Origin of the sequence: Streptomyces sp. NPDC088915 (genome assembly GCF_044749825.1) — a bacterium.
Lineage (GTDB): Bacteria > Actinomycetota > Actinomycetes > Streptomycetales > Streptomycetaceae > Streptomyces.
Genome location: NZ_JBIVIR010000014.1, coordinates 223593 through 280519 on the forward strand (window position 1 = coordinate 223593; position 56927 = coordinate 280519).

At 72.5% G+C, this 56927-nt stretch carries 53 protein-coding genes and 1 riboswitch (2 of these 54 cut by a window edge); of the genes, 36 read left to right on the top strand and 17 right to left on the bottom strand.

Features of this window, described 5'->3' with window-relative positions:
- From ACIP5O_RS25160 to ACIP5O_RS25180, 5 genes are all read left to right on the top strand, one after another.
- Positions 1-350, top strand: partial view of a PspA/IM30 family protein gene (locus ACIP5O_RS25160; RefSeq protein ID WP_401296890.1) — the 3' portion only. Its footprint begins 451 nt before the window's first position; 350 of the gene's 801 nt are visible here — the last part of the coding sequence; its start codon lies beyond the left edge, outside the window; the stop codon is at positions 348-350.
- Between the two features lie 40 nt (positions 351-390).
- Positions 391-669 carry a hypothetical protein gene (locus ACIP5O_RS25165; RefSeq protein ID WP_356543687.1) on the top strand — a complete coding sequence of 93 codons (279 nt, stop codon included), beginning with the start codon at positions 391-393 and terminating at the stop codon, positions 667-669.
- Positions 670-798: 129 nt separating this feature from the next.
- Positions 799-2055 (top strand): sensor histidine kinase, encoded by a 1257-nt coding sequence (locus ACIP5O_RS25170; protein ID WP_401296892.1) that lies wholly within the window; start codon positions 799-801, stop codon positions 2053-2055.
- Entirely contained in the window at positions 2052-2750 is a 699-nt protein-coding gene (locus ACIP5O_RS25175) for a response regulator (RefSeq protein WP_401296894.1), read from the top strand. The genes ACIP5O_RS25170 and ACIP5O_RS25175 overlap by 4 nt, the downstream gene beginning before the upstream one ends.
- 181 nt (positions 2751-2931) lie before the next feature.
- Positions 2932-6108, top strand: a complete 3177-nt coding sequence (locus ACIP5O_RS25180; RefSeq protein WP_401296895.1) for an efflux RND transporter permease subunit — start codon at positions 2932-2934, stop codon at positions 6106-6108.
- Positions 6109-6184: 76 nt separating this feature from the next.
- On the opposite strand, the gene nadA is transcribed toward ACIP5O_RS25180, so the two are convergent.
- Entirely contained in the window at positions 6185-7384 is a 1200-nt protein-coding gene (gene nadA, locus ACIP5O_RS25185) for a quinolinate synthase NadA (protein ID WP_401296897.1), read from the bottom strand.
- 236 nt (positions 7385-7620) lie between these two features.
- Here nadA and ACIP5O_RS25190 point away from each other — a divergent pair, with 236 nt between their 5' ends.
- Positions 7621-7977, top strand: coding sequence for an iron-sulfur cluster assembly accessory protein (locus ACIP5O_RS25190; RefSeq protein WP_015033024.1), 357 nt, complete (start codon positions 7621-7623; stop codon positions 7975-7977).
- An 86-nt stretch (positions 7978-8063) separates the two neighbouring features.
- Here ACIP5O_RS25190 and ACIP5O_RS25195 read toward each other — a convergent pair whose 3' ends face one another.
- Entirely contained in the window at positions 8064-9590 is a 1527-nt protein-coding gene (locus ACIP5O_RS25195) for a hypothetical protein (protein WP_401296899.1), read from the bottom strand.
- Between the two features lie 73 nt (positions 9591-9663).
- Complete coding sequence (locus ACIP5O_RS25200) at positions 9664-9870, bottom strand: hypothetical protein (protein WP_401296901.1); 207 nt, start codon at positions 9868-9870, stop codon at positions 9664-9666.
- Positions 9871-9999: 129 nt separating this feature from the next.
- On the opposite strand from ACIP5O_RS25200, the gene ACIP5O_RS25205 reads away from it, so the two are divergent.
- Entirely contained in the window at positions 10000-10974 is a 975-nt protein-coding gene (locus ACIP5O_RS25205) for a carbohydrate kinase family protein (RefSeq protein WP_356543675.1), read from the top strand.
- A 42-nt stretch (positions 10975-11016) separates the two neighbouring features.
- Here the strand turns inward: ACIP5O_RS25205 and ACIP5O_RS25210 are convergent, their stop codons facing one another.
- Complete coding sequence (locus ACIP5O_RS25210) at positions 11017-12405, bottom strand: cysteine desulfurase/sulfurtransferase TusA family protein (protein WP_401296903.1); 1389 nt, start codon at positions 12403-12405, stop codon at positions 11017-11019.
- Positions 12406-12974: 569 nt separating this feature from the next.
- On the opposite strand from ACIP5O_RS25210, the gene coxB reads away from it, so the two are divergent.
- From coxB to ACIP5O_RS25230, 4 genes are all read left to right on the top strand, one after another.
- The gene (gene coxB / locus ACIP5O_RS25215) at positions 12975-13940 is read left to right on the top strand and encodes a cytochrome c oxidase subunit II (RefSeq protein WP_401296905.1); all 966 of its coding nucleotides are present in this window, start codon (positions 12975-12977) and stop codon (positions 13938-13940) included.
- Positions 13937-15673: a cytochrome c oxidase subunit I gene (gene ctaD / locus ACIP5O_RS25220; RefSeq protein WP_401296907.1), complete on the top strand. Its 1737-nt coding sequence runs from the start codon at positions 13937-13939 to the stop codon at positions 15671-15673. The genes coxB and ctaD overlap by 4 nt, the downstream gene beginning before the upstream one ends.
- Entirely contained in the window at positions 15670-16068 is a 399-nt protein-coding gene (locus ACIP5O_RS25225; RefSeq protein ID WP_125658260.1) for a cytochrome c oxidase subunit 4, read from the top strand. The genes ctaD and ACIP5O_RS25225 overlap by 4 nt, the downstream gene beginning before the upstream one ends.
- Positions 16069-16190: 122 nt before the next feature.
- The gene (locus ACIP5O_RS25230; protein WP_401296908.1) at positions 16191-17444 is read left to right on the top strand and encodes an Ig-like domain-containing protein; all 1254 of its coding nucleotides are present in this window, start codon (positions 16191-16193) and stop codon (positions 17442-17444) included.
- A gap of 26 nt (positions 17445-17470) precedes the next feature.
- Here the strand turns inward: ACIP5O_RS25230 and ACIP5O_RS25235 are convergent, their stop codons facing one another.
- Complete coding sequence (locus ACIP5O_RS25235) at positions 17471-17872, bottom strand: hypothetical protein (RefSeq protein ID WP_401296909.1); 402 nt, start codon at positions 17870-17872, stop codon at positions 17471-17473.
- 202 nt (positions 17873-18074) lie between these two features.
- Between ACIP5O_RS25235 and ACIP5O_RS25240 the strand changes: the two genes are divergently transcribed.
- The 6 genes from ACIP5O_RS25240 to ACIP5O_RS25265 all read left to right on the top strand — a co-directional run bounded on the left by ACIP5O_RS25240 (position 18075) and on the right by ACIP5O_RS25265 (position 25283).
- Positions 18075-18695, top strand: a complete 621-nt coding sequence (locus ACIP5O_RS25240) for a heme-copper oxidase subunit III (protein WP_125658266.1) — start codon at positions 18075-18077, stop codon at positions 18693-18695.
- 74 nt (positions 18696-18769) lie between these two features.
- Positions 18770-19579 (top strand): c-type cytochrome, encoded by an 810-nt coding sequence (locus tag ACIP5O_RS25245; RefSeq protein ID WP_356543665.1) that lies wholly within the window; start codon positions 18770-18772, stop codon positions 19577-19579.
- The gene (locus tag ACIP5O_RS25250; protein WP_401296912.1) at positions 19576-20628 is read left to right on the top strand and encodes a Rieske 2Fe-2S domain-containing protein; all 1053 of its coding nucleotides are present in this window, start codon (positions 19576-19578) and stop codon (positions 20626-20628) included. The genes ACIP5O_RS25245 and ACIP5O_RS25250 overlap by 4 nt, the downstream gene beginning before the upstream one ends.
- Complete coding sequence (locus ACIP5O_RS25255; RefSeq protein ID WP_401296913.1) at positions 20625-22250, top strand: cytochrome bc complex cytochrome b subunit; 1626 nt, start codon at positions 20625-20627, stop codon at positions 22248-22250. The genes ACIP5O_RS25250 and ACIP5O_RS25255 overlap by 4 nt, the downstream gene beginning before the upstream one ends.
- A 134-nt stretch (positions 22251-22384) precedes the next feature.
- Positions 22385-23449: an anthranilate phosphoribosyltransferase gene (trpD, locus tag ACIP5O_RS25260; RefSeq protein WP_401296915.1), complete on the top strand. Its 1065-nt coding sequence runs from the start codon at positions 22385-22387 to the stop codon at positions 23447-23449.
- Between the two features lie 86 nt (positions 23450-23535).
- Positions 23536-23652: riboswitch (SAM riboswitch) on the top strand.
- Positions 23653-23861: 209 nt separating this feature from the next.
- Positions 23862-25283: an aminotransferase class V-fold PLP-dependent enzyme gene (locus ACIP5O_RS25265; RefSeq protein ID WP_401296917.1), complete on the top strand. Its 1422-nt coding sequence runs from the start codon at positions 23862-23864 to the stop codon at positions 25281-25283.
- 71 nt (positions 25284-25354) lie between these two features.
- Here ACIP5O_RS25265 and ACIP5O_RS25270 read toward each other — a convergent pair whose 3' ends face one another.
- Both ACIP5O_RS25270 and ACIP5O_RS25275 read right to left on the bottom strand, forming a co-directional pair.
- Positions 25355-25636 carry an Lrp/AsnC family transcriptional regulator gene (locus ACIP5O_RS25270; RefSeq protein ID WP_030205672.1) on the bottom strand — a complete coding sequence of 94 codons (282 nt, stop codon included), beginning with the start codon at positions 25634-25636 and terminating at the stop codon, positions 25355-25357.
- A complete protein-coding gene (locus ACIP5O_RS25275) occupies positions 25633-26367 on the bottom strand; it encodes a rhomboid family intramembrane serine protease (RefSeq protein WP_356543657.1) in 735 nt (244 codons plus the stop codon). The genes ACIP5O_RS25270 and ACIP5O_RS25275 overlap by 4 nt, the downstream gene beginning before the upstream one ends.
- A 159-nt stretch (positions 26368-26526) precedes the next feature.
- Here ACIP5O_RS25275 and ACIP5O_RS25280 point away from each other — a divergent pair, with 159 nt between their 5' ends.
- From ACIP5O_RS25280 to ACIP5O_RS25300, 5 genes are all read left to right on the top strand, one after another.
- Positions 26527-26769, top strand: coding sequence for a hypothetical protein (locus ACIP5O_RS25280; protein WP_015033005.1), 243 nt, complete (start codon positions 26527-26529; stop codon positions 26767-26769).
- Between the two features lie 33 nt (positions 26770-26802).
- A complete protein-coding gene (locus ACIP5O_RS25285) occupies positions 26803-28167 on the top strand; it encodes an NYN domain-containing protein (RefSeq protein WP_401296920.1) in 1365 nt (454 codons plus the stop codon).
- 255 nt (positions 28168-28422) lie between these two features.
- Positions 28423-29472: an NlpC/P60 family protein gene (locus ACIP5O_RS25290; protein ID WP_401296921.1), complete on the top strand. Its 1050-nt coding sequence runs from the start codon at positions 28423-28425 to the stop codon at positions 29470-29472.
- A 193-nt stretch (positions 29473-29665) separates the two neighbouring features.
- Entirely contained in the window at positions 29666-30721 is a 1056-nt protein-coding gene (locus tag ACIP5O_RS25295) for an NlpC/P60 family protein (protein ID WP_356543651.1), read from the top strand.
- A gap of 63 nt (positions 30722-30784) precedes the next feature.
- Positions 30785-32008, top strand: a complete 1224-nt coding sequence (locus ACIP5O_RS25300) for a hypothetical protein (RefSeq protein WP_401296923.1) — start codon at positions 30785-30787, stop codon at positions 32006-32008.
- Between the two features lie 176 nt (positions 32009-32184).
- Here the strand turns inward: ACIP5O_RS25300 and ACIP5O_RS25305 are convergent, their stop codons facing one another.
- Positions 32185-33462: a glycosyltransferase 87 family protein gene (locus ACIP5O_RS25305; RefSeq protein WP_401296924.1), complete on the bottom strand. Its 1278-nt coding sequence runs from the start codon at positions 33460-33462 to the stop codon at positions 32185-32187.
- A gap of 84 nt (positions 33463-33546) precedes the next feature.
- Between ACIP5O_RS25305 and ACIP5O_RS25310 the strand changes: the two genes are divergently transcribed.
- Entirely contained in the window at positions 33547-34689 is a 1143-nt protein-coding gene (locus ACIP5O_RS25310) for a glycosyltransferase family 4 protein (RefSeq protein ID WP_401296926.1), read from the top strand.
- Between the two features lie 68 nt (positions 34690-34757).
- On the opposite strand, the gene ACIP5O_RS25315 is transcribed toward ACIP5O_RS25310, so the two are convergent.
- Positions 34758-36554 carry an AMP-dependent synthetase/ligase gene (locus ACIP5O_RS25315; protein WP_356543645.1) on the bottom strand — a complete coding sequence of 599 codons (1797 nt, stop codon included), beginning with the start codon at positions 36552-36554 and terminating at the stop codon, positions 34758-34760.
- A gap of 303 nt (positions 36555-36857) precedes the next feature.
- Here ACIP5O_RS25315 and ACIP5O_RS25320 point away from each other — a divergent pair, with 303 nt between their 5' ends.
- The 6 genes from ACIP5O_RS25320 to ACIP5O_RS25345 all read left to right on the top strand — a co-directional run bounded on the left by ACIP5O_RS25320 (position 36858) and on the right by ACIP5O_RS25345 (position 42187).
- The gene (locus tag ACIP5O_RS25320) at positions 36858-37625 is read left to right on the top strand and encodes a metallophosphoesterase (protein ID WP_356543643.1); all 768 of its coding nucleotides are present in this window, start codon (positions 36858-36860) and stop codon (positions 37623-37625) included.
- Positions 37626-37753: 128 nt separating this feature from the next.
- Positions 37754-38197, top strand: a complete 444-nt coding sequence (locus ACIP5O_RS25325; RefSeq protein WP_121828477.1) for an SRPBCC family protein — start codon at positions 37754-37756, stop codon at positions 38195-38197.
- A gap of 529 nt (positions 38198-38726) precedes the next feature.
- Positions 38727-39857, top strand: coding sequence for an ArsA-related P-loop ATPase (locus ACIP5O_RS25330; protein WP_401296929.1), 1131 nt, complete (start codon positions 38727-38729; stop codon positions 39855-39857).
- Positions 39858-39899: 42 nt separating this feature from the next.
- Positions 39900-40328, top strand: coding sequence for a DUF5304 domain-containing protein (locus tag ACIP5O_RS25335; protein ID WP_401296931.1), 429 nt, complete (start codon positions 39900-39902; stop codon positions 40326-40328).
- Positions 40329-40394: 66 nt separating this feature from the next.
- On the top strand, positions 40395-41336 hold the full coding sequence (locus tag ACIP5O_RS25340; protein ID WP_365541074.1) for an ROK family glucokinase: 942 nt from the start codon (positions 40395-40397) through the stop codon (positions 41334-41336).
- Positions 41337-41425: 89 nt separating this feature from the next.
- Entirely contained in the window at positions 41426-42187 is a 762-nt protein-coding gene (locus ACIP5O_RS25345) for an endonuclease/exonuclease/phosphatase family protein (RefSeq protein ID WP_401296934.1), read from the top strand.
- Here ACIP5O_RS25345 and ACIP5O_RS25350 read toward each other — a convergent pair.
- Positions 42184-42969 (bottom strand): hypothetical protein, encoded by a 786-nt coding sequence (locus ACIP5O_RS25350; protein WP_401296936.1) that lies wholly within the window; start codon positions 42967-42969, stop codon positions 42184-42186. The two genes, ACIP5O_RS25345 and ACIP5O_RS25350, sit on opposite strands and share 4 nt — an antisense overlap.
- Positions 42962-43744: an alpha/beta hydrolase gene (locus tag ACIP5O_RS25355; RefSeq protein ID WP_401296937.1), complete on the bottom strand. Its 783-nt coding sequence runs from the start codon at positions 43742-43744 to the stop codon at positions 42962-42964. Before ACIP5O_RS25355 ends, ACIP5O_RS25350 begins: the two co-directional genes overlap by 8 nt.
- 210 nt (positions 43745-43954) lie before the next feature.
- On the opposite strand from ACIP5O_RS25355, the gene ACIP5O_RS25360 reads away from it, so the two are divergent.
- From ACIP5O_RS25360 to ACIP5O_RS25375, 4 genes are all read left to right on the top strand, one after another.
- Positions 43955-44701, top strand: coding sequence for a 1-acyl-sn-glycerol-3-phosphate acyltransferase (locus ACIP5O_RS25360; RefSeq protein ID WP_183953177.1), 747 nt, complete (start codon positions 43955-43957; stop codon positions 44699-44701).
- Positions 44702-44775: 74 nt separating this feature from the next.
- Positions 44776-45987, top strand: a complete 1212-nt coding sequence (gene macS, locus ACIP5O_RS25365; RefSeq protein WP_401296939.1) for a MacS family sensor histidine kinase — start codon at positions 44776-44778, stop codon at positions 45985-45987.
- Positions 45988-46007: 20 nt separating this feature from the next.
- A complete protein-coding gene (locus ACIP5O_RS25370; RefSeq protein ID WP_401296980.1) occupies positions 46008-46655 on the top strand; it encodes a response regulator in 648 nt (215 codons plus the stop codon).
- Positions 46656-46791: 136 nt separating this feature from the next.
- Positions 46792-47790: a 2-hydroxyacid dehydrogenase gene (locus ACIP5O_RS25375; RefSeq protein ID WP_401296941.1), complete on the top strand. Its 999-nt coding sequence runs from the start codon at positions 46792-46794 to the stop codon at positions 47788-47790.
- A gap of 33 nt (positions 47791-47823) precedes the next feature.
- Here the strand turns inward: ACIP5O_RS25375 and ACIP5O_RS25380 are convergent, their stop codons facing one another.
- The 3 genes from ACIP5O_RS25380 to ACIP5O_RS25390 all read right to left on the bottom strand — a co-directional run bounded on the left by ACIP5O_RS25380 (position 47824) and on the right by ACIP5O_RS25390 (position 52745).
- Positions 47824-49692: an anthranilate synthase family protein gene (locus ACIP5O_RS25380; RefSeq protein WP_401296943.1), complete on the bottom strand. Its 1869-nt coding sequence runs from the start codon at positions 49690-49692 to the stop codon at positions 47824-47826.
- A gap of 101 nt (positions 49693-49793) precedes the next feature.
- Positions 49794-49850 carry a trp operon leader peptide gene (locus ACIP5O_RS25385; RefSeq protein WP_356543873.1) on the bottom strand — a complete coding sequence of 19 codons (57 nt, stop codon included), beginning with the start codon at positions 49848-49850 and terminating at the stop codon, positions 49794-49796.
- A gap of 90 nt (positions 49851-49940) precedes the next feature.
- Positions 49941-52745, bottom strand: a complete 2805-nt coding sequence (locus tag ACIP5O_RS25390; RefSeq protein ID WP_401296944.1) for an N-acetylmuramoyl-L-alanine amidase — start codon at positions 52743-52745, stop codon at positions 49941-49943.
- 181 nt (positions 52746-52926) lie between these two features.
- On the opposite strand from ACIP5O_RS25390, the gene ACIP5O_RS25395 reads away from it, so the two are divergent.
- Both ACIP5O_RS25395 and ACIP5O_RS25400 read left to right on the top strand, forming a co-directional pair.
- On the top strand, positions 52927-54279 hold the full coding sequence (locus ACIP5O_RS25395) for a class II 3-deoxy-7-phosphoheptulonate synthase (RefSeq protein ID WP_030205619.1): 1353 nt from the start codon (positions 52927-52929) through the stop codon (positions 54277-54279).
- Between the two features lie 122 nt (positions 54280-54401).
- Positions 54402-54662, top strand: a complete 261-nt coding sequence (locus ACIP5O_RS25400) for a bacterioferritin-associated ferredoxin (protein WP_401296947.1) — start codon at positions 54402-54404, stop codon at positions 54660-54662.
- Positions 54663-54689: 27 nt separating this feature from the next.
- Here ACIP5O_RS25400 and bfr read toward each other — a convergent pair whose 3' ends face one another.
- Positions 54690-55166, bottom strand: a complete 477-nt coding sequence (bfr, locus tag ACIP5O_RS25405; protein WP_401296949.1) for a bacterioferritin — start codon at positions 55164-55166, stop codon at positions 54690-54692.
- A gap of 182 nt (positions 55167-55348) precedes the next feature.
- Here bfr and ACIP5O_RS25410 point away from each other — a divergent pair, with 182 nt between their 5' ends.
- Positions 55349-56005: a sulfite oxidase-like oxidoreductase gene (locus ACIP5O_RS25410; RefSeq protein ID WP_125658346.1), complete on the top strand. Its 657-nt coding sequence runs from the start codon at positions 55349-55351 to the stop codon at positions 56003-56005.
- A gap of 27 nt (positions 56006-56032) precedes the next feature.
- On the opposite strand, the gene ACIP5O_RS25415 is transcribed toward ACIP5O_RS25410, so the two are convergent.
- Both ACIP5O_RS25415 and pknB read right to left on the bottom strand, forming a co-directional pair.
- The gene (locus tag ACIP5O_RS25415; protein WP_401296951.1) at positions 56033-56884 is read right to left on the bottom strand and encodes a deoxyribonuclease IV; all 852 of its coding nucleotides are present in this window, start codon (positions 56882-56884) and stop codon (positions 56033-56035) included.
- 6 nt (positions 56885-56890) lie between these two features.
- Positions 56891-56927, bottom strand: the final stretch of a protein-coding gene (pknB, locus tag ACIP5O_RS25420; RefSeq protein WP_401296953.1) for a Stk1 family PASTA domain-containing Ser/Thr kinase. It continues 1919 nt past the right edge of the window; the window shows 37 of its 1956 coding nt (coding positions 1920-1956); its start codon lies beyond the right edge, outside the window; the stop codon is at positions 56891-56893.

The following is a 56927-nucleotide window of genomic DNA, read 5'->3' on the forward strand; positions in this document are numbered from 1 at the left end:
CCCGGATCGCGGAGTCGTTCTCCGGCATCTCGGAGGAGATGAGCGACGTCGGCCTGGCGATCCAGCGGGCCGAGGACAAGACCGCCCAGCTCCAGGCGCGCGCCGGCGCGATCGACGAGCTGCTCGCCTCGGGCGCCCTGGACGACCGGTCCGGGCTCGCGAAGGACGACATCCAGGCGGAGCTGGACCGGCTCTCCGGCGGTACGGACGTCGAGCTGGAGCTCCAGCGGATGAAGGCCGAGCTGGCCGGCGGCCCGTCGGCGCAGCAGCAGGCGATCGAGGGCGGCAACGGCACGGCGGCCCCGCAGCACCAGAACCAGCAGCAGTCCCACCCGCGCTTCGAGAAGTAGCCCTCGGCTCTCCGGCGGAACCGGAAGGACAGGACGCGTCATGATCGTACGGATCATGGGGGAGGGCCAGTGGAAGCTGGCCGACAGCCACGTCACCGAGCTGGACGGGCTCGACGACGAACTGCTCGCGGAGATGGAGACGGGGGACGCGGACGGCTTCCGGCGGACGCTCGGCGCCCTCCTCGACGCCGTCCGGCGACTCGGCGAGCCGCTCCCGGACGAGGTCCTGGAGCCGTCGGAGCTGATCCTCCCGGCCCCGGACGCGAGCCTCGAAGAGGTCAGGGCGATGCTCTCCGACGGCGGCCTCATCCCCGGCTGACCCCGCCACCACGGATCCACCGCGGAGGTCCCGGCCCCCTCGGGGGACCGGGACCTCCGCGCTGCCGGAGGCCCGGACCCGGCGCCCCGCAACCGGACCGGCGGCCTCCGCCCCGTACCGTTGCCTCCCGTGACCCCCACCGGATCCGCCGCCGGCGCCCTCTCCCTCCGGCGGCTCGTCGACTGGTTCCGGACGCATCCGCTCGCCTTCGACGCGACGCTCGCGTTCGGCGTGCTCGTCTGCATGATCGCCGGGTCCTTCACCGACCCCCACGGCAGCCCGAACGGACCCACCTTCGGCGACCGCGCGCCCGACGCGTACAGCGTGCTGCTCATGGTCGCCGGGGCCGTCGCCCTGGTGCTGCGCCGCCGCGATCCCTTCGCCGTGCTCTGCCTCACCGCGGCGTTCACGCTCGTCGAGCTGATCGACGACAGCAGGCCCGCCCCCATCTCCATGAGCGTCGTCGTCGCGCTCTGCACGGTCGCCGCGCGCACCGACCGGCCCACCACCTGGCGGGTCGGCCTCGCCACCATGACGGTCCTCACCGCCGCGGCCATGGTCTTCGGTCCGACCCCCTGGTACGCGCAGGAGAACCTCGGCGTCTTCGCCTGGACCGGCATGGCCGCCGCCGCCGGGGACGCCGTCCGCAGCCGGCGGGCCTTCGTGGACGCGATCCGCGAGCGCGCCGAGCGGGCCGAGCGCACCCGCGAGGAGGAGGCCGGGCGCCGGGTCGCCGAGGAACGGCTGCGGATCGCCCGTGACCTCCACGACGTCGTCGCCCACCACATCGCCCTGGTGAACGTCCAGGCCGGAGTCGCCGCCCACCTCATGGAGAAGCGCCCCGACCAGGCCAAGGAGGCCCTCGCGCACGTCCGCGAGGCCGGCCGCTCCGCCCTCGACGAGCTGCGCGCCACCGTCGGCCTGCTGCGCCAGTCCGGCGACCCGGAGGCCCCCACCGAGCCCGCCCCCGGCCTCGCCGTCCTCGACGGGCTGCTCGACAGCTTCCGCAAGGCCGGCCTCCCGGTCGCCCTGGCCCGCGCCGACGGCGACGGTCCGCTGCCCGCCGCCGTGGACCTGGCCGCGTACCGGATCGTGCAGGAGGCCCTGACCAACGTCCGCAAGCACGCCGGACCCGACGCCGAGGCCGAGGTCAGCGTCGTGCGGGTGGGGCGTACGGTCGAGATCACCGTCCTCGACGACGGCACCGCCCCGGCCGCCCCGGACGGGACCCCGACCGGCGGCCACGGGCTGCTCGGCATGCGCGAGCGGGTCGGCGCGCTCGGCGGCACCCTGACCGCCGCACCCCGCTACGGCGGCGGCTTCCGCGTACAGGCGATACTGCCCGTGGCCCTCCGCACGGGAGAGGGCGAGGGGGAGGACGCGTGACGATCCGGGTGCTGCTCGCCGACGACCAGGCCCTGCTGCGCAGCGCCTTCCGGATCCTGGTCGACTCCGAGCCCGACATGGAGGTCGTCGGCGAGGCGCCCGACGGCGCCCGGGCCGTCGAGCTGGCCCGCGCCGAGCGGCCCGACGTCGTCCTGATGGACATCCGCATGCCGGGCACGGACGGCCTCGCCGCCACCCGCGCGATCACCGCCGACCCCGGCCTCTCCGGCGTGCGGATCGTCATGCTCACCACCTTCGAGGTCGACGAGTACGTCGTGCAGTCGCTGCGCGCCGGGGCCTCCGGCTTCCTCGGCAAGGGCGCCGAGCCGGAGGAGCTGCTCGGCGCGATCCGGATCGCCCACGCCGGCGAGGCGCTGCTCTCCCCGGCCGCCACCAAGGGCCTGATCGCCACCTTCCTCGCCCAGGGCCCCCGGGACGACGGCGCGGGCGCCGCCGGCGAGGACGTCCGGGCCCGCTCCGAGCGCCTCGCCGCGCTCACCGCCCGCGAGCGCGAGGTCCTCGTCCTCGTCGCGGGCGGCCTGTCCAACGACGAGATCGGCCGGCGGCTCGACGTCAGCCCGCTCACCGTGAAGACCCACGTCAACCGGACCATGGCCAAGCTCGGCGCCCGCGACCGGGCCCAGCTCGTGGTCACGGCCTACGAGTCGGGACTGGTACGCCCGAGGACGGAGTGACCCGGAGCGCGGGCGTACTCCGAACGCGGTATGCGCGGCGTAAAGAAGTGCGCCCGGGGGCCGAGGACTTCCGGCGGCGGATGCCCGATCGTAGGGACGGGGGCGTCTCGGGCCGGTCGAAGGCCGGGACGGGGCCGCTCCCGACCGCCGACGCGTACGCCACGGAAGAGAGACCCATCCCATGTCCTGGCTGTCCAGATTCAGCCTCGCGCAACGGGCCCTGATCGGGCTGACGTCCCTCGTCGCGATCGTGTTCGGGGCGATCGCGATACCGCAGCTCAAGCAGCAGCTCCTCCCCTCGATCGAGCTGCCCGTGGTCTCGGTCCTCGCCCCGTACCAGGGAGCCTCTCCCGACGTGGTCGAGAAGCAGGTCGTCGAACCCCTGGAGAACGGCCTGAAGGGCGTCGACGGCCTCACGTCGGTCACCTCCACCGCCTCCGAGGGCATGGCCCTCGTCATGGCCTCCTTCGACTACGGCGACGAGTCGACGAAGCAGCTCGTCGCCGACGTCCAGCAGGCCGTGAACCGCGCCCGCGCCCAGCTCCCCGACACGGTCGACCCGCAGGTCGTGGCCGGCTCGACGGACGACATGCCGACCGTCGTCCTCGCCGTCTCCTCCGACAAGGACCCGCAGGCCCTCGCGGACCTCCTCGACCGGACCGTCGTGCCCGCCCTCCAGGACGTCGAGGGCGTCGGCCAGGTCTCCGTCAGCGGCGTCCAGGACCTCCAGGTCTCCGTCACCCCCGACGAGCGGAGGCTCGCCGCCGCCGGGACCACCACCATGAAGCTCGCCGAGGCCCTGCGCTCCGGCGGCGGCACGGTGCCCGCCGGCTCCTTCACCGAGGACGGCAGGAGCCGCACCATCCAGGTCGGCGGCGGCTACACCTCCCTGAAGCAGATCGAGGACCTGCGCATCCCGTCGGCCGCCCCCGGCAAGAAGAAGGCCGTCCGCCTCGGCGACGTGGCCACCGTCCGCCAGGAGGAGTCCCCGCGCACCTCCCTGACCCGCACCAACGGCAGGCCCAGCCTCGCCGTCATGGCCACCATGGACAAGGACGGCAGCGCCGTCGCGATCTCCGACGCCGTCGCGGAGAAGCTGCCCGACCTGCGCCGCGACCTCGGCGCGGGCGCCGAGCTGACCGTCGTCTCCGACCAGGGACCGGCCGTCGCCGAGGCCGTCTCCGGCCTCACCACCGAGGGCGCCCTCGGCCTCGTCATGGCCGTCCTGGTGATCCTGGTCTTCCTCACCTCGGTCCGCTCGACCCTGGTGACCGCGGTCTCCATCCCGCTCTCGGTCGTCCTCGCCCTCCTCGTGCTGTGGACCCGCGACCTCTCGCTCAACATGCTGACGCTCGGCGCGCTCACCATCGCCATCGGCCGGGTCGTCGACGACTCGATCGTGGTCCTGGAGAACGTCAAGCGCCACCTCGGCTACGGCGAGGAGCGCCGGGAGGCGATCCTCACCGCGGTCCGCGAGGTGGCCGGCGCCGTCACCTCCTCCACCCTCACCACCGTCGCCGTCTTCCTGCCGATCGGCCTGGTCGGCGGCATCGTCGGCGAGATGTTCAGCCCCTTCTCGCTGACGGTCACGGCGGCCCTGCTCGCCTCCCTGCTCGTCTCCCTGACCGTCGTCCCGGTCCTCTCGTACTGGTTCCTGCGCGCCCCCCAGGGCACGCCGGAGGACCTGGCCGAGGCCCGCAGGCGGGCCGAGGAGGCGGAGGAGAAGAGCCGCCTCCAGCGCCTGTACGTGCCGGTCCTGCGGTTCGCGACCCGGCGCCGGCTCGCGAGCCTGGGCATCGCGTTCGCCGTCCTGGTCGTCACCTTCGGCATGACCCCGCTCCTGAAGACGAGCTTCTTCGACCAGGGCGACCAGGAGGTCCTGAGCATCAAGCAGAAGCTGGCGCCCGGCACCTCCCTGAGCGCCTCCGACGAGGCCGCGAAGAAGGTCGAGGGCCTCCTCGCGAGGACCGAGGGCGTCAAGGACTACCAGGTCACCGTCGGCTCGTCCGGCTTCATGGCGGCCTTCGGCGGCGGCACCGGCGCCAACCAGGCCTCGTACCAGGTCGCCCTGGAGGAGTCCGCCTCGTACGAGAAGACGCGGGACGCCCTCCGGAAGGGGCTCGCCGGCCTCGACGGGATCGGCGACACCACCCTCGCGGCCGGCGACGGCTTCGGCAGCCAGGACCTGAGCGTGGTCGTCAAGGCGGCCGACCCGGAGGTGCTCGCGAAGGCCGCCGAGCAGGTCCGGACCGCGGTCGCCGGGATCGAGGGCGTCACCGACGTCCGGAGCGACCTCTCGCAGTCCGTCCCGCGCGTCTCCGTCACGGCGAAGCCCGCCGCGGCCGACGCCGGCTTCGACCCCGCCTCGCTCGGCATGGCCGTCGCCCAGGCCGTCCGGGGCACCCCGGCCGCCAAGGCGACCCTCGACGACAGCGAGCGGGACGTCCTCATCACCTCCGCGAAGCCCGCCACCACCCTGGCCGAGCTGAAGGCGCTGCCCCTCGGCCCGGTCCGGCTCGGTGACGTCGCCACCGTCGAGCTGGTCCCCGGTCCGGTCTCCATGACCCGGATCGACGGCGCCCGCGCCGCGACGGTCACGGCCAAGCCGGTCGGCGACGACACCGGGGCGGTGAGCGCCGCCCTCCAGCAGAAGATCGACGGGCTCGACCTGCCGGCGGGCGCCACCGCCACCATCGGCGGCGTCAGCGAGGACCTGAACGAGACCCTGCTCAACATGGCCCTGGCCATGCTCGCGGCCGTCGCGATCGTCTTCATGCTGCTCGTCGCGACCTTCCGGTCGCTGGTCCAGCCGCTGATCCTGCTGGTCTCGATCCCGTTCGCGGCGACCGGCGCGATCGGTCTGCTCGTGGCCACCGACACCGCGATGGGCGTCCCGGCGATGATCGGCATGCTGATGCTCATCGGCATCGTCGTCACCAACGCGATCGTCCTGATCGACCTGATCAACCAGTACCGGGAGCGGGGCCTCGGCATCGTCGAAGCGGTGGTCGAGGGCGGCCGGCACCGGCTCCGCCCGATCCTGATGACGGCCCTGGCGACGATCTTCGCCCTGCTGCCGATGGCCCTCGGCATCACCGGCGAGGGCGGCTTCATCGCCCAGCCGCTGGCGGTGGTCGTGATCGGCGGTCTGGTCACCTCGACGCTGCTGACCCTGCTCCTCGTCCCGACGCTCTACGCGATGGTGGAGCTCCGCAAGGAGCGCCGCGCGAAGCGGAAGGCGGAGAAGAGGGCCGCGAAGGGGAAGGCCGGGAAGGAGAAGGACGGCGACGGGGCGCACAACCCGGAGCAGCCGGACGTCTCGCCGCTGGACGCGAGCCTGCTGAACCTCCTGGACTGAGTCCGGCACGTGCGAAGGGCGCCCCGCGACACGAGCGGGGCGCCCTTCGGCGTACGTACAGGAGTACGGAGAACCGTTACGGCAGCGCCAGCATCCGCTCCAGGGCCAGCTTCGCGAAGCTCTCCGTCTCCCTGTCGACCTGGATCCGGTTGACGAGGTTGCCCTCGGCCAGAGACTCCAGGGCCCACACCAGGTGCGGCAGGTCGATGCGGTTCATGGTCGAGCAGAAGCAGACCGTCTTGTCGAGGAAGACGATCTCCTTGCCCTGGTCGGCGTACCGGTTCGCCAGGCGCCGGACGAGGTTCAGCTCCGTGCCGATCGCCCACTTGGAACCGGCCGGGGCCGCCTCCAGGGTGTTGATGATGTACTCGGTCGAGCCCACGTGGTCGGCGGCGGCGACGACCTCGTGCCGGCACTCGGGGTGGACCAGCACGTTCACGCCGGGGATGCGGGCCCGGACGTCCTCGACCGACTCCAGCGAGAACCGGCCGTGCACCGAGCAGTGGCCCCGCCACAGGATCATCTTGGCGGCGCGCAGCTGCTCGACGGTGAGGCCGCCGTTCGGCTTGTGCGGGTTGTACAGGACGCAGTCGTCCAGGGACATGCCCATGTCGCGGACGGCGGTGTTGCGGCCCAGGTGCTGGTCCGGCAGGAAGAGCACCTTCGTCGTGCCGGGCTCCCCCTGCTCGAACGCCCAGTTCAGGGCCCGCTCGGCGTTGGACGAGGTGCAGATCGTGCCCCCGTGCTTGCCGGTGAAGGCCTTGATGTCGGCCGAGGAGTTCATGTACGAGACGGGCACGACCTGCTCGGCGATCCCGGCCTCGGTCAGCACGTCCCAGCACTCGGCGACCTGCTCGGCGGTGGCCATGTCGGCCATCGAGCAGCCGGCCGCCAGGTCGGGCAGGACGACCTTCTGGTCGTCGCCGGTCAGGATGTCGGCCGACTCCGCCATGAAGTGCACGCCGCAGAAGACGATGTACTCCGCCTCCGGCTTGGCGGCCGCGTCGCGCGCGAGCTTGAAGGAGTCGCCGGTGACGTCGGCGAACTGGATGACCTCGTCGCGCTGGTAGTGGTGGCCGAGCACGAAGACCTTGTCCCCGAGCTTCTCCTTGGCCGCGCGGGCGCGTTCCACGAGGTCGGGGTCGGAGGGCGACGGCAGATCGCCGGGGCACTCCACGCCGCGCTCGCTCTTCGGGTCGGCCTCGCGGCCGAGCAGGAGGAGGGCGAGCGGCGAAGGCTGGACGTCGAGCTCATGACGGGGATGGGCCGTGGTCACGTCACGCACCCTTTCTTCGGGGAACCTTTTCGTCGAAATGACGCTATCTATCATAACCCCTTCACGTCACGTTGACGATGTCCATAGTGTCGATGTGACGAATTCGCCTTCCGCGGGGCTGGACAGGGTGTGCGAGCATGAAAGGAGGAAAAACCCACTCGGCCCGGAATGAATCCGGGGCACCGCCGGTTTCCACCGTCGGTAAGCAGTCTCCGTACACACCGGGAGAGAAGCAGATGTCCGTATCGGACGAGAAGACCACTGTCAGCGACGGCATCCTCCTGTCCGACGCCGCCGCGGCCAAGGTCAAGGCCCTCCTCGACCAGGAAGGCCGCGAGGACCTGGCCCTGCGCGTCGCCGTTCAGCCCGGCGGCTGCTCCGGCCTGCGTTACCAGCTGTTCTTCGACGAGCGTTCGCTCGACGGCGACGTCGTGAAGGACTTCGACGGCGTCAAGGTCGTCACCGACCGCATGAGCGCCCCGTACCTCGGCGGTGCCTCGATCGACTTCGTCGACACCATCGAGAAGCAGGGCTTCACCATCGACAACCCGAACGCCACGGGCTCCTGCGCCTGCGGTGACTCGTTCAGCTGAGTCGTACGCGTGAGTGAGGGCGGGCCCCGGATTTCCTTCCGGGGCCCGCCCTCACGCGTGCCCGGGCCCTCGCCCGGACGGGGACGTCAGCGGCGCGGCACCGTCTCGCCGCTCGCCGCGTCCACCACCGGCCGCGAGCCGAGCGGGGCGTCCAGGGCCACCGTCTTGACGACCTCCACCGCCATGGCGACGCACATCCGGCCCGGCTCGGTCGGGGTCTCCTCGATCCGCAGGGCGACCCGCTCCGGGGTCTCCTCCGCCGTGACCGTGTACGTGCTGCACACCCCGCCCCAGAAGGCGACCGTCAGCTTCCGGCCGCCGTCCCCGGCCTCGTACGACTGGATCTGCCGGGCCGGCGCCGTGCCCTCGCCGGACGACGGCGGCGGGGTCTTCGCCGGCGGCGCCAGGTACCGGTCCTCGACCGCCGTGCGCACCACCGTGTACGGCGCCGCGTCCGCCGGGTCGGCGGTGAACAGCCACGCCGGTACGAGCAGCCGCTCGCCGGCCACGTCCTGCGCGGCGAGGCCGAAGACCGCGCCCGTCACCGGCACCTCGACCGGCGTCGCCGGCGCGGTGGCCGTCGCGCAGGGCAGCACCGTCCCGTCCGTGGGCCTCCCGGCGCTCGGGACCTCCTCCGTGCCCGGCTTCCCGGCGCTCGGGACCTCGCCCGCACCCGGCTTCCCGGCGCCCGGGGCCTCCCCGTTCGGGACGGGCGTGGCGCAGCCGCCGATGCCGACCGGGCCCGTGCCCTTGGAGTCCTCGTTCAGCTCGTCCAGGGCCTTCGCCGCCCCCACCACGGGGTGCGCGGCGCCCCCGGCCGGCTCCTTCAGCATCCCGCTGCCGCCGGAGATCCGGCCGTCCGGCTCGACGTGCAGCCCCGTCGACCAGCCGTAGGTCGGCAGGCCGCCCACCACCGGCTCGGCGTTGACCACCCGGACGGACCCGTTCATCACCTGACCGGCGGACACCTTCGCGTCGTCCTGGCCGAGCGCCTTCAGGACGGGGGCGGCCGCCGCCTTCGCCGCCGCCTCGCTCACCGGCGAGCCGCCGCGCGGCGTCTTCGCCTCGCCCGGGGGCGGACACGCCTTGCCCTTGAGACAGGTGTCGCCGACCGGACCGCCGTCGTACCAGGAGTACGTCCAGTTCCCCGGGGCCTCGCGCGCCACGTCGAGGCGCGGGCCCGAACCGTCCTTCTCGGGCGCGATCGACCAGACGTCGCCCGCCAGGACGGGACGCCCGGAGACGCCGAGCGCACCGGCCAGCCTGGTCACCTCCGCCGAGGTGACCAGGCCCTCGGGCCGGTGGACCGCGGCCGAGGAGGGCCCTTGGGGGAGTGGGCCCTTGGCTTTGTAGACGATCCCGCGCGGACCGCCGCCCGGGTCGGGCTCGCCCGGCGCGATCCCGGGGCCCCCGTCCGTACCGCCGTCGCCCCCCGGGCGCAGGGGCGACGGGCGACCGGCCGCGTCGGCGGACCGGCTCGCGCCGTCCGCGCCGCCGTCGCCGGACGCCGCGGTGGCGAGGTACACCCCGCCGCCCCCGGCGAGCAGCACGCCCGCCGCCACCGAGGCGGTGAGCAGCGTCCGCCGCCTCCGACCGTTCTCCGTACCGCTCACGGCTCAGCTCCTTCGGCCCTTGGTGTCCTGTGGAAGACACCGGTGGGACGGAGCGGACGCCCGGACGGTTCCGTCAGCCGCCGTACTCGGCGGTGGCGTCGATCAGCCGGGCCGAGGCGTCCGGCACGACGACCCCGTTGATCAGGGCGGGGGAGACCGGAGCGGGCTCCGGTGCCGCCGGGGCCACCCAGTGCGGGGCCATCCGGGCACCGGCGCCGCACAGCTCGGCGAGGCTCAGCTCGGACTCGTATCGCTCGCGGGGAGCGGGGTAGAGACTCATGGGCGCACCGTACGCACCGCCGACCCACGCAGAAAAGACCTACTCTGGGGTAGTTTCCACTGTTCGGCAGGGCCGTCCCCAGCGGGTAGCGTGAACTGTCATTACCGCCTTCCCGCAGGAGCGCCCGCCGTGCGTATCGCAGTCACCGGCTCCATCGCCACCGACCACCTCATGACCTTCCCCGGCCGGTTCGCCGACCAGCTCGTGGCCGACCAGCTGCACACGGTCTCCCTCTCCTTCCTCGTGGACAACCTGGACGTGCGCCGGGGAGGCGTCGCCGCCAACATCTGCTTCGGCATGGGGCAGCTCGGCAGCCGCCCGGTCCTGGTGGGCGCCGCGGGCTTCGACTTCGACGAGTACCGGGCCTGGCTCGACCGGCACGGCGTCGACACCGGCTCGGTCCGCATCTCCGAGGTCCTGCACACCGCCCGCTTCGTCTGCACCACGGACAGGGACCACAACCAGATCGGCTCCTTCTACACGGGCGCGATGAGCGAGGCCCGGCTGATCGAGCTCAAGGCCGTCGCCGACCGCGTGGGCGGCCTCGACCTGGTCCTGATCGGCGCCGACGACCCCGAGGCGATGCTCCGCCACACGGAGGAGTGCCGCACCCGCTCGATCCCCTTCGCCGCGGACTTCTCGCAGCAGATCGCGCGCATGGACGGCCAGGAGATCCGCACCCTCCTCGACGGCGCCACCTACCTCTTCTCCAACGAGTACGAGAAGGGCCTCATCGAGTCCAAGACGGGCTGGACCGAGGCGGAGATCCTCTCCCGCGTCGGCCACCGCGTCACCACCCTCGGCTCGCGCGGCGTGCGCATCGAGCGGGTCGGCGAGGACCCGATCGAGGTCGGCTGCCCCGAGGAGACGGCCAAGGTCGACCCGACCGGCGTCGGCGACGCCTTCCGGGCCGGCTTCCTCACCGGTCTTGCCTGGGGCGTCGGCCACGAGCGCGCCGCGCAGGTCGGCTGCATGCTGGCCACGCTCGTCATCGAGACCCTGGGCACCCAGGAGTACACCCTGGGCCGGGTCAACTTCATGGAGCGCTTCACCAAGGCGTACGGCGACGAGGCCGCCGCCGAGGTCCACGCCCACCTGGTCTGACGCCCGCCCCCGCAGGGCCCGGGACGCCCCGGGCCCGCGGGGTCAGGACACCCGCCGCACCACGTACGCCCGGCCGCCCTCCGGCGCGTCCCCCTCGCCCACGTACTCCTGGCCCCGCATCTCGCACCACGCCGGGATGTCCAGGCGGGCCGCCTCGTCGTCCGCGAGGACCGTCACCGTGCCGCCCACCGGCACGTCGCCGATCACCTTCGCCAGCTCGATCACCGGGATCGGGCAGCGCCGCCCCAGCGCGTCCACGACCAGGGAGCCGGGGCCGGCCGCCGGGGCCGCGGCGGGGGAGGCCGGGACGCCGAGCCGTTCCCGCACCCCCGCCACCACCCCCGGCAGCACGTCGAGGAAGCGGTCCACGTCCTCCGCCGTCGTGCCGGCCGGCAGGGACACCCGGACGTTCCCCTCGCTCAGCACCCCCATCGCGCGCAGCACGTGGCTGGGCGTCAGCGTCGAACTCGTGCACGACGAACCGGACGAAACGGAGAAACCCTCCCGGTCCAGCTCGTGCAGCAGCGTCTCCCCGTCGACATAGAGACAGGAGAAGGTGACGAGGTGCGGGAGCCGGCGCACGGGGTCGCCCACCACCTCCACGTCCGGCACCAGCTCCGGCACCCGCGCCCGGATCCGGTCCACCAGGGCCCGCAGGCGCGTCCCCTCCGCCTCCGCCTCCGCCCGGACCGCCCGCAGCGAGGCCGCCGCCGCCACGATCGCCGGCAGGTTCTCGAAGCCCGGCGCCCGGCCCGACTCCCGCTCGTCCGACGGCCCTTGCGGGGCGAACCGCACCCCCTTCCGCACGGCGAGCAGCCCCACCCCCGCCGGGCCGCCCCACTTGTGCGCGCTCGCCGCGAGCAGCGACCAGCCGCCCTCCACCGGACCCCAGCCGAGCGACTGGGCCGCGTCCACGAGCAGCGGCACGCCGAGTCCCCGGCAGGCCTCGGCCACCTCGGCCACCGGCTGCCCGGTCCCCACCTCGTGGTTGGCCGACTGGAGACACGCCAGGGCCGTCCCCCCGTCGAGGGCCGCCGCGAAGGCCGCCGCGTCCACCGCCCCCGACCGGTCCACCGGCACCTCGGCCACCGTCCCGCCCGCCGCCGCGTGCGCCTCGGCCGCGTGCAGGACGGAGGAGTGCTCGACCGCCGACACCACGAGCCGGTTCCCGGCGCGCCGGCGGCCCGCGAGCGCCCCGGAGACCCCCGCGTGAACCGCGCGCGTCCCCGAAGGAGTGAACACGAGCTCGTCCGGGCGGCAGCCCACCGCCTCCGCCGCGGCCTCCCGCGCCGCGTCGAGCAGCAGCCGGGCCCGCCGCCCCTCCCGGTGGAGCCGGGCCGGATCGGCCCAGCCCTCGTCCAGGGAGGCGAGCAGCGCCTGACGGGCGACGGGGTGCAGCGGGGCGGCGGACGCGGCGTCGAAGTACGGCATCCGTCCACCGTAGAGCGTGCACCGCCTCCGCCCGGTCCAGGGCCCGTCCCCTCCGGTCCAGGGCCCGCCTCCGCCCGGTCCAGGGCCCGTCCCCTCCGGTCCAGGGCCCGCCTCCGCCCGGTCCAGGGCCCGTCCCCTCCGGTCCATGGCCCGCCTCCGCCCGGTCCAGGGCCCGTCCCCTCCGGTCCATGGCCCGCCTCCGCCCGGTCCAGGGCCCGTCCCCTCCGGTCCATGGCCCGCCCGGCCTCCGCCCGCCCCGTCCCGGCGCGTCCCCTCGGTGCCCCCTCCCCGCACCGGTCTCCATGAGCCCCCGTCAGAACACCCGCCCGGCCCGTCGCCAGGTCGCCGAACGGGGGCGCCGGACCCCCCTCCGGAACCCCGGACTCCACCCCTTCGGGGAGTCGGACGGCGCGTTGGGCACCCTCCCCGCGCGACCCCAAATAGCGTCCAGTAGGGTTTGGTCCGCATAAACATCCAAACCCCTGCCCGCGGCACGGGGCGGCGACCGACCAGCGAGACGGACGGCCGTGGCCGACCAACGCGGGCCGAGACTCTCGGGAAGGCGCTACGTGAGTCCCAACGGCTCCGACCGCTCGTCGCGGCGCCCGATGCGGCGGAAGCTGCCGCAGGTGCTGACTGCGGGCCTGATCCTGGCGACAGCCACCGGCTGCTCGTACAACTGGGAAGACTTCCCCCGCCTTGGTATGCCCACCCCCGTCACGGAGGAGGCTCCCCGGATCCTCTCCCTGTGGCAGGGATCCTGGGCGGCCGCCCTCGTCACCGGTGTACTGGTGTGGGGCCTGATCCTGTGGTCCGTCATCTTCCACCGGCGCACCCGCACCAAGGTCGAGGTACCTCCGCAGACCCGTTACAACATGCCCATCGAGGCGCTGTACACGGTCACCCCCCTCATCATCGTCTCGGTGCTCTTCTACTTCACCGCGCGCGACGAGTCCGAACTCCTCAAGCTCACCAGCAAGCCCGCCCACACGGTCAACGTGGTCGGCTACCAGTGGAGCTGGGGATTCAACTACGTCGAGAACGTGCCCGGTGTGAAGGGCGACGCCAAGACGGACAAGAACCTCGCCTCCATTCCGGACAAGTTCATCGACGACTTCCCGGAGAACGCCGGCGGCGTCTACGACGCCGGCATCCCCGGTGACCGGAACCCGCAGACCGGCAACCCGGGCCCGACCCTGTGGCTGCCCCTGGGCGAGAAGGTCCGGTTCGTCCTGACCTCGCGCGACGTCATCCACTCCTTCTGGGTCGTCCCCTTCCTCATGAAGCAGGACGTCATCCCGGGTCACACCAACTCCTTCGAGGTGACCCCGACGCGTGAGGGCACCTTCCTCGGCAAGTGCGCCGAACTGTGCGGTGTCGACCACTCCCGGATGCTCTTCAACGTCAAGGTGGTCTCCCCGGAGCGCTACCAGCAGCACCTGAAGGAGCTGGCCGAGAAGGGGCAGACCGGCTACATCCCGTCCGGCATCGAGCAGACGGACCCGGCCAGGAATGCGGAGAAGAACCAACTGTGAGCATCCACAACGAAACCCAGGGTGCCGCCGCAGCTGAGGGCTCGTACGAGAACGAGCTGCCCGTACGGCGCAAGCAGCCCGGCAATGTCGTGGTGAAGTGGCTGACCACCACCGACCACAAGACGATCGGGACGATGTACCTGGTCACGTCGTTCGCCTTCTTCTGCATCGGCGGCCTCATGGCGCTCTTCATGCGCGCCGAGCTGGCCCGTCCGGGTACGCAGATCATGTCGAACGAGCAGTTCAACCAGGCGTTCACGATGCACGGCACGATCATGCTGCTGATGTTCGCGACGCCGCTGTTCGCCGGATTCGCCAACTGGATCATGCCGCTGCAGATCGGCGCGCCCGACGTGGCGTTCCCGCGGCTGAACATGTTCGCCTACTGGCTGTACCTCTTCGGCTCGATCATCGCGGTGGCCGGCTTCCTCACCCCGCAGGGTGCGGCCGACTTCGGCTGGTTCGCCTACTCCCCGCTGTCGGACGCCGTCCGCTCGCCGGGCGTCGGCGCCGACATGTGGATCATGGGTCTGGCCTTCTCCGGCTTCGGCACGATCCTCGGCTCGGTCAACTTCATCACCACGATCATCTGCATGCGCGCCCCGGGCATGACGATGTTCCGCATGCCGATCTTCACCTGGAACGTGCTGCTGACCGGTGTCCTGGTCCTGCTCGCCTTCCCGGTCCTGGCGGCCGCGCTGTTCGCCCTGGAGGCGGACCGCAAGTTCGGTGCCCACGTCTTCGACGCGGCCAACGGCGGAGCCCTGCTCTGGCAACACCTCTTCTGGTTCTTCGGACACCCAGAGGTGTACATCATCGCCCTGCCGTTCTTCGGCATCGTCTCCGAGATCATCCCGGTCTTCAGCCGCAAGCCGATGTTCGGCTACATCGGCCTGGTGGCCGCGACGATCGCGATCGCCGGTCTGTCCGTGACCGTGTGGGCCCACCACATGTACGTCACCGGCGGCGTGCTCCTCCCGTTCTTCTCCTTCATGACGTTCCTCATCGCCGTACCGACCGGCGTGAAGTTCTTCAACTGGATCGGAACGATGTGGAAGGGCTCGCTGTCCTTCGAGACGCCGATGCTGTGGACGATCGGCTTCCTGATCACCTTCACCTTCGGTGGTCTGACCGGCGTCATCCTGGCCTCGCCGCCGATGGACTTCCACGTCTCCGACTCGTACTTCGTCGTGGCGCACTTCCACTACGTGGTCTTCGGCACCGTCGTCTTCGCGATGTTCGCCGGCTTCCACTTCTGGTGGCCGAAGTTCACCGGCAAGATGCTGGACGAGCGGCTCGGCAAGATGACCTTCTGGACGCTGTTCATCGGCTTCCACGGCACCTTCCTGGTGCAGCACTGGCTCGGTGCCGAGGGCATGCCGCGTCGTTACGCGGACTACCTGAACGCCGACGGCTTCACCGCCCTGAACACGATCTCGACGATCTCCTCCTTCCTGCTCGGCCTGTCGATCCTGCCGTTCTTCTACAACGTCTGGAAGACCGCCAAGTACGGCAAGAAGATCGAGGTCGACGACCCGTGGGGCTACGGCCGTTCGCTCGAATGGGCGACGTCCTGCCCGCCGCCGCGGCACAACTTCCTCACCCTGCCGCGGATCCGCTCCGAATCGCCGGCGTTCGACCTGCACCACCCCGAGATCGCCGCTCTCGACCAGCTCGAGAACAAGCCGCACGAGGCCGAGGCCCTCTCGGGCAGCAAGGAGGCCGGCAAGTGAAGATCCAGGGCAAGATGTTCATCTGGCTGAGCGTCTTCATCCTTGCCATGGCGATCCTGTACGGCGTCTGGTCCAAGGAGCCGGTCGGCACGACGGCGCTCTTCCTGGCCTTCGGCCTGGCCATCATGATCGGCTACTACCTGGCCTTCACGGCCAAGCGGGTCGACGCCATGGCGCAGGACGACAAGGAGGCCGACGTCGCGGACGAGGCCGGTGAGCTGGGCTTCTTCGCCCCGCACAGCTGGCAGCCGCTCTCGCTCGGCATCGGCGGCGCGCTCGCCTTCCTCGGCGTCGCGATGGGCTGGTGGATCCTGTACTTCTCCGCCCCGCTGATCCTCGTCGGCCTGTTCGGCTGGGTCTTCGAGTTCTACCGCGGCGAGAACCAGAACCAGTAGCAGTACCCCGCTCCGCACCGGAGCACACCGAGGGGCCCGGACGCTTCGTCACCGAAGTGTCCGGGCCCCTCTTTTGCAGCACTCGGCGCGCCCCCTCCGGGGATTGTTCTTACGGTGAGGTCATGAACGACACGCCGCGCATTCGGACTGTTCTGAGCTGCACCCTGTTGGCCGTGACCGTCACCGCGGGCACCACCGCGTGCTCCGGACCGGACGACCACCCGCCGAAGGTGAAGGCGTACGACGCGGCGGACCAGCTCGCCGTCGGCCTCCCCGCCGGCGGAGCCAAGGCTGACCCCGAGAAGCCCCTGGAGATCACCTCCAAGGGCGACGAGGGCCGGATCACCGACGTCACCGCCGTCGACGCCTCGGGGCGCCACCTGGCGGGCGAGCTCACCGCGGACGGACGGCGCTGGCGCTCCACGGCCACCCTGGCGGCCGGCGCCCGCTACACGGTCCGGGTGGCCACGGAGGACGGGGACGGCGCCCCCGGCGCCCGTACGTTCACGTTCGAGACGGCCCCGGCGAAACGGGCCCTGACCGCGACCTTCGGGCCGGAGGCGGGCACGTACGGCGTCGGACAGCCGATCACCGCCGACCTCAGCCTCCCCGTCAAGGACCGGGCCTCCCGCGCGGTCGTCGAGCGGGCCCTCAAGGTCCGCTCCACCCCCGCCGTCGAGGGCTCCTGGTACTGGGTGGACGACAAGAAGCTGCACTTCCGCCCGAAGGAGTACTGGCCCGCCGGCGCGAGCGTCACGGTCAGCGGCAACCTGGACGGCCTCAAGGTCGGCGACAAGCTCTACGGCGGCGAGTCCGAGCCGCTGAAGCTCACCATCGGCGATCGGATAGAGGCCGTCGCGGACGCCGGGACGCACCAGATGACGGTGAAGCGCAACGGAGAAGTGATCAACACCATTCCGGTGACCACCGGCAAGCCCGGCTTCGACACCCGCAACGGCGTCAAGGTGGTGCTCGGCAAGGAGTACTACGTCCGGATGCGGGGCACCACCGTGGGCATCGCGGAGGGCAGCTCCGAGTCGTACGACCTGCCCGTGTACTACGCCACCCGGGTCACCTGGAGCGGCGAGTACGTGCACGCCGCGCCCTGGTCGGTCGGCTCGCAGGGCGTGGCGAACGTCAGCCACGGCTGCGTCGGCATGTCGATGGACAACGCGGCCTGGTTCTTCAAGACCGTCCGGGCCGGCGACATCGTGCAGACCGTCAACAGCGGCGGCGACACGATGGAGCGCTTCGGCAACGGCTTCGGCGACTGGAACCTGACCTGGGACAAGTGGCGCGAGGGCAGCGCCCTGGCGGAGGCCGCCGGCGAACCGGTGGTCTCCACCGAACAGGCCCGCCTGCGGCCCTCCCTCTGACCGCCTCCGGGGCCGCCGCTACCGGCTCACGCGCCGATCGAGAGGCGGGAGCGCAGCAGGGACGCCAGGGACGCCGCGAACTCGACCGGTTCCACCGGAAGGGTGACCGCGGCGTCCGCCCGGCTCCAGGTGGCCAGCCAGGCGTCCTGCGGGCGCCCCATGAGCAGCAGCACCGGCGGGCAGCGGAAGACCTCGTCCTTGATCTGCCGGCAGACCCCCATGCCGCCCGCCGGCACGGCCTCGCCGTCCAGGACGCAGACGTCGATCCCGCCCTCGTCCAGGCGCTTCAGGACCGCGGGCAGTGTGGCGCACTCCACGAACTCGACCGGGGGAACGTCGGCCGCGGGCCTGCGTCCGGCCGCGAGCCGCACCTGTGCACGCGTGTTCGCGTCGTCGCTGTAGACCAGGACCGTGGCACTCGACTGCATCGTTCCTCCGTGGGGAAGTCCGTGGGAAGGTCGTCGTCCGACGCGGCGGATGCTACTCCGGTCCACAGCCCGTCAACACCCGTTCAACACCTGTTCGAAGGGTCTCCGGGGGGCTCCGCGCTGGGCCGTTCGGGCTGGACACACCCCCCTGACACTCCGAACGGCACCCCCCGGAGTGAGGGCGGGATAAGCGACCGACATAATGTCGGTCGTGGCGACAGTAACGACAGTAGAAACAGGGCACGCACACCCGTCGGTCAATCGACCGAACCTCACCAGCGTCGGAACCATCATCTGGTTGAGCTCCGAGCTGATGTTCTTCGCGGCCCTCTTCGCGATGTACTTCACCCTGCGATCGGTGACGGGTGCCGACTTCTGGGCGGAAAAGGCCTCGGCCCTGAACTTCCCGTTCTCGGCCACCAACACCACGATCCTGGTGCTCTCCTCCCTCACCTGCCAGCTCGGCGTCTTCGCCGCGGAGCGGGGCGACGTGAAGAAGCTCCGGACGTGGTTCATCATCACGTTCGTGATGGGTGCGATCTTCATCGGCGGCCAGGTCTTCGAGTACACCGAGCTGGTCAAGCACGAGGGGCTCTCCCTCTCGTCGGACCCCTACGGCTCGGTGTTCTACCTGACCACCGGCTTCCACGGCCTGCACGTGACGGGCGGTCTCATCGCCTTCCTGCTGGTCCTCGGCCGGACGTACGCCGCCAAGAGGTTCACTCACGAGCAGGCAACCGCCGCCATCGTCGTGTCCTACTACTGGCACTTCGTCGATGTCGTCTGGATCGGCCTCTTCGCCACGATCTACATGATCAAGTAATCGGTCCCGCCGACCCGGCGGACCGAGACATCCAGCAAGCATCGACGCAGAAGATCCTGACACCGGGGTAATCCGTGAAAAAGCTCTCCGCACGACGACGCCATCCGCTGGCGGCGGTCGTCGTCCTACTTCTCGCGCTGGCGGCCACGGGGGGGCTGTACGCCGCGTTCGCGCCCGCGGGCACGGCGAAGGCCGACGAGACCGCCCAGTCCCTCGCCATCGAGGAGGGGAAGAAGCTCTACTCCGTCGGCTGCGCAAGCTGCCACGGAACCGGCGGTCAGGGCACCTCTGACGGCCCGTCCCTCGTCGGCGTGGGTTCGGCCGCCGTGGACTTCCAGGTCGCCACGGGCCGCATGCCGGCCCAGCAGCCGGGCGCCCAGGTCCCGAAGAAGAAGAACATCTACTCGCAGGCCGAGATCGACCAGCTCGCCGCGTACGTGGCCTCCCTCGGCGCCGGTCCGATCACGCCGACCGGGAAGCAGTACGACCCCGCGGGCGCCGACGCCGCCCGGGGTGGCGAGCTGTTCCGCACCAACTGTGCCCAGTGCCACAACTTCACCGGTGAGGGTGGCGCGCTGACCCACGGCAAGTACGCCCCGAGCCTCGAAGGCGTGAGCCCGAAGCACCTCTACGAGGCCATGCAGACCGGCCCGCAGAACATGCCCTCCTTCCCGGACACGACCATGCCGGAGAAGGAGAAGAAGGACATCATCGCGTACGTCCAGGCCGTCAACAGCGAGAAGGCCGACAGCCCGGGCGGTCTCTCGCTCGGTGGCCTCGGCCCGGTCTCCGAAGGTCTGTTCGGCTGGATCTTCGGCCTGGGTACGTTGATCGCAGTTGCCATCTGGGTCGCGGCCCACACCGCTAAGGCCAAGAAGTCATGAGTAGCCAAGAGATTCCAGAAGAGAACCTGCCGGCAGTGCAGGACACCGCGCACGGCGCGGTGAAGGTCGCCGACGACCCGTTCGCCGACCCGGGCCTCCCGCCCCACAAGCCCCGCATCCAGGACATCGACGAGCGGGCCGCTCGCCGGTCCGAGCGCGCGGTCGCCTTCATGTTCACGCTGTCGATGCTGGCCACCGTCGGCTTCATCGCCTCGTACGTGATCTTCCCGGTCGACAAGATCGTGTACATCTGGCCCTTCGGCCGGGTGTCCGCGCTCAACTTCGCCCTGGGTCTGACCCTCGGCGCGGCCCTCTTCTTCATCGGCGCGGGCGCGGTCCACTGGGCCCGCACCCTGATGTCCGACGTCGAGGTCGCCGACGAGCGTCACCCGATCGAGGCGTCGCCCGAGGTCAAGGCGAAGGTCATGGCGGACTTCGCGGCCGGTGCCGCCGAGTCCGGCATGGGCCGCCGCAAGCTCATCCGCAACACGATGTTCGGCGCGCTGGCGCTCGTGCCGCTCTCCGGCATCGTCCTGCTGCGCGACATGGGCCCGCTGCCCGAGAAGAAGCTCCGGACCACGATGTGGGCCAAGGGGCTCCAGCTCATCAACATGAACACGCACGAGCCGCTGCGTCCCGAGGACGTCGCGGTCGGTTCGCTGACCTTCGCGATGCCCGAGGGCCTCTCGGAGCACGACCACGACTTCCAGACCCAGATCGCCAAGGCCGCCCTGATGATCGTCCGGATCCAGCCGGAGGACATCAAGGACAAGCGCGAGCTCGAGTGGTCGCACGAGGGCATCGTCGCGTTCTCGAAGATCTGCACCCACGTGGGCTGCCCGATCTCCCTGTACGAGCAGCAGACGCACCACGTCCTCTGCCCGTGCCACCAGTCCACCTTCGACCTCTCCGACGGCGCCCGCGTCATCTTCGGCCCGGCCGGTCACCCCCTTCCGCAGCTGCGGATCGGCGTGAACGACAAGGGCTTCCTGGAGGCGCTCGGCGACTTCGACGAGCCCGTCGGTCCTGCCTTCTGGGAGCGCGGATGAGCACCGTGACGGATACCAAGAAGAAAGCGCCCGCCGGTGAGCGGGTCGCCGACTGGGCCGACGGCCGCCTGGGGATCTACACGCTGGCCAAGGCCAACATGCGGAAGATCTTCCCGGACCACTGGTCCTTCATGCTGGGCGAGGTCTGCCTCTACAGCTTCCTCATCATCATCCTGACGGGCGTCTACCTGACGCTGTTCTTCCACCCGTCGATGAACGAGGTGGAGTACGCGGGCCCGTACGTCCCGCTCCAGGGACAGCTGATGTCCGAGGCGTTCAACTCGACCATGCACATCTCGTTCGAGGTGCGCGGTGGTCTGCTGATCCGGCAGATCCACCACTGGGCGGCGCTGATCTTCCTCGCCGGCATGTTCGTGCACATGATGCGCGTCTTCTTCACCGGCGCGTTCCGCAAGCCGCGTGAGATCAACTGGCTGTTCGGCTTCCTGCTGTTCTTCCTGGGCATGTTCACCGGCTTCACCGGTTACTCGCTCCCGGACGACCTGCTCTCCGGCACCGGTGTCCGCTTCATGCAGGGCGCGATCCTGTCCGTGCCGATCGTCGGCACGTACCTCTCGATGTTCCTGTTCGGCGGGGAGTTCCCCGGCGGCGACTTCGTCGCCCGGTTCTACTCGGCGCACGTGCTGCTGCTGCCCGGCATCATGCTGGGCCTGATGGTCGCCCACCTCATCCTGGTGTTCGTCCACAAGCACACGCAGTTCGAGGGCCCCGGCCGCACGAACAAGAACGTCGTCGGCATGCCGCTGCTGCCCGTGTACATGGCGAAGGCCGGAGGCTTCTTCTTCCTGGTCTTCGGCGTCATCGCGGTCATCGCGGCGATCGCCTCGATCAACCCGATCTGGGCGCTCGGCCCGTACCGCCCGGACCAGGTGTCCACCGGCGCCCAGCCCGACTGGTACATGGGCTTCGCCGAGGGCCTGATCCGCGTCATGCCGGGCTGGGAGATCAACCTCTGGGGCCACACCCTGGTCCTGGGCGTGATGATCCCCCTGGCGATCTTCCCGGCGGTCCTCGCCGCGATCGCGGTCTACCCGTTCATCGAGTCCTGGATCACCGGCGACAAGCGCGAGCACCACATCGCGCAGCGCCCGCGCAACGCTCCGACGCGCACCGCCTTCGGCGTCGCCTGGATCACCGCGTACATGATCATGCTCGTGGGTGGTGGAAACGACCTCTGGGCGACGCACTTCCACCTGTCGCTGAACTCGATCACCTGGTTCGTGCGGATCTTCTTCTTCGCCGGTCCGGTCATCGCGTTCATCGTCACCAAGCGGATCTGCCTCGGCCTCCAGCGCCGGGACAAGGACAAGGTGCTGCACGGCCGCGAGTCGGGCATCATCAAGCGCCTGCCGCACGGCGAGTTCGTCGAGGTCCACGAGCCGCTCAGCCAGGGCGAGCTGCACCGCCTCACGGCGCACGAGCAGTACGCGCCCGCCGAGCTGCCGCCGGCCGTCGACGAGAACGGCGTCGAGCGGAAGGTCGGCCGCCTGGAGAAGCTGCGGGTCAAGCTCAACAAGGGCTACTACGGCGAGGACAGCCAGATCGCCAAGCCCACCGTCGAGGAGTACAAGGAGATCCAGAGCGGCCACGGCCACCACTGATCGCCCGAACCTCCCGACTTGCTGAAAGTCGCCACGGCGAGAGCCCCGTCCATTCGATGGACGGGGCTCTTCGCCGTCCCCGGGGGTCGATAGGGTGGGCCCGTATCCGTACGTGACGACGCCCAGGAGCTGCCGTGAGCGCTGCGACCCCCGCTGGAGGACCTACCACGGCGGGCCGCTCCTGGCCCGTCGTCCTGGACGGCCTGCTGTCCGGCCGCGACCAGAGCGCCGAGGACACCGCCTGGGCCATGGACCGCATCCTGCGGGGCGAGGCCACCGACGCGCAGATCGCCGGCTTCGCCGTCGCCCTGCGCGCCAAGGGCGAGACCGTCGAGGAGATCACCGGCCTCGTCCGGACGATGTACGAGCACGCCAACACGATCGAGGTGCCCGGCCCCTCCGTCGACATCGTCGGCACCGGCGGCGACGGCGCCAAGACCGTCAACATCTCCACCATGTCGGCGATCGTGGTCGCCGGCACCGGCGCCAAGGTCGTCAAGCACGGCAACCGGGCGGCCTCCTCCGCCTCCGGCGCCTCCGACGTCCTGGAGAAGCTCGGCGTCAACCTGGAGCTGACTCCGCGCCGGGTCGCGGAGGTCGCCGAGGAGGCGGGCATCACCTTCTGCTTCGCGGTGAAGTTCCACCCGGCGCTGCGGCACGTCGCCGCGGCCCGCAAGGAGCTGGGCATCCGGACCACCTTCAACTTCCTCGGTCCGCTCACCAACCCGGCCCGCGTCCGGGCCCAGGCGACCGGCGTCGCCGACGCCCGGATGGCCCCGATCATGGCCGGGGTGCTGGCCGAGCGCGGCTCCTCCGCCCTGGTCTTCCGCGGCGACGACGGGCTCGACGAGCTGACCACCACGGCCACCTCGCGGGTCTGGGTGGTCCGGGACGGCGCGGTGCGGGAGGAGGCCTTCGACCCCCGGGACGCCGGCATCGACCTCGTGCCCGTGGAGGCGCTGCGCGGCGCGGACGCCTCGTACAACGCCGACGTGGCCCGCCGGCTGCTCGCGGGGGAGACCGGCCCGGTGCGGGACGCGGTGCTGCTCAACTCGGCGGCGGCCCTCACGGCCCTCGCGCCGGGCGACGGCACCCTGGTGGAGCAGATCCGCGCCGGCATCGACCGGGCCGCCGAGGCGATCGACTCCGGCGCCGCCCGCCGGGCCCTGGAGCGGTGGATCGCCGTCAGCAACGCGTAGTGTTCCGGCCATTGGCCGTACGACCCCGGTCCAGCATGCGGACCGGGGTCTTGCGCGGCGGCGATCATGTGGCAGGATGCTCTTCAGGTCACGAGTGACAGCGTTTTGGCCCCGGCTTGCTGTCCGGCAACCCTCCGTCCGTGGCGGGGTGCCCCGGGTGATGACCAGGCCGTAGGCAGCGAGGTCTACGGCAAGCGCGGACCCCTCGAACACCAGGGGTCCTGGTCTCTCGAGGAGCTTTTTCCGTGAGCAAGCGAATGCGATAGGGCGAGTCCGCCCCTTCTTCACCCTCGGATCAGGGTCCCTTCCGCGTACCCCCACGTCTTCCGAGGCCTCACCCGTGCCCCGCCGTCTCCGGCCGCGTACGGGATTCACCGAAGCCATTCCGCACCGCCCGCCGGGAGATACCGCCATGTCCGCACGCCCGAACGCCGCCACCGCCGTCACCACCGCCGTCGCCGGGGCCGTCGAGTCCGCCGCCACCGAGTCCGCCGACCCCTGCTGCGCCGCCCCGCTGCCCGTCCTCGGCCGGGACGTGACCGTCCCGCTCGTCACCGGCGGCGAGGTGACCTACGCGGCGCTCGACTACGCGGCCAGCGCCCCGGCCCTCCAGCGGGTCTGGGACGACGTCGCCGCGTACGCCCCCTACTACGGCAGCGTCCACCGCGGCGCCGGCTACCTCTCCCAGCTCTCCACCGACCTCTTCGAGAACAGCCGCGCCACCGTCGCCGAGTTCCTCGACTGCCGCCCCGGCGACCAGGTCGTCTTCACCCGCTCCACCACCGACTCGCTCAACCTGCTCGCCGCCGCGGTCCCGGCCGGCTGCCAGGTCTTCGTCTTCGAGACCGAGCACCACGCCTCGCTGCTGCCGTGGCGGGACGCCCGGGTCACCTACCTCAACGCGCCCCGGACCCCGGCCCAGGCCGTCGAGACCCTGGAGCGGGCGCTGGCGGCCCGCGACCCGTACGGCCCCGCCCTGGTCTGCGTCACCGGCGCCTCCAACGTCACCGGCGAGCTGTGGCCGGTGAAGGAGCTGGCCGCCGCCGCGCACGCCCACGGCGCCCGGATCGTGCTCGACGCCGCCCAGCTCGCGCCCCACCACCCGGTCTCCGTGACCGACCTCGACGTGGACTGGGTCGCCTTCTCCGGGCACAAGCTGTACGCGCCCTTCGGCTCCGGCGTCCTCGCCGGCCGCGCCGACTGGCTCCAGGATTCCCAGCCCTACCTCGCGGGCGGCGGCGCCTCCCGCAAGGTGGCGCGTCGGGCCGACGGTGGTGTGGACGTGGAGTGGCACACCACCGCGGCCCGGCACGAGGCCGGTTCCCCGAACGTCATCGGGGTCTACTCGATCGCCTCCGCCTGCAAGGCCCTCACCGAGGCCGGCTTCGACGCCCTCGTCGCCCGCGAGGACCACCTGATCGCCACGGTCCGCGCGGGCCTGGCCGAGGTCCCCGAGGTCCGGGTGCTCTCGCTCTTCGGCGACGACGCCCCGCGCGTCGGCGTCATCTCCTTCGTCGTGGAGGGCTGGAACAGCTCCCACTTCGCCGCCGCGCTCTCCGCCGAGTACGGCATCGGCGTCCGCGACGGCCTCTTCTGCGCCCACCCGCTGGTCCGCACCCTGCTCGGCAGCGACCCGCAGGACCCGGGCGAGTGCGGCGCCCCCGAGGCCGCGCCCGGCGAGCGCTCCCTCAACGCCATCCGGGTGAGCTTCGGCGCCGGTACGCCCGACGAGCACGTGGAGCGGTTCGTCGGCGCCGTGAAGGAGCTCGTCCGGGACGGCGCCCAGTGGAAGTACCGCACCGAGGACGGCCGCTGCGTCCCCGACCGCGGCTGATCGCTCACTCGTACGGGTGAAGGGGCCTCCCGACCGGGAGGCCCCTTCACCGTTTCCGTGCGCGCGGAGCCTCAGGACTCCAGACCGATGGCGAAGGCCGCCTCCAGGTCGTGCTGCGAGTACGTGCGGAACGCGACGTGCGTGTCCGTGGCCTCGACGCCCGGGATCTTGCTGATGCTGCCGGGGATCACGTCCGCGAGGTCGTCGTGGCGCGGCACCCGGACCATGGCGATCAGGTCGTACGTGCCGGTCACCGAGAAGACCTCGCTGACGCTGTCGAGCGCCGCGATCGACTCGGCGATCTCGGGGATGCGGTCCACGCTGGTCTTGATGAGCACGATCGCGGTGATCACGGCTGGCTTTCTCCCTCGGTCGCCGCGGCTGGGGCTTTCACTCTATCCCCACCCCGGTAGCGCACCCAGGCGTAGAGGAAGCCGATCGCGAAGCCCACCACGTGGGCCAGATAGGCGACGCCCGGCCCCGCGCCCGCCGCCCGCGCGGCCATCCACTGGAGCGTGAACCAGAAGACCAGCACGATCCAGGCGGGGAAGCGCAGCGGCAGGAAGAAGAGGAAGGGGAAGAGGCTGGTGACCCGGGAGCGCGGGAAGAGGAAGAGGAAGGCCCCCAGCACCCCGGAGATCGCCCCGGACGCCCCGACGAGGGTCTGCTCGCTGTGGGCGTGCGCCGCCGCGTACCCGGCGAGGGCCAGGTAGCCGGTGCCCAGGTAGAAGAGGGCGTACGCGAACCGGCCCATGCGCTCCTCGGCCATCGCGCCGAAGACGTACAGGAAGAGCATGTTCCCCAGCAGGTGGAGCCAGCTCCCGTGGACGAAGAGCGCGGTGAGCGGGGTGAGCAGGGCGCGCGGCTCGCCGCCCATCAGCTCGGCGGGGACGACCCCCCAGCGGCGGAAGTACGAGCCCTGGGCCGCCAGGACCGCGTCCCCCGTGCCGTACACCGGGTTCAGTCCGGAGACCGGGCCGAACAGGAAGAGGAGGCAGCAGGCGGCGATCAGGCCGTACGTCACCGCGGGCCCGCCGCGGACGCCCCGCCAGGTACCCGTCACCGCGCTTCGCCAATCGATCACGGACCGATCATGGCCCACCCGGGACGAAGGGGACAGAGCGCCTCGCCGTGCCCCCGCCGGGCCGTGAGGCCGTAGGGTTGCGGGCAGTACGACCGCAGTTCGACGGCGCACCGCGGCTCCCGCACCTGAGTACCACGCAACAGGAAGAAGGACGGCTCGATGACGACGGTTCCCCTGCCGACCGCCGAGACCCGCTGGCGCTGCACGCTCTGCGGCAACCTCACCCGATTCGACGTGACCCGCTCGTCCAAGGTCGTCGAGTACGTCCATCTGGACCTCGCCGGGGAGCCGACGGTCGAGGAGCGGCAGGTGGTCAGTGAGACCATCGAGTCGGTCCGCTGCCGCTGGTGCAACGCGGTGGACCAGATCGAACTGGTGGACAGGCCGGGCGCCGCCTCCTGAGGGACGGCGCGGACGACATAGGGGTGACGGATCGTGGAGCAGCCCGCGCACGGTGGAGAGCCGGCCGGCGCGGCAGGTGACGCTGCCGAGACGCTCGACCACCCACTGCCGGAAGGCGTACGGCGGCGGGTCGTCGCGCTGGTCGCGGACGCCTTCGGCGGGCTGACCGTCGCGGAGCTGCCCGCGCCCCTGCGGCAGTACGCCCGGTTCACCGCGAGCCGGCGGGCCAAGTTCGCCGGCAACGCGATGGCGGCCGCCCTGGAGAGCGACCCGCTCTTCCGGCAGCGGATCGGCGAACGGCTCAAGCAGGGCCAGCCCGAGCTGGCCGGAGCCGTGGAGGGCGGCACCCCGCCCGCGGCCGCCGACCCCGTCGACGTGGCGGCGGCCGCCTACGTGCTGCGCCCGCCCGGCTGGGTCAAGCTGGTCGCCGCCGCCGGCGAGGAGGCCCTGCGGGCCGACGCCGAGCGGGCCGACGAGGCCGGCCGGCGCGAGCTGGAGCGGCTGCGCGAGGAGCTCGCCGCCGCCCGGGACCGCTCCCGGGGCGAGACCGAGCAGCTGCGGCACGACCTCGACGCGGCCCGCAAGGAGGCCGAGTCGCTCCACCGCAAGCTGCGCAGCGCGCAGAGCGACGTGAAGCGGGGCGAGGCCGCGCTGCGCAGGGCCCAGGGCGAGATCGAGGCCGCGCGGGCGGAGGCGGCGGCCCAGGTGTCGGCCGCCGAGAGCGAGAGCCGGCGGCTGCGGGCCCGGCTCGGCGAGGTCGAGGCGGCCCTGGAGGCCAGCCGCAGGACCGCCCGCGAGGGGCGCTCGGTGGAGGACATGCGGCTGCGGCTGCTGCTCGACACGGTCCTCGACGCGGCCCAGGGGCTGCGCCGCGAACTCGCGCTGCCGCCCGTCTCGACGCATCCGGCGGACACCGTGGACGCGGTGGAGCCGGGGCGGATGTCGCCGAAGGACATCGCGGCGCGGGCGCTCTCCGAGACCGACCCGGCGCTGCTCGACCAGCTCCTGTCGCTGCCGCAGACGCACCTGGTCGTCGACGGCTACAACGTCACCAAGACCGGCTATCCGACGATGCCCCTGGAGAAGCAGCGGCTGCGGCTGCTCGGCGGGCTCTCGGCCCTCGCGGCCCGCTCGGGCGCCGAGGTCACCTGTGTCTTCGACGGGGCGGAGCTGGCGGCCCCGGTGCTCCTCGCGCCGCCGCGGGGGGTGCGGGTGCTGTTCTCCAAGCCCGGTGTCACGGCCGACGAGTTGATCCGGCAGCTCGTGCGGGCGGAGCCGCCGGGGCGGCCGGTCGTGGTGGTCTCCACGGACCGCGAGGTGGCCGACGGGGTGGCGAAGGCGGGGGCGCGGCCGGTCGCGTCCGCCTTGTTGCTGAAGCGGCTTTCGCGGCTCTCGTAACGCCTCGCAACTCCTGGCCCTTATGCCCGGATTGTGGACGGCGGACCGTCAACCGCCCCTCACTGCCCGTGCGATGTATGTAAATAATGTGGTGCGTGAGCGAGATTTTCTCCGGTGGGATTTGAATGATCACAACTCGGTCACTAGGGTCAGGGCTCGAACCTTCGCGCGGTTGATCACCCATCCGGGGTGACGGCGGAGGAACCGCCTGCCCCTGACCGGCCGGGCGGCTCGAGGAAGAAGGAGATCGCCTTCGTGGCGTCCCACCGTCGACCCAAGCAGCCGAGCCGCGCCCGTGTGACCGTGCTCACCGTGACCGCGGCCGCGGCCGTCGCCCTCACCGCCCAGTCCGGCGCCCAGGCGGCCCCCGCCAAGCCCAAGATCGACGAGGTCAAGTCGAAGGTCGACGAGCTGCACCACGAGGCCGAGGAGGCCACGGAGCAGTACAACCAGGCCGACGAGCGCCGGGGCAAGCTCCAGAAGGAGATCGGCGAGCTCCAGGACAAGGTGGCCCGCGGTCAGCAGGAGCTCAACGCCCTGCGCGACAAGATCGGTTCGGTCGCCAGCGCCCAGTACCGCTCCGGCGGCATCGACCCGGCCCTCCAGCTCTTCCTCTCCGGCGACCCGGACACCTACCTCGACAAGGCGTCCGCGATCGACCAGTTGAGCGCGCAGCAGGCCGACGTGCTCACCGCGATCCAGGCCAAGCAGCGCACCCTCTCCCAGCAGCGCGCCGAGGCCGCCGAGAAGCTCGGCGACCTGGAGTCCGTCCGCAAGTCCCTCGGCGACAAGAAGCGCAAGTACCAGGGCAAGCTGGCCGAGGCCCAGAAGCTCCTCAACACCCTGACCCAGGCCGAGAAGGACAGGATCGCGGAGGAGGAGCGGAAGAAGGAGCAGCGCGCCAGCCGCGCCGCCGGCGAGCGGGTCGACCTGGGCAACGAGGCCCCCGCGAGCGGCCTCGGCGCCGCCGCGCTGAGCGCCGCCGCCACCCGGGTCGGCATGCCGTACGCCTCCGGCCACGAGGGCCCCTCCTCGTTCGACTGCTCCGGCCTCACCCAGTGGGCCTACGGCCAGGCCGGCGTCAAGCTCAGCCGCGTCACCTACACCCAGCAGAACGACGGCACGAAGATCGGCCGCAGCCAGCTCAAGCCGGGCGACCTGGTCTTCTTCAGCAACCTGTCGCACGTGGGCCTGTACGCGGGCAACAACACCGTCCTGCACGCCCCCTACCCGGGCGCCAACGTCCGCTACGAGGCGATCGGTTACCTGGGCACGTTCCAGTTCGGCGTCCGCATCGGAGGCTGACCCCGCGACCCGCCGCGGCATGCCGCCCGAACGGGTGGTTCGCCGCGACGCACGCTGACCCGACGCCCCGCCGGTGACCTGTGTTCTCCGGCGGGGCGTCACTTTGTGTGCCCGGCGCCCTCGTTGGACGGAGAGTGATCAGCGGCTACTGTCTGCCGCGCCAGTCTGCGTCGAGCCGAACGGAGCGCGATCCGTGGCGTCCCACCGCCGACCCGCCCGGGTCACCGTCCTCACCGCCGCCGCCGCGGCCACCGCGGCGGCGTCCCTCGGGGCCGTCCCCGCGAGCGCCGACCCCGGAGCCGGCACCGGGGCCGCCCGGACCACGGTCGACCGCCTCTTCGAGGAGGCCGAACGGGCCACGGAGAGCTACAACGAGGCCGACGAGAAGGCGGACGCGCTGCGCCGCACGGTCTCCCGGGCCCGGGACGGCCTCGCCCGCGGCCAGGAGCGCGTCAACCGCATGCGGGGCGTCCTCGGCTCGGTCGCCGGGGCCCAGTACCGCTCCGGCGGCATCGACCCCGCCCTCGCCCTGCTGCTCTCCTCCGACCCGGACAGCTACCTCGAACGCGCCTCCGCCCTCGACCGGCTCACCGCCCGCCAGGGCGCCGCGCTCGGCGAACTCCTGCGGGAGCAGCGCCGCCTCGGCCAGCAGCGGAGCGAGGCCCGCACGGCCCTGGCCGAGCTGGAGCGCAGCCGGACCGAGGTCGCCCGCCACAAGCGCACCGTCGAGCGCAAGCTCGCCGAGGCCCGCCGGGTGCTCGCCTCCCTCACCGCCGAGGAGCGCGCCGACTTCGAGGAGCGCGCCTCCCGCACCGGTGGCCGCGAGGACGCCCGGTCCGCCGGCGCCCCCGGCGGACCGGCCGGGGAGGCGATGCCCGCCGCCGCGGACGCCGGCCCGGTCTCCTCGCGGGTCGCCGCCGCCGTGGCCGCCGCCCGGGGCGCGGTCGGCAGGCCGTACGTGTGGGGGGCGACCGGCCCCTCCGCCTTCGACTGCTCCGGCCTCATGGTCTGGTCCTACCGCCAGGCCGGGATCAGCCTGCCGCGCACCTCCGCCGCCCAGCGGTACGCGGGCCGGCAGGTGCCGCTCTCGCAGGCGCGGCCGGGGGACCTCGTCACGTACCGGGGCGACGCCAGCCACGTGGCGATGTACGTCGGGAACGGGCAGGTCATCCACGCCCCCTACCCGGGTGCCCGGGTCCGCTACGACCCGGTGAACATGATGTCGCACGTGACGGTCACCCGGGTCTGACCCGGACCGCACGGCCCCCGCCCCGGAGGCCGCCCCCGCCCTCCGGACCGTACGATCGGAGGCGTGGCGGGTCAGGGGTACGGAGCGCGACGGCCGGCGGTCTTCTGCCTGCTGGCCCTGCTGCTCGCCCTGACGGGCCTCGTCGGCTGCACGGAGACCGGGCCCGCCCGCGCGACCACGCGGGAGATCCAGACGCTCCTCGACGAGCACGCCAGGGCCCTCCTCGCCCGCGACGAGCCCGGCTACCGGGCCGCCCTCGACCCCGCGTACGCGCCGGCCGCCCTCACCCTCTACCGGCGGCTCGCGGCGGTGCCGCTCGACGGCTGGTCGTACGAGGTCACCGGCGTCGAGCGCACCGCCCCCGACCGGGTCACCGCCCGCGTCGACCTCGGCTACCGGCTCAGGGGCCACGACCGGCGGCCCGTCACCGGCGCCCGCGTCCTGGACCTCACCGAGCGGGACGGACGCTGGTACGTGACCGGCGAGCGGCCCGCGCCGGGCGCGCCCCGGCAGCTCTGGGAGCAGGGCGACGTCACGGTCGTGCGGGGCGCCCACGCGCTGGTCCTCGGCGTCGGCCAGGACCGGGCGCGGCTCCGGGAGGTCGCGGCGGCGGCCGACCGTGCGGTCCCCGCCGTCGCCGCGGCCTGGCCCGAGGACTGGGCCCGCCGGGTGGTCGTCCTCGTCCCCGGCACCCTGGACGCCATGGGGGAGCTCCTCGGGGCGCCGGGGGACTCCTACCGGGGAATAGCGGCCGTCACCACGGGCGAGACCAGGGGCGGGACGGACGCGCCCGCCGACCGGGTGATCGTCAACCCCGACGCGTACGGGATCCTCGGCGACTTCGGCCGGCAGCTCGTCCTCACCCACGAGACCGTCCACGTCGCCACCCGCGCCCACACCACCCCGTCGACCCCGGTCTGGCTCTCCGAGGGCTTCGCGGACTGGGTGGCCTACCGGGACGCCGACCGCACCTCCGCGCAGGCCGCGCCCGAGCTGAGCCGCGCGGTCCGCGACGGCGAGTCGCCGGCCCGGCTCCCGGAGGACGCCGATTTCGCCTTCGGCGGGAACGCGGAGGCCCTGGCACGGGCCTACGAGGGCGGCTGGCTGGCCTGCGAGCTGATCGCGGAGCGCTGGGGCGAGGAGGAGCTGACCGCGTTCTACCGGGCGGTGGGCGCGCACCCGGGCCGGGAGGGGGCGGTGGAGAACGCGCTCCACGACGTCCTGGACACCACCCCGGAGGAGTTCACCGAGGACTGGCGCGCGTACGTGAAGGAGCAGCTCGGCTAGGGCCTGTCCGGCGGATCATGGCCGGGGCCGCGACGCCTGGCACGGCACCTCGCCGCGTTGCCGAAACGTCCCGATAGCTCCGCTATCGAGCCGCTCCGGCGCCTTGCGAGGCACCGCACCAGACGCCGCGACCTGTCCGACCCTGATCCGCGGACAGGCCCTAGGCCGCCCGGCGCTCAGCGGAGCGAGCCGGACAGGGTCTTCTCGCGGTCCGCTCCGGTCGGCTGCGCGGGGATGGTCGCGGCGGCGAGACGCGGCTCCGTGACCGTCTGCCGCCACAGGATCCGGCAGGCGAGGACGGCGGCGGCGACCAGCAGGCCGTTGCGCGCGAAGAGGACCGCCATGCCCAGCGGATCGCTCCGCGTCACGTGCCAGAACCACACCGGGAACTCGAACTGCGTCACCGCCGTCGCCCAGACCACCAGGTGCGCGGGCCGCTCCATCCGGCTCGACCGGAAGGCCAGGCACACCGCCGCCAGACCGACCAGCCACAGCATGTACTGCGGGGAGAGCACCCGGCTCGTCAGCGTGAAGAGCAGCACCGCCACGAAGGCCGCGTCCGCCACCGTCGACGAGACGAACCGGCGCGCCCTGATCCGCCAAAGGAGCAGCCAGCCGAAGGCGCCGATCGTCACCGCCATCGCGGCCGTCGACACCGCGGACACGTACGGGCCGAGGAACTCCATCGAGCCGTAGTTCATCCGCGCCTCGCCCTCCCAGCCGAAGTGCCGCAGCACGTGGAAGACGGTCGCGCCCAGCGACTCGACCTCGGTGCCCCGGTCCCGCTGGAAGGAGAGGAAGGACAGCGCCCCCGGCCTCCACAGCACGCAGAGCAGCAGCACCCCGGCCGCCGCGCCCGCCGCCGCCGACCAGGAGCGGAACGCCGCCCGCCCCTTCGGGGTGCCCACGAGCAGCAGCACCGGCCACACCTTCAGGACCGCCCCGAAACCGGCGAGCGCGCCGAGGACCCGCGGGCTCCGGCCGGCCGCGAGCAGCCCCGCCACCGCGACGGCGGTCACCATCACGTCGTACCGGGCGTACGCGGTCGGGCCGAGCAGCGCGACGCCCGCCAGCCAGATCCAGGCGCCCCGGGACGTCCGGCCCGCCCGGCGACCCGTGTACAGGAGGAGCCCGAAGACCAGCGCGTCGCAGAGGAGGGCGAGGACGAAGAAGGCGGACGCGTAGTCGAGGAACGGCAGCAGATCGGGGGCGAACATCACGAACGCCGCCGCCGGCGGGTACTGCCAGGTGACGTCGTCCAGCGGGTACGTGCCGCTCCGCAGCACCTCGTACCAGCCCCGGTAGATGTTCTCCACGTCGAACGTGACGTCCGGCCCCGGGATCACCACGACCTTGAACACGCACACCAGGAGGAGGACCCGGGTGAGGCCCCAGAGGCCGACGGGAAGCCACAGGCCCGTGCGCGAGTCCTTCCCCACTGCGCCCGTCGTCACTGACTCGTCCTCGTCCGGTCGGCCCGCTCGCGCGGGGGAGTGGTGGTGCCGGGCTGCGGATGCGATCGCGTACTGTCGGCCACGATGCACAAGACCCTGATCGTAACCAACGACTTCCCACCGCGTCCCGGGGGAATCCAGGCCTTCCTGCACAACATGGCCCTCCGCCTGGACCCCGAACAGGTCGTGGTCTACGCCTCCACCTGGAAGCGCGGCCGCGAAGGGGCCGAGGCGACGGCCGCGTTCGACGCCGAACAGCCCTTCACCGTGGTCCGGGACCGCACCACCATGCTGCTGCCCACCCCCCGGGTCACCGCCCGCGCCACCGCGCTGCTGCGCGAACACGGCTGCGCGTCCGTGTGGTTCGGCGCCGCGGCCCCGCTCGGCCTGATGGCCCCCGCCCTGCGCCGGGCCGGCGCCCGGCGCCTGGTCGCCACCACCCACGGCCACGAGGCGGGCTGGGCCCAACTGCCCGCCGCCCGGCAGCTCCTGCGCCGCATCGGCGAGGGCACCGACACGATCACCTACCTCGGCGAGTACACCCGCTCCCGGATCGCCCCGGCCCTCACCCCCGCCGCCGCCGGCCGGATGGTCCAGCTCCCGCCCGGCGTCGACGAGAAGACCTTCCACCCCGGCTCCGGCGGCGACGAGGTCCGCGCCCGCCTCGGGCTCAGCGACCGGCCGGTCGTCGTCTGCGTCTCCCGGCTCGTCCCGCGCAAGGGCCAGGACACCCTGATCAGGGCCCTGCCGGACATCCTGCGCCGGGTTCCGGACGCGGTCCTCCTGATCGTCGGCGGCGGCCCGTACGAGAAGGACCTGCGCCGCCTCGCCGCCGAGACGGGCGTGGCCGGATCCGTACGCTTCACCGGCGCCGTCCCCTGGGCCGAACTGCCCGCCCACTACGGGGCCGGAGACGTCTTCGCCATGCCCTGCCGCACCCGGCGCGGCGGCCTCGACGTCGAGGGCCTCGGCATCGTCTACCTGGAGGCCTCCGCCACCGGACTGCCCGTCGTCGCGGGCGACTCCGGCGGCGCCCCCGACGCCGTCCTCGACGGCGAGACGGGCTGGGTCGTGCGCGGCGGATCCCCGGAGGAGGCCGCCGACCGCGTCGCCGCCCTCCTCCTCGACCCCGAACTCCGCGCCCGCATGGGCGCACGGGGCCGGGCCTGGGTCGAGGAGAAGTGGCGCTGGGACCTCCTCGCGGAACGGCTGCGCGCACTGCTCTGAGCGGTACGGACGCCATGGGAGGAGGCCCCGGACGAATCGTCCGGGGCCTCCTCCCACACGGTCCGGGCTCAGCCCCGGTAGATCGCCTCGATCTCGTCCGCGAAGTCCTTCGCCACCACGTTCCGCTTCAGCTTCAGGGACGGGGTGATGTGCCCCGCCTCCTCCGTGAACTGGGCGGGCAGCACGCGGAACTTGCGGACCGACTCCGCCTTGGACACCGCCGCGTTGCCGTCGTCGACCGCCCGCTGGACCTCGGCCAGGAGCTCCGGGTCGTCGCGCAGGGACGCCGCCGTCGCACCGGCCGGCTTGCCGTGCTCGGACGCCCAGCGGCCGAGGAACTCCTCGTCCAGGGTGACGAGCGCGCCCACGAACGGACGCCCGTCGCCGACCACCATGCACTCCGCGACCAGCGCGTGCGCCCGGATCCGGTCCTCGATGACCGCCGGGGCGACGTTCTTGCCGCCCGCGGTCACCAGGATCTCCTTCTTCCGGCCGGTGATCGCCAGGTAGCCGTCCTCGTCGAGCGTGCCGATGTCGCCCGTGTGGAACCAGCCGTCCGCGAGCGCCTCGGCCGTCGCCGCCTCGTTGTTCCAGTACCCCGTGAAGACGTGCTCGCCGTGCAGCAGCACCTCGCCGTCGTCGGCGATCCGCACCACCGAGCCCGGCAGCGGCTGGCCGACCGTGCCGATCTTCTGCCGGTCCCACGGGTTGAACGCGGTCGCCGCGCACGACTCCGTCAGGCCGTAGCCCTCCAGGACGGTGAAGCCGATGCCCCGGAAGAAGTGGCCGAGCCGCTCGCCCAGCGGCGCGCCGCCCGAGATCGCGTGCTCGCCGCGCCCGCCGAGGACCGCCCGCAGCTTGCCGTAGACCAGCTTGTCGAAGAGCTTGTGCTTCAGCTTCAGGCCGAAGGACGGGCCCTGCGGGGTGCCGAGCGCCCGGCTGTACGCGATGGCCGTGTGCGCGGCCTTGTCGAAGATCCTGCCCTTGCCGTCGGCCTGCGCCTTGGCCCGCGCCGAGTTGTAGACCTTCTCGAAGACCCGGGGCACGCCCAGGATCAGCGTCGGCCGGAACGAGGCCAGCTCGTCCGTGAGGTTCTTGATGTCCGGGACGCAGCCCAGCCGGATCGGCGCCATCACGGACGCCACCTCGACGAGCCGCCCGAAGACGTGCGCGGCGGGCAGGAACAGCAGCACCGAGCACTCGCCGGTACGGAAGAGGGGCTTCAGCCGCTCCACCACGTTGCCGCACTCGGCGAAGAAGGCCCGGTGGGTCAGGACGCAGCCCTTGGGGCGGCCCGTGGTGCCCGAGGTGTAGACGATCGTCGCCGGATCGTCCGCGTTCGCCGCCGACATGCGCGCGTCGAGCAGCTCGTCGGAGACCCCGGCCCCGTCGGCGGTGAGGCGCGCGACGGCGTCGTCCTCGATCCGCCACACGCTCTTCAGCTCCGGCAGGTCCGCCCGGACCGAGGCCACCGACTCCTCGTGCGCCGCGCTCTCCACCAGGACGGCGCTCGCGCCCGAGTCGCCCAGGATCCACTGGATCTGCTCCGGCGAGCTGGTCTCGTACACCGGCACGGTCACGCCGCCCGCGCTCCAGATCGCGAAGTCGAGGAGCACCCACTCGTAACGGGTGCGGGAGAGCAGCGCCACGCGGTCGCCCGGCTCCACCCCCGCGGCGATCAGGCCCTTGGCGGCCCCGCGGACCTCGGCGAGGAACTCGGTGGCGGTGACGTCCGTCCAGACGCCGTCGACCTTGCGCCCCATCACGGCGACGTCTGGGTGCTGGGAGGCGTTGCGGCGGATGAGATCCGTCAGGTTGCCGTCCGCGGGGACCTCGTACAGGGCCGGAAGGCTGAACTCGCGCAAGACTGCTGCTCCTCATCGGGCGCCGGCGCCACGGCTCTGTGTGATGCACCGGATAGTCCATATTCGGTCAGGTGCTCAGTGGGGGTGAGCACGACTGGACTGCCCGGACGTTACCCATCAGTACGTGGTTCCCGATAGGGGGTCCCGGCCAGATGTTCCGTGCGTCACACACGCATGACGGTGCTCCGCGAACAGTAGTCCACCGGTTTCCCGACGCGGAAGTAACCGCAGGTAGGGGGGTTGGGAGCCGGTCCGGGGGCCGATTCCCGGACCGGCCGCCGGGGCGCCCCCTAAGGTGGCTCCATGCGAGTCCATGTGGTCAGTGACGTGCACGGCAACGCCGGAGACCTCGCCCGGGCGGGGGAGGGCGCCGACGCCCTGATATGCCTCGGGGACCTGGTCCTCTTCCTCGACTACGCCGACCACGGCCGGGGCATCTTCCCCGACCTCTTCGGCGTCGAGAACGCCGACCGGCTCGTCGAGCTGCGCACCGCCCGCCGCTTCGACGAGGCCCGCGACCTGGGCCGCCGCCTCTGGGCCGAGCTGGGCGTCGACCGCACCACCGCCATCGAGGCCGCCGTGCGCCGCCAGTACGCCGAACTCTTCGCCGCCTTCCCCACCCCTACGTACGCCACCTACGGGAACGTGGACATCCCCCGGTTCTGGCCCGAGTTCGCCCGGCCCGGGACGACCGTCCTCGACGGGGAGCGCGTCGAGCTCGGCGGCCTCGTCGTCGGCTTCGTCGGCGGGGGCCTGCGCACCCCGATGCGCACGCCGTACGAGATCTCCGACGAGGAGTACGCGGCGAAGGTCGAGGCGCTCGGCGAGGTCGACGTCCTCTGCTCCCACATCCCGCCGGAGGTCCCCGACCTCACCTACGACACGGTGGCCCGCCGCTTCGAGCGCGGCAGCCGGGCCCTGCTCGACGCGATCCGGCGCACCCGGCCGCGCTACGCCCTCTTCGGCCACGTCCACCAGCCGCTGGCCCGGCGGATGCGGATCGGCGCGACCGAGTGCGTCAACGTCGGCCACTTCGCCTCGACGGGCAGGCCCTTCGCCCTGGAGTGGTGATCCCGGGGTTTCCCGCCCCTCCGGGGCCTTCCCGTGGCGGGGCCGGACCCGGGGGCGCGATAGCCTGCCGTCGGCACGTCTGTGCCCCCTTGACTTCCGCCGGACCGCACAGTGGAGGAGCCACCGCGATGGCCGAACACACCAGCTCGAGCATCACCGTCGAGGCGGCGCCGGCCGACGTCATGGGCGTGATCGCCGACTTCGCCCGCTACCCCGAGTGGACGGGCGAGGTGAAGGAGGCCGAGGTCCTGGAGAAGGACGCCGCCGGCCGCGCGGAGAAGGTCCGGCTGCTCCTCGACGCGGGCGCGATCAAGGACGACCACACCCTCGCGTACACCTGGACCGGCGCCGACGAGGTCAGCTGGACCCTGGTCAAGTCCCAGATGCTCCGCTCCCTCGACGGCTCCTACCGCCTGACCCCGCTCGACGGCGGCCGGCGCACCGAGGTCACCTACCAGCTGACCGTCGACGTCAAGATCCCCATGCTCGGCATGATCAAGCGCAAGGCCGAGAAGGTCATCATCGACCGCGCCCTGGCGGGCCTGAAGAAGCGCGTGGAATCCGGCGCGTAGTCGCTGCGCGGCGGGGCGGGTACGGCTCCGGGGGTACGACCCCCGGGCGTGCCCCGTGCCGGGCGCGCTCCGCACCGGTGCCGGGCGGGCCCCGTGCCGGTGCCAGGTGTGCCCCGCGTCGGGCGTGCCTCCGTGCCGGTGCCGGGCGGGCCCCGTGCCGGGTGCGCCTTCGTGCCGGGCGGGCCCCGTGCCGGGCGTGTCTCCGTGCCGGGCGGATCTCCACGTCGGGTGTGCCTTCGTGCCGGGCGGATCTCCACGTCGGGCGCACCTCCGTGCCGGGCGGATCTCCGTGCCGGGTACGCCTCCACGCCGGGCGTGCCTCCACGTCGGGTGTGCCACCGGCGCCGGCGCAGAGCCCGGCCGGTCCGGGGCCCCGGGAGTGAGGGCCGTCCCCGTGCGGCGGGGCACGTGCCGCCTCCCGTGACCGCCGGGCCGGCGCGGTGCGCCCCCGGTTGCGGTCGCGTCCCGTAGGGGCTTCGCCCCAGGGGTCCCGGGCCCGCCCCCGCCGGAGGCAGGTAGCGTCCTCCGCATGCGGATCATCCTTGTCACCGGCCTCGGCGGCGCCGGGCGCACCACCGTCGCCGCCGCGACCGCTCTCGCCGAGGCGCGGGCCGGGCGGCGGGTGCTGCTCGTCTCCGAGGACGCCGAGGGGCTGCCGGACGACGGCGGCCTCCGGGTGCTGCGGCCCGAGCCCGCCGCCGACTTCCGCCGCGAGTTCCTCGCCCTCCAGGCCCGTTCCGGCGTCGCCCTCGACCTGCTCGGCGCCGCTCCCTTCGAGGACGCCGAGCTGACCGAGCTGCCCGGCAGCCGCCCCTTCGCCCTGCTGCGGGCCCTGCGCGAGGCCGCCGACGGCGACCACGAGCTCGCCGTCGTCGACCTGCCCCCGCTCCCCGAGGCCCTCGCCGCCCTCGCGCTCCCCGAGCAGCTCCGCCGCTACCTGAGCCGGCTCCTGCCCCCGGAGCGGCAGGCCGCCCGCGCCCTGCGCCCGATGCTCGCCCAGCTCGCCGGGGTCCCCATGCCCGCGCAGTGGCTGTACGAGACCACCGCCCGCTGGGAGGCCGAACTCGCCGCCGTCCAGGCCGTCGTCGAGGACCCCGCCACCACCGTCCGGCTCGTCCTCGAACCCGGGCCCGCCGCCACCCGCGCCCTGCGCACCGCCCGCCTCGGCCTCGCCCTCCACCGCCTCCCCCTCGACGCCGTCGTCGCCAACCGGCTCCTTCCCGCCGGCTCCGAGGACCCCTGGCTCGCCGGACTGACCGCCGAGCAGCACCGGCACCTGGCGGAGCTCCGTACCGCCGGCGCCGCGCTCCACGAGCTCCCGCACCTCGGCCGCGCCCCGCGCGGGGCCGACGACCTCGCCCTCCTCGCCCCCGCCCGGACCGACGCCGCGCCCGCCCCCGTGCCCGAGTGGACCGTCGAGGACCGGCGCGAGGAGGACGGCGTCCTGGTCTGGCACCTCCCCCTGCCCGGCGCCGTCAAGGAGGAGCTCTCCCTCGTCCGGCGCGGCGACGAGCTGCTCCTGACCGCCGGGCCGTTCCGCCGCAACCTCCCCCTGCCCGGCGCCCTGCGCCGCTGCACCGTCACCGGCGCCGGCCTCGTCGACGGCGACCTCCGCGTCCGCTTCACCCCCGACCCCGGACTCTGGCCCCGCACCCCCTGACGCCCGTGTACCGTCGAAGTACAGCCGACCGAGGAGTGCGCCATGAGCGATCCGGACGCCTGGGCCGAGGCGTGTGCCGAGGACCTGGAGGCGGAGAAGGCCCGTCGCCGGGCCGAGCGCGGGGCCGGGCCCGGATCGGCCGCCGAGGAGTTCCGCAAGCTCTTCGACGCCGTCGCGGGCAAGGTCTCCGAGGGCTTCGGCAACCCGCTCCTCGCGGGGCAGGCCGCGCGCACCGTCCAGCAGCTCGTCGACCAGGCGAAGGCCGCCGTCGAGCCCGTCGTCGAGCGCAACCCGCAGGTCTTCGACCACCTCGCCGCCGCGGGCAACGAGATCCTCGCCGCGTACCGCTCCGCCGTCGAGGGCCACGAGACCCGCTGGACCCGGAAGGACACCCCCTCCGAAGAGCCCCCGCGGACGCCCCGCGAGGACGGCGAGGGGCCCGGAACCGGCCAGCACATCGACCTGGATTGATCAGGACGGGCCTCCCCCTCGGGTACGGTGGGCGCTAGCGGGGCTCGACCGAAAACTGAGGGACACATGGGACTCACCATCGGCGTCGACATCGGCGGCACGAAGATCGCGGCCGGCGTGGTCGACGAGGAGGGCAACATCCTCGACACGCACAAGGTGCCCACCCCGCCGACCCCCGAGGGCATCGTCGACGCGATCAGCACGGCGGTCTCCGAGGCCGGCACGGGCCACGCGATCGAGGCCGTGGGCATCGGCGCCGCCGGCTACGTCGACGACAAGCGCGCCACCGTCCTCTTCGCGCCGAACATCGACTGGCGGCACGAGCCGCTCAAGGACAAGGTCGAGCAGCGCGTCGGCCTGCCCGTCGTCGTCGAGAACGACGCCAACGCCGCGGCCTGGGGCGAGTACCGCTTCGGCGCCGGCCAGGGCCACGAGGACGTCATCTGCATCACCCTCGGCACCGGCCTCGGCGGCGGCATCATCATCGGCAACAAGCTGCGCCGCGGCCGCTTCGGCGTGGCCGCCGAATTCGGCCACATCCGGGTCGTCCCCGACGGCCTGCTCTGCGGCTGCGGCAGCCAGGGCTGCTGGGAGCAGTACGCCTCCGGGCGCGCCCTCGTCCGGTACGCCCGGCAGCGCGCCAACGCCACCCCGGAGAACGCCGAGGTCCTGCTCGGCCTCGGCGACGGCACCCCCGAGGGCATCGAGGGCCGGCACGTCAGCCAGGCCGCCCGCGCCGGCGACCCGGTCGCCGTCGACTCCTTCCGGGAGCTGGCCCGCTGGGCCGGTGCCGGCCTCGCCGACCTGGCCTCGCTCTTCGACCCCTCGGCGTTCATCGTCGGCGGCGGCGTCTCGGACGAGGGCGACCTCGTCCTCGACCCGATCCGCAAGTCCTTCCGGCGCTGGCTGATCGGCGGCCAGTGGCGTCCGCACGCCCAGGTCCTCGCCGCCCAGCTCGGCAACAAGGCCGGCCTGGTCGGCGCCGCGGACCTGGCCCGCCAGGGCTGACCCGTACGGAAGCATCCGCGCGGAGCCGTACGACGACCGCCCGCCGCGTCCCCCCGGACCCGGCGGGCGGTCGTCGTATGTTGACTTCCATGGCGATCACCGAACTGCCCAACTCCCGCACCGAGGACGACGGTTCGGCCGTCCTCCGGGTCCTGAGCTACAACGTCCGCTCGATGCGCGACGACGAGGACGCCCTCGCCCGGGTCATCCGGGCCTGCGCCCCCGACGTCGTCTTCGTCCAGGAGGCCCCGCGCTTCTTCCGCTGGCGCAAGCACGCCGCCCGGCTCGCCGCCAAGAGCGACCTCGTCGTCCTGAGCGGCGGCGCCACCGCCGCCGGACCGCTGCTGCTCTGCTCCCTGCGGGCCACCGTGGAGCGCACCGAGGACGTGCTCCTCCCGCTCACCCCCGGCCTGCACCGCCGGGGCCTGGCCACGGCGGTCGTCCGCTTCGCCGGGGCCCGGGTCGGCCTGGTCAGCTGCCACCTGAGCCTGCGCGAGGACGAGCGGTACGCCCAGGCCGGCATGGTCCTCGACCGGGTCGCCGCACTCGGCACCCCGTACGCCCTCGTCGCGGGCGACCTCAACGAACGGCCCGGCGGCCCCGCCTTCACCCGGCTCACCGAGCGGCTCCGGGACGGCTGGGCCGTCAGCCCGTGGGGCGGCGAGCACACCTCGACCCCCGAGGACCCCCACCAGCGCATCGACGCGGTCCTGGCCACCCCCGGGATCGAGTTCCTCGGCTGCGGGGTCCCGACGGACCTGGACCCCGCCGACCTGAGGGCCGCCACCGACCACCTGCCGGTCCTCGCGGCGGTCCGGGTGCCCGCCGCGCAGGACCCGGGACCTCTCTAGACGACCGCCCCGCGGCCCGGGTCGTCGAAGCCGTCGTCATCGTCGTCGTCGTGCTTCATGCGGGCGACCAGGGTCGCGAAGCCGCCCAGGAAGCCGCCCACGCAGAGCGTCGTCAGCCACCAGGTCATGTCCCACTGGAGCAGGACGGCCACGAGCAGCAGGACCGGGCCGCCGATCACGCCGAGCCAGGCGAACCTGGCCGTCGCGTCCGCCTCCGGCAGCGGGGGCGGCTCCGGCGGCACGAAGTGGCCCTCGTCGGAGCCGTCGGCGCCCCCGGAGCCCTCCTCCGGCTCGGCGGGGGAGTGGTCCCGGGGGCCGGCGGGCCGCACCCCGGGCGCGAACACGATCGAGCCGCCGAGCACCGGCTTCTCCGGACCGGCCCCGTCCGCCTCCTCGCCCGTTCCCGCCTCCTCGTCCGATCCGGAGGCAGCGGAGGCACCGGAGGCACCCGACGTCCCGGAGGCACCGGACCCCCCCGAAGTCCCGGAGGCCCCGGACGTCCCCGCCCCGCCGTCCTTCTTCGGCTTCCAGACCAGGTCCGGCTTCCCGGCCGCCCCCGGCGCGGGCGCGGCACCACCCTTCCCGTCCCCGGTCCCGGCCCCGTCCCCGCCCTCGTCCAGGTCCTCCGGCTCCGGAAGCGACAGGTTCTCGATCGGCCGGAACGGCTTCGTCCCCGGCGGGTCCGCGGGCTCCTCGCCGTACCCCGCGACGATCGCGGCCCAGGCCGCCTCCTCGTCGATGGGCTGCGGCTCCCGGTCTCCGCCGTCCTGCTGCTCAGCCACCGCTCCTGCTCCCCTTCCCGCCGACCGGTTCCGGCGCGAGACGCTCGACGAAGGCCCGGCTCTCGTCGAAGATCCGCTCCGCGTCATGGTCCAACGTCGCCACGTGGTAGCTCTGTTCCAGCAGGACCTCCCGGACGTCCGTCGAGGAGACCCGGCTCAGGATCCTCGCCGAGTCGGCCGGCGGCACCACGTGGTCCTGGGGGCTGTGCAGCAGCACCAGCGGCTGCGTGACCTGCGGCAGCTCCCCGTCCACCGTACGGAAGAACTGACGCAGCGAGTACGCCGAGTGCAGCGGCACCCGGTCGTAGCCCACCTCGGTCACGCCCTCCTTGGCGATGTCGTTGGCCACGCCCTTCGTGGTGGGGACCAGGTGCCGGACGACCGGAAGGGCGTGCGCGGCCACGCCGTGCACCTTGTTCCCCGGGTTGACCAGGACGAGCCCCCGCACCGCGTCCCCGTGCCGGGCGGCGAGCCGCAGTGCGAGCGCCCCGCCCATGGAGAGGCCGAAGACGAAGACGGTCCCGCACCGCTCCCGGAGCTCGCGCAGCGCCCGGTCCACCTCGGCGTACCAGTCGTGCCAGGTGGTGATCCGCATGTCCTGCCAGCGGGTGCCGTGCCCCGGCAGGAGCGGCACCGACACCGACAGACCGCGCTCGGCCAGGTACTCGGCCCACGGGCGCATCGACTGCGGGGAACCGGTGAATCCGTGACAGAGAAGGACGCCGACCTCTCCGCCCTCATGGCGGTACGGCTCGGCTCCGGGAAGGACCGGCACCGGGGTCTCCTGTTCGCTCGGCTTCGCGTTCGCCCCCGGACGCGTCCCCGGAGGCGGTCTGGGTGCGCCTCCGGTGCGCCGGAGCGACGGAAAGTGGGGAAGGGACTTCACCGTACGCGACCGGACCGACACCGACCAGGGCCGTAGCGGGGGGCGTACGCCGGTACGGGATAAAGTCGGGGCCCTACGGCACACGGAAGGCATGGCGAGTTGATCTACGGCGCAATGAAGTTCTCCCTCGGCGGGTCCCTGAAACTCGCCTTCCGGCCCTGGGTGGAGGGCCTGGAGAACGTCCCCGCCGACGGCCCCGCCATCCTGGCGAGCAACCACCTGTCCTTCTCGGACTCCTTCTTCCTGCCGGCCGTCCTGGACCGCAAGGTCACCTTCATCGCCAAGGCCGAGTACTTCACCACCCCCGGTGTGAAGGGCAAGCTCACCGCCGCCTTCTTCAAGGGCGTCGGCCAGCTCCCGGTGGACCGCTCGGGCGCCCGGGGCGCCGGCGAGGCGGCCATCAGGGCCGGCATCGAGGTCATCGAGGGCGGCGGCCTCTTCGGCATCTACCCCGAGGGCACCCGCTCGCCGGACGGGCGCCTCTACCGGGGCAAGCCCGGCGGCCTGGCCCGGGTCGCCCTGGCCACCGGCGCGCCCGTGATCCCGGTCGCCATGATCGACACCGAGAAGATCCAGCCGCCCGGCAAGCTCGTCCCCAAGCTGATGCGCCCCGGGATCCGGATCGGCAAGCCGCTGGACTTCACCCGCTACCAGGGCATGGAGGGGGACCGCTTCATCCTCCGCTCGGTGACCGACGAGGTCATGTACGAGATCATGAAGCTGTCCGGCCAGGAGTACGTCGACATCTACGCGACCGCCGCCAAGCGGCAGATCGCGGAGGCGGAGAAGGCGGCCAAGGAGGCCGTGAAGGCCGAGATCGCCGCCCGCGAGGAGTCGGGCGCGTAGGCAGGCACCGCCCCGGAGGAGTCCGGGGCGCGGGAAGGACCACCCCGTCGGGGGTGCCGGGGGGCGGGGGAGAGATGGCCGGACGCGAGCGCGTCGTACGCATGTCGGTCGAGCAGCCGCTGTGGCGGGCGCTGACCGGATACCGCGTCCTGACGATGGTCTACGCGGTCCTGATCTTCGTCTTCGGCAGCGAGCGGTACGAGCGGCCCTGGGTCGGCGTCGTCTACCTGACGGCGATGTGCGTCTGGAACCTCGCCACCCTCCCCAAGGTGGCGAACGCGGCCGGGTGCACCCGGCGCTTCCTGGTCGCCGACCTCGCCGTCGCCCTCACCGGCATCCTCCTCACCCCGCTCGCCGACGCCCACGCGCGGTCGGTCGACGGCCCCACCCTGCCCTCCATATGGACCGCCGGCTCCGTCCTCGCGTTCGCCATCAAGGGCGGCTGGCGCTGGGCCGGCTTCGCCTCCTCCCTCGTCGCCGTCGCCAACATCGTCGAGCGCGGCCACCCCACCCGGGACACCGTCCACAACGTGATCCTGGTCTGGGTCGCCTCCATCGCCATCGGGTACGTCGTCGAGGTCGCCCGCGCCTCCGAGCGCACCCTCGCCCGCGCCCTGGAGATCGAGGCCGCCACCCGGGAGCGGGAGCGGCTCGCCCGCGACATCCACGACAGCGTCCTCCAGGTCCTCGCGATGGTGCAGCGCCGCGGCACCGCGCTCGGCGGCGAGGCCGCCGACCTCGGCAGGATGGCGGGCGAGCAGGAGGTGGCCCTGCGCACCCTGGTGGCGGGCGGACTCGCCCGGCCCAGCCTGGTCTCCGAGGACGAGTCCGAGGGGGCCGTGGTCCGGGTCGTGGAGGTGGACGACGAGGCCGACGGCTCCGCCCCCGTCGACCTGCGCGCCCTGATCGCCCCGCGCGCCGGGTCCCGGACCACCCTCTCCGAGCCGGGCGCGCCGGTCCTCCTCCCGCCGCCCGCCGCCCGCGAGCTGGCCGCCGCCGTCGGCGCCGCCCTGGACAATGTGAGGGTGCACGCGGGCGAGGACGCCCACGCCTGGATCCTGATCGAGGACTGGTCCGACGAGGTGGTCGTCACCGTCCGGGACGACGGGCCCGGCATCCCGGACGGACGCCTCGCGCAGGCGGAGGACGAGGGCCGGATGGGCGTCGCCCTCTCCATCCGGGGGAGGCTGCGGGACCTCGGCGGCAGCGCCGAGGTCGTCTCGGTCCCCGGGCAGGGCACGGAAGTCGAGTTGAAGGTCCCACGGGGGAAGGCAGGAAAGCAGTGAACGAGCAGCCGATCAGGGTGATGGTCGTCGACGACCACCCGATGTGGCGGGACGCGGTCGCCCGCGACCTGGCCGAGTCCGGTTTCGACGTGGTCGCCACCGCGGGCGACGGCGAGCAGGCCGTGCGGCGCGCGGCGGCCGCCGCCCCCGACGTCCTCGTCCTGGACCTGAACCTGCCGGTCAAGCCCGGCGTCCAGGTCTGCAAGGAGCTCGTCGGGGCCCGGCCGGACCTCCGGGTCCTCGTCCTCTCGGCGAGCGGCGAGCACGCCGACGTCCTGGAGGCGGTCAAGTCCGGCGCCACCGGCTACCTGCTCAAGTCCGCCAGTACGGAGGAGCTGATCGACGCGGTGCGGCGCACGGCCGTCGGCGATCCCGTCTTCACCCCCGGCCTGGCCGGTCTGGTCCTGGGCGAGTACCGCCGGCTCGCCTCCGAGCCCGTCCCGGCCTCCGGCGGCGGCGAGCCGAGCGCCCCCCGGCTCACCGAGCGCGAGACCGAGGTCCTGCGGCTCGTCGCCAAGGGCCTCGGCTACAAGCAGATCGCCGAGCGCCTGGTCATCTCCCACCGCACGGTGCAGAACCACGTCCAGAACACCCTCGGCAAGCTCCAGCTCCACAACCGGGTGGAGCTCGTCCGGTACGCCATCGAGCGCGGTCTCGACGAGGCGTAGAAACCTCCGGGGACCCGGTTCCCGGGACCCGGCGCGGTGACCACGGGGGCCGTATATTCACGCGTACGAGACACATGCGTGCGTATACGGCCCATCACCGCGAGGGACCGCAGAGAGCGGACAACGAGGGGAAACCGTGGAAATCCTGGCATTCGGCGTGCAGGCGGACGAGAGGCCCCTCATCGAGCGGGCCTTCGAGGGGTACCACGACGTCCACTGCCTGGACGTCTTCCTCACCGAGGACACCGCCCGCATCGCGGCCGGCTACGAGATCATCTCCACCAGCGTCAACGCCGTCCTGGACCACCGCGTCCTGCAGACCCTCGCCGCCGGCGGCACCCAGATGATCGCCCAGCGCTCCACGGGCTTCAACAACATCGACCTGGAGGTCGCCGAGCGCCTCGGCCTCACCGTCGCCCGGGTGTCGTACTACTCGCCGTACTCGGTCGCGGAGTTCGCCTGGACCCTCGCCATGGCCGTCAACCGCCGGATCGTCCGCGCGTCCAACCGCACCCGCGACTTCGACTTCCGGCTCGACGGGCTGATGGGCCGCGACCTGCGGGGACGCACGGTCGGCGTCCTCGGCACCGGCAAGATCGGGGAGGCCTTCACCCGGATCGCCCACGGCTTCGGGATGAAGCTGCTCGGCTGGGACGTCGCCGAGAACCCGGCCTGCGTCGACCTCGGCATGCGGTACGTCGAGAAGGAGCGGCTCTTCGCGGAGGCGGACCTCGTCAGCCTCCACGTGCCGCTGCTCCCCGCCACCCGGCACCTCGTCGACGCCACCGCCCTCAAGGCCATGAAGGACGACGCCATCCTGGTGAACTCCAGCCGCGGCGGGCTCGTCGACACCGAGGCCCTGGTCGCCGAGCTGCGCGCCGGCCGCTTCGCGGGCGTCGGCCTGGACGTGTACGAGGCGGAGGCCGGGCTCTTCTTCCTCGACAAGTCCCTGGAGGCCGTCGAGGACGACACCCTGGCCCGCCTGGTCACCTTCCCGAACGTGGTGGTCACCTCCCACCAGGCGTACTACACGACGGACGCCGTCGGCCAGATCGTCGACACCACCCTGCGCAACGTCCTCGACTACACGGCGGGCCGGCGCAGCGAGAACGTCCTGGTCCCCAGGGCCGGCTGACCCGGCCGCCGGACCCCGGGGACCTCCGGGCCCTCAGACCAGCACGCCCGCGAGGAGCGAGGCCGTCAGGGCCGCGCCCTCCGTCGTCAGGACCGACTCGGGGTGGAACTGCACCCCGGCGAAGCCGGGCCCGCGCAGGGCGTGCACCTCGCCGGTCCCCGGGTCGCGGCTGACCTCGATCCGGTGCAGCGCCAGCTCCTCGGCCGCCCGGTCGTCGCAGCGGGCGGTGAAGCTGTTGTAGAAGCCGACCGTCCGCTCCTGCCCGAAGAGGTCGATCCGCACCTGGGCGCCCTGGAACGGCACCCGCTTGCGGACGATCTCCAGGCCCAGCTCGGCGGCGATCAGCTCGTGGCCGAGGCACACCCCCAGCAGGCCATGGCGGTGGTCCCGGACCAGATCGGCCGTCAGGCCGCGCAGGAACCGCATCTTCGGGTCGGCCGCGTCCGAGGGGTCGCCGGGCCCCGGGCCCAGGACGACCGGCCCCTCGTGCGCGAGCGCCAGCTCCCGCAGCCCCGGCTCGTCGTACCGCAGCACCGACACCTCCAGACCGGAGGAGCGCAGGACGTGCGCCAGCATCGCGGTGAAGGTGTCCTCGGCGTCCACCACCAGCGCGTGCCCGGACAGCTCGGCGGACCGGACCTGCATCCTCAGCCAGAACGGCGCCAGGTCCGCCCGGCGCGCGTCGAGCGCGGCCCGCACCCGGGGGTCGTCGGCCAGCCGGGGAGCGACGGGGTCCTCCGCCGCCGGCCGGCCCTCCCGCACCCCGAGCGCGGTGAGGATCCCGGCCGCCTTGGCGTGGGTCTCGGCGACCTCGCCCGCCGGGTCCGAGTGCCGGACGAGGGTCGCGCCGACCGGCACCCGCAGCCGCCCGTCGGCGGCGATGTCGGCCGTACGGATCAGGATGGGGGAGTCCAGCGTCTGGGCGCCGGTCCCGTCCGTGCCGAGCAGGGCGAGGGCCCCCGCGTAGTAGCCGCGGCCCCCGGCCTCGTGGCGCTCGATCACCCGGCAGGCGTTCTGCACCGGCGACCCGGTCACGGTCGCCGCGAACATCGTCTCCCGCAGCACCTCCCGCACGTCCAGGGACGACCGGCCGCGCAGCTCGTACTCGGTGTGGGCGAGGTGGGCCATCTCCTTCAGGCGCGGGCCGATCACCACCCCGCCCCGGTCGCCCACCGTGCACATCATCTTCAGCTCCTCGTCCACCACCATGGACAGCTCCTCGGTCTCCTTGCGGTCGCCGAGGAAGGCGAGCAGGTCCTCCGGGGTGGGGGCGGCGCCGGCCGGGTAGCGGTACGTGCCGCTGATCGGGTTCATCACGACCGTCCCGCCCGACATCCGCACGTGCACCTCGGGGCTGGCCCCGACCAGCGTCCGCTCCCCGGTGTGCACGACGAAGGTCCAGTACGCGCCCCGCTCGCCCGCGAGCAGCCGCCGGAACAGGGCGAGCGCGTCGGCGCGTCCGAAGCCCGGGACCTCCCCGGTGTAGGTGCGCCGGATCACGAAGTTCGCGCCCTCGCCGGAGCCGATCTCCTCGTCGATCACCCGCCGCACGGTCTCCGCGTACTCCTCGTCGGAGACGTCGAACCCGCCCCCCTCGACCCGCACGTCGTGCGCGGGGAGCCGCTCCAGGGCCTCGGCGAGCGGCAGCTCGTGGGCCTCGTCGGCGACGAGGACGGAGAGCGGGGTGCCGTCGTCGCGCACGTCGAAGCCGCGCTCCCGGATCTGCCGGAAGGGCACGAGCGCGAGCGTCGGCAGCGGGCCCACGGGCAGCTCCGCGAGGCGCTCGGCCTCGTGGACCCGGCCGATCAGCACCTCGACGGTGTCGTGGTCGCGGCCCGGGGTGCGCCTGCGCAGCAGGGCGAAGGGAGGGCAGGAGTCGTCGAGCAGACGGGAGAGGTCCATGGGGTCCGTCGTTCCTTCCATTGGTGTGCGGAGAGGAACGGCCCCGGATACGGGAAAGGCCGCCCCTCGGGCGGCCTTCGCGTGTGTCGGTGTACGCGCAGTCAGTGGGCCGCCGGATGAGCGGTCCACCACCAGTCCTGGTTCAGGTGCGCGTACATGCGAGCACTGTAACCCGGCCGGGCACGGAAACGGGGCCCGGTCCACACCGTGGACGGTGCGGGCCGGGCCCCGGTCGGGCCGCGGTCCGATCAGAAGATCAGGTTGTAGATCTGCCAGCCCGGACTGACCTGGACGCGGGCGGCGAACGGCGCGGTGGGCTTGCCGGTGCTCTTGTAGAACCAGAGCAGCCCCTTGGCGTCCCGGCCGACGAGGTCCCCCCGGCCGTCACCGTCCAGGTCGCTCGGACCCACCATCCCGTTGTACGTCTGCCAGCCGCCGCCGACCTGGACGCGGGCGGCGAACGGCGCGGTGGGCTTGCCGGTGCCCTGGTAGTACCAGAGCACGCCGGCGGCGTCGCGGGCGACGAGGTCGGGCCTGCCGTCCCCGCTCAGGTCACCGGTGCTGATCATCTCGTTGTACGTCTGCCAGCCGCCACCGACCTTGAGCCGGGCCTTGAACGGGGCGGCCGGGTTGCCGGTGCCCTGGTAGTACCAGAGCGTCCCCGCCTTCTCCCGGGCGATCAGGTCCGCCCTGCCGTCGCCGTCCAGATCGCGGACGCCGAGGATCCGGTCGTACACCTGCCAGCCGCCGCCGGTCCTGAGCCGGGCCCGGAACGGCGCGGACGGGTTGCCCGTGCCCTGGTAGTACCAGAGCGTGCCGGAGGGCTCGCGGGCCACCGCGTCCCCGGTGCCGTCCGCGCGGAGCGCGGTCATGGCCGTGAGGGCGTCGTACGCGTTCCACCCGGCCCCGACCCGGTACCGCGCCAGGAACGCGGTGGCACCGCCGGTCCCGGTGCCCTGGTACTGCCAGAGGACGCCGGAGGCGTCCCGGGCGAGGAGGTTGTAGCGGTTGTCGGCGGCGACCGGGGCGGCGCCGGGGGCCTCGGTGACCTCGCTCTGCTTCACCCAGACGATCTTGTGGTGGAAGCGGATCGGCACGTACAGGGTGGAGCCGATGACGTTCTTCTGGGCGGAGCCGAACCACTCGTCGCCCTTCACCGCCGGACCGGCCTTCACGTAGGCCTGGCCGGGGGCGAAGGTGAACTTGGTGAGGTAGGCGCCGTCGTTGGCCGGGGGCTGCAGGCCCGCGGCCGTGTAGGCGGCGGTCTCCGGGAAGGCCCGGCCGTAGACCGTGGCGGAGGACAGGCCCGCCGCCACCTTCACGGTCGTAGCGCCGGACACCGGGACGGTGTACTGGCCGCCGGGGTTCTGGAACCAGGCCTTCTGACCGGCGTACCAGACCGCCGTCCAGTCCCCCCGTGTCTCGGCCACGACGTAGAGGCCGCCGGCGCGGACCTTGTTGCCGTAGTTCGAGCCCAGGGTCCACAGCGACGAGAAGTAGGGGTCGGTGAGGGTCGCCGAGGCGGTCGACGGCTCCGTGTGGAGGTAGACGAAGTTCGACGGCCGGGGCGAGGCGTCCAGGATCTCCTTGGTGGCCTCGTCCTCGTGGGTCAGCTTCGGCTGGTTCGCCGTGGTGAACGGGGGCACCACGCGGACCACCTGCTCGGCCCGGAGCAGACCGCCCGCTCCCTTGTCGCCCTGCGGAGCGCCCAGGAGGGACATGTAGTAGTTCCAGTCCCAGTACGGGCCCGCGTCCCAGTGGAGGTCCTTGAGGCCGGCGTCCGTCTGGAGCGCCACCTCGTCGTGGCCGATGATGTGCTCGCGGTCGATCGGCACGCCGTACTTCTTGGCCAGGAACTTCACCAGCTCCGCGGAGGAACGGTACTGCGGCTCGGTGTACCAGCTCCCCTCCTTGATGGCGAAGCCCTCGTGCTCCACGCCGATGGTGTGCATGTTGTGCGTCCAGTTGCCCGCGTGCCACGCCAGCTGCTTGTTCTCCAGCATCTGGGTGACCTGGCCGTCCTGGGCACGGATCAGGTAGTGGGCACTGCCGATCCCCTTCGGGTCGGTCAGCACGTCGAGCGAGCCCTGATAGGGGCCCTCGGTGTCGTGGATGACGATCTGGCGGATGTCCATGCCCTGGTTCGGACGGTCGCCCGGGGTGTAGTTGCGCGAGCCGCCGGGGTCCGTCCTGACCGGCACGAAGACGCAGTTCAGGCCTGCGGGGCACTCGGGGGTCGGGACCGTCGCCGTGCTCGCGAAGCTCGCCGCCAGCGGTACGTTCGCCGGCTTGACCGGATCCGCCGACGGGTCGGCCGGCAGGGCGACCTGCTCGCCGTCGAGGGTGACCGCCCGCTCGCCCTCCTTGATCGACTCGAAGACGCGCTTCGCGAAGAGGTCGGCGCCCTTCTTCTCCGGCGACTGGCTGTAGCGCGCCACGGCCGGGTACCAGTCGCCCGGCTCCTCGGACAGCTCGGCGCCCGCCTGCTTCTGGTAGTCGGCGAGCAGCGCGGCACCGGCCCGGACGGACGCGCCGGTGTCGTTCCGGACGGTCTCGGCAGAGCTGTCGATCAGTTCGGCGGCCTTGTCCAGGGTGTGCAGGCGCGGGTCGTCGGTGTCGACGAGCGCCTTCTCCAGGATGCGCCGGACCTGCTCACGGTCGAACTTCTTCGCGATCTCCGGTCGGCCGGAGCCGTCGAAGTGGTCGATCTGCTCGTCGGTGACCTTCTGCGCGACGTCCTCCGGCTCGACCTTCGTGAGCCCCATCACGTTGTACGCGCCGGTCGTGCTCGGCTCGCCGTCGTGCGACTCCCAGCGGGTCTGCTGGTACGACACCGCCATCAGCACGCTCTGCGGCACGTCGAACTCGCGCGCCGCGCTCGCGAACTGCTCCTGGAGGGTCGCGTCCCGCCCCGGCCCGCCCTCGCCCGCCGCGTCCAGCAGGCCGGGGGAGGCGACCGCGAGGCCGCCGATCGTGACGGTGGCGGCGACCGCCGCCGCCGCTCCGTAGAAGAGTCGTTTCCTCTTGCGGTCCCTGCGGTGTCTCCGGCTCACGCCACCCACCCCTGTGTTCACCTGTGTTCGACCGTGTTGTCGAGAACTGTGTCGTCGAGAAACGGGCCCGAGACTAGCACCGCTCACCGACATGAAGATCAACGGCCGACATTCCGGGCAGTCGTCTCAGCCACTGGTCGGTGGGACAGGACCGGACGAAGAACCCCGTAATGTTGTCCGTGTGACCGTGAACGCTGATTCCCACGCCGTCGCCGAGGCGACCTGGCGAGACCTGCCCGCGGCGCAGCAGCCCGAGTACCCCGATGCCGAGGCTCTGCGCGACGTGATCGCGGACCTCGAGTCGTATCCTCCGCTCGTCTTCGCCGGCGAGTGCGACCAGCTGCGCGCCCGGATGGGAGCCGTCGCCCGTGGCGAGGCGTTCCTGCTCCAGGGCGGCGACTGCGCCGAGGCCTTCGACGCCGTGTCCGCCGACCACATCAGGGCCAAGCTCAAGACGCTGCTCCAGATGAGCGCCGTCCTCACCTACGCGGCCTCCGTGCCCGTGGTGAAGGTCGGCCGCATCGCCGGGCAGTACTCCAAGCCCCGCTCCAAGGGAACCGAGACCCGCGACGGCGTGACCCTGCCGACGTACCGCGGCGACTCGGTCAACGGCTTCGACTTCACCGAGGCCGCCCGCGTCCCGGACCCCGAGCGCCTGAAGCGGATGTACAACGCCTCCGCCTCCACGCTCAACCTGGTGCGCGCCTTCACCACCGGCGGCTACGCCGACCTGCGCCAGGTGCACGCCTGGAACCAGGACTTCGTGAAGTCGTCCCCCTCGGGCCAGCGCTATGAGGCGCTCGCCCGCGAGATCGACAACGCCCTGAACTTCATGAAGGCCTGCGGCACCGACCCGGCCGAGTTCAAGGCCGTCGAGTTCTACGCCTCCCACGAGGCGCTGCTGCTCGACTACGAGGGCGCCCTGACCCGTACGGACTCGCGCACCGGCAAGCTGTACGACACCTCCGGCCACATGGTCTGGATCGGCGAGCGCACCCGCCAGCTCGACCACGCCCACATCGAGTTCGCCTCGCGGATCGCGAACCCGATCGGCATCAAGCTGGGCCCGACCACCTCGGTCGACGAGGCGCTCACCTACATCGACCGCCTCGACCCGGACCGCGAGCCGGGCCGGCTGACCTTCATCGTCCGCATGGGCGCCGACAAGGTCCGCGACAAGCTCCCCGAGCTGGTCGAGAAGGTCACCGCCTCCGGCGCGGTCGTCGCCTGGGTCACCGACCCGATGCACGGCAACACCTTCGAGGCCGCCTCCGGCCACAAGACCCGCCGCTTCGACGACGTCCTCGACGAGGTCAAGGGCTTCTTCGAGGTCCACAAGGAGCTGGGCACCCACCCCGGCGGCATCCACGTCGAGCTCACCGGTGACGACGTCACCGAGTGCGTGGGCGGCGGCGACGAGATCTTCGTCGACGACCTGCACCAGCGCTACGAGACGGCCTGCGACCCCCGCCTGAACCGCAGCCAGTCGCTCGACCTGGCGTTCCTGGTGGCGGAGATGTACCGCGATCAGTAAGTGGTTTCCTACGACGACGGGGCGCGGATCCTTGTGATCCGCGCCCCATCCTCGTTTTCAGGTCTTTTACGGCCTCGGTCCGCCGGGTAAGGTTAGGTTAACCTAAACGATCTCGGCGGGAGGTGAACCGCGTGTACGTCTGCTCATGCTTCGGTGTCACGGAGAAGCAGGTCAAGGAGCACGCGGACGCGGGCGCCTGCACGCCCCGGCAGATCGCCTCCGCCTGCAAGGCCGGCACGGACTGCGGTTCCTGCGTCCGCCGCATCCAGGCCATCCTCGGGCGCGGCAACTGCCCCCGGCGCGAGCTGGTGGACCGGGGCGTTCCGGCCCTGGCGGCCGAGACCGCCGTCGCTCCCGCCGCCGTCCTCGGGGAAGCCGCCTGACCTGGGCCGCCCGACCCCTGGCGGGACTCAGCTCGGCTGTTCGACGAGCGTCGAGATGTAGAGCGCCTCGCCCAGCGACTCGATCAGCTCCAGCTGCGTGTCCAGGTAGTCGATGTGGTGCTCCTCGTCCGCCAGGATCTCCTCGAAGAGGTTGGCGGACGTGATGTCCCCCTTGGCGCGCATGACCTCGATGCCGCGCCTGAGGCGGTCGATCGCCTCCACCTCGACCTGGCGGTCCGCCTGGAACATCTCGGTGACGGTCTGGCCGACCCGCACGTGGAAGAGCCGCTGGTAGTTGGGCAGGCCGTCGAGCATCAGGATGCGCTCGGTCAGCTTGTCCGCGTGCTTCATCTCGTCGATGGACTCTTCACGGGTGTACTTGGCGAGCTTCGTCCACCCCTTGTTGTCCTGGATGCGGTAGTGCAGCCAGTACTGGTTGATGGCGGTGAGCTCGCCGGTCAGCTGCTCGTTCAGGAACTCGAGGACCTCGGGGTCGCCCTGCATCGCACAGGCTCCTTCCACTTCACACGGTGTGTCTACGCCATAACTGGGCAGGATGGCCGCATCCTCGCACCCCGAATGGGGGGCGTCCAGTAAGTGCAGGCTTAGTGGGAGTTGCCCCAATGGTGTCGTCGGAGTGGTCGCCTGGTCATGACCATCCCTTGCGGTCTGTCACCATGGATGACATGGGTCAGCCGGAGAGCGGAGTACACCGGGAAGCGGGTCGGTCGGACCGTTCGCCGGACCTCGCGGCGGATCTCCCGCCGGGACAGCGGATCCAGCGCGGCTGGCCGGTCACCCACTACGGGCCCGTCCCCAGGTTCAAGCCGGACCGCTGGGAGTTCCGCGTCTTCGGGGCGACGGCCGACGGCGACAAGCGGTGCTGGAACCACGAGGAGTTCTCGGCCCTGCCGTTCTCCACGGTCGTGGCCGACCTGCACTGCGTCACGAAGTTCAGCATGCTCGGGGCCGAATGGGGTGGCGTCCCCGCCCGGACGATCCTGGAGCTCGCCCCGCCCGCGCCCCAGGTCACCCATGTGATGGTCTGGGCCGAGTACGGCTACAGCGCCAACATGCGGCTCGCCGACTTCGCCTCGGACGGCACGATCTTCGCCACCCACAAGGACGGGGAGCTGCTCACCGCCGAGCACGGCTTCCCGCTGCGGCTCGTCGTCCCCCACCTGTACGCCTGGAAGGGCCCGAAGTGGGTCCGGGGCGTGGAGTACATGGCCGCCGACCGGCGCGGCTTCTGGGAGGAGCGGGGCTACCACAACCTCGGCGACCCCTGGCGGGAGCAGCGCTACTCGTACCAGGAGGAGCCGGGGGACGGCCCCGAGCTCTGACCCCGCCGGTCACCCCCCGGGCGACCCTCAGGGGCGCAGCTTCTTCAGGAGGTCCACGTCCGCCCGGTGCCCCTCCTTGCCGCCGGGCGTCTCGATGACCAGCGGCACCCCCTCCGTCGCCGGGTGGCGCAGCAGCTCCCGGAAGGCGTCCTCGCCGATGTGGCCGGCGCCGATGTTCGCGTGCCGGTCCTTGTGGGCGCCCACCACGTCCTTGGAGTCGTTGGCGTGGATCAGTTTCAGCCGTCCCGCGCCGACGGTCTCCACGAGCAGGTCGAGGGTCTGCGCCGCCCCGGACGGGCCCGTCAGGTCGTGCCCGGCAGCGAACACGTGACACGTGTCCAGGCAGACGCCCAGCTTGGGGTGGCGGTCGAGGGCGTCGAAGTACGGGCCGAAGTCCCAGGTCCGCGAGCAGAGCGAGGAGCCCTGCCCGGCCGTCGACTCCAGGAGCAGGTCCGGGTCGTCCGGGTGCGTCAGCTCGTCGAGCAGCGGCAGCAGCCGCTCCCGCACCTGGGCGAGCGCCACCGCGCGCGGCCGGCCGCCGGTCGCCGAGCCGGTGTGCACCACCACGCCCTTCGCCCCGATCTCCCGGCCCCGGCGCAGCGAGTGCCGCAGCGACTCCACCGACCTCTCCGCCGTGGCCTCGGTGTGCGAGCCGAAGTTGATCAGGTACGGGGCGTGGACCCAGGCCGAGAGCGACGCCTGCGCGCACTCGGTCCTGAACCGCTCGTCCTGGGCCGGGTTGCCGGCCGGGGTGGCCCAGCCGCGCGGGTTGGCGACGAAGACCTGCACGGTCTCGGCGCCCAGCTCGCGGGCGTAGCCCAGGCCGACCGTGGCGAGACCGCCGGCCACGGGGACGTGGCCGCCGACGGGGTTGCGCATGGGTGTCTACAGTCCCTTGATCGTGAGGGTGATCGTGGAGCCC

Coding starts and splice junctions, on each gene's coding strand:
- ACIP5O_RS25325 (WP_121828477.1), top strand. CDS start 37,754: ATGGCCGAACACACCAGCTCGAGCATCACCGTCGAGGCGGCGCCGGCC.
- ACIP5O_RS25340 (WP_365541074.1), top strand. CDS start 40,395: ATGGGACTCACCATCGGCGTCGACATCGGCGGCACGAAGATCGCGGCC.
- ACIP5O_RS25320 (WP_356543643.1), top strand. CDS start 36,858: ATGCGAGTCCATGTGGTCAGTGACGTGCACGGCAACGCCGGAGACCTC.
- ACIP5O_RS25210 (WP_401296903.1), bottom strand. CDS start 12,405: ATGCCGTACTTCGACGCCGCGTCCGCCGCCCCGCTGCACCCCGTCGCC.
- ACIP5O_RS25345 (WP_401296934.1), top strand. CDS start 41,426: ATGGCGATCACCGAACTGCCCAACTCCCGCACCGAGGACGACGGTTCG.
- ACIP5O_RS25250 (WP_401296912.1), top strand. CDS start 19,576: ATGAGTAGCCAAGAGATTCCAGAAGAGAACCTGCCGGCAGTGCAGGAC.
- ACIP5O_RS25180 (WP_401296895.1), top strand. CDS start 2,932: ATGTCCTGGCTGTCCAGATTCAGCCTCGCGCAACGGGCCCTGATCGGG.
- ACIP5O_RS25280 (WP_015033005.1), top strand. CDS start 26,527: ATGACGACGGTTCCCCTGCCGACCGCCGAGACCCGCTGGCGCTGCACG.
- ACIP5O_RS25370 (WP_401296980.1), top strand. CDS start 46,008: ATGGTCGTCGACGACCACCCGATGTGGCGGGACGCGGTCGCCCGCGAC.
- ACIP5O_RS25240 (WP_125658266.1), top strand. CDS start 18,075: ATGTCGGTCGTGGCGACAGTAACGACAGTAGAAACAGGGCACGCACAC.
- ACIP5O_RS25415 (WP_401296951.1), bottom strand. CDS start 56,884: ATGCGCAACCCCGTCGGCGGCCACGTCCCCGTGGCCGGCGGTCTCGCC.
- bfr (WP_401296949.1), bottom strand. CDS start 55,166: ATGCAGGGCGACCCCGAGGTCCTCGAGTTCCTGAACGAGCAGCTGACC.
- ACIP5O_RS25165 (WP_356543687.1), top strand. CDS start 391: ATGATCGTACGGATCATGGGGGAGGGCCAGTGGAAGCTGGCCGACAGC.
- ACIP5O_RS25230 (WP_401296908.1), top strand. CDS start 16,191: ATGAACGACACGCCGCGCATTCGGACTGTTCTGAGCTGCACCCTGTTG.
- ACIP5O_RS25410 (WP_125658346.1), top strand. CDS start 55,349: ATGGGTCAGCCGGAGAGCGGAGTACACCGGGAAGCGGGTCGGTCGGAC.
- ACIP5O_RS25380 (WP_401296943.1), bottom strand. CDS start 49,692: ATGGACCTCTCCCGTCTGCTCGACGACTCCTGCCCTCCCTTCGCCCTG.
- ACIP5O_RS25200 (WP_401296901.1), bottom strand. CDS start 9,870: ATGAGTCTCTACCCCGCTCCCCGCGAGCGATACGAGTCCGAGCTGAGC.
- ACIP5O_RS25190 (WP_015033024.1), top strand. CDS start 7,621: ATGTCCGTATCGGACGAGAAGACCACTGTCAGCGACGGCATCCTCCTG.
- ACIP5O_RS25235 (WP_401296909.1), bottom strand. CDS start 17,872: ATGCAGTCGAGTGCCACGGTCCTGGTCTACAGCGACGACGCGAACACG.
- ACIP5O_RS25265 (WP_401296917.1), top strand. CDS start 23,862: ATGTCCGCACGCCCGAACGCCGCCACCGCCGTCACCACCGCCGTCGCC.
- ACIP5O_RS25255 (WP_401296913.1), top strand. CDS start 20,625: ATGAGCACCGTGACGGATACCAAGAAGAAAGCGCCCGCCGGTGAGCGG.
- ACIP5O_RS25335 (WP_401296931.1), top strand. CDS start 39,900: ATGAGCGATCCGGACGCCTGGGCCGAGGCGTGTGCCGAGGACCTGGAG.
- macS (WP_401296939.1), top strand. CDS start 44,776: ATGGCCGGACGCGAGCGCGTCGTACGCATGTCGGTCGAGCAGCCGCTG.
- ACIP5O_RS25330 (WP_401296929.1), top strand. CDS start 38,727: ATGCGGATCATCCTTGTCACCGGCCTCGGCGGCGCCGGGCGCACCACC.
- ACIP5O_RS25310 (WP_401296926.1), top strand. CDS start 33,547: ATGCACAAGACCCTGATCGTAACCAACGACTTCCCACCGCGTCCCGGG.